Below are 55,404 nucleotides of genomic sequence, written 5' to 3'. Positions count from 1 at the left end.
CAATGAAGGAGAACTTACAGAAGACCAGTTGGCAGAGAAATTGGGCCAGGCACAGCAGGGGCTGTGTGTAGTTAATCGTCGGGCAACGGCACAGCGGCTGTACAGTAGTTTACCTGCCGATGGTAGCTACTGCCTGACAACACTTCTTTGTGCAGCTGACCGCAAACGTCTGCTGCGGGAGATTCGCACTCGCTTACAAAAAGGACTGCCATGTCGTGTTGTGTCCACTTCGTTGATCGAGGCCGGTGTGGATGTGGATTTTCCGGTGGCATGGCGGGAGGAAGCAGGGCTGGATTCGGTTTTGCAAACGGCAGGACGGTGCAATCGGGAGGGAAAACATCCGGTGGCGGATAGTGTGGTTACTGTTTTTCGGCTGAGTGGTCAGCCGGTTCCACAGATCATCCGTCAAAATGCAGACGCAGCGCGCAGTGTGTGGCGTAACTTTGAAGATATCTCACAGCCGCAGGCGATCGAAGCATATTTTTCCCTTTTGTATGCGGTAAAGGGAGAAGACGCGCTGGATCAGAAACAAATTTTGAAGGGCTTCAATGAAACAATGGAAGGGCGTATGCTTCCCTTTGCGACTGCTGCGGAACGATTCCATTTGATTGAGTCCTGCGCGGTGACGGTGTATATACCAACAGAAGAGAATCGGGAGTTGCTCGCAGCTCTGCGGCAGAGAAGTGGTGGGCGTTCTTTGTATCGAAAATTGGGGCAATATGGCGTCACGGTGTATCCTGACCATCTTGCGGTACTGCACGCAGCCGGCGCGGTGGAAGCGCTGGGTGGGGAAGACTGGGTGCTGACGGATAATACCCTGTACAATCGTGAGACCGGACTCGCTCTGGACGTGGAAACAGGGAAAGCCTGGATGATATAAAAGCATGAGTCTTGTGAAATGGATAGTAAGGAGGAATGTTGGATGATCCAATTGGAAGTCTGGGGCGACTATGCACTCTTTTCTCGTCCTGAATTGAAGGTTGAGCGTATGTCTTATGATGTGCCCACGCCCTCGGCAGCGCGCGGACTGGTGGAGGCGGTTTACTACCACCCCGGTCTGCAATGGCATATCGACCGGATTTATGTACTCAATCCCATTCGGTTTGTCAGCATTCGCCGTAACGAGGTGAAAAGCAAGGTGCTTGCCACAACAGCCCGCGCTGCAGCACAGGGAAGTGGACAGCCACTGTATCTGGCTTCGCCTCAGGAGATTGTGCAGAGGGCATCGCTGGTGTTACAGGATGTACATTATGTAATTGAGGCGCATTTTACGATGACAGACCGTGCTGCGCCCGGTGACAATCCAGGAAAATTTCAGGATATCGTTACCCGGCGTATGGAGCGGGGGCAATGCTATCACACCCCTTACTTCGGGTGCAGAGAATTTCCGGCAAAGTTTCGCCGCTGGTCAGGCGGCGAAATCCCCGCGATTGAAGAGACGAGAGATCTGGGGTTGATGCTGTACGATTTCGATTACTCAGACCCAAAGGATATCACACCAACCTATTTCCGGGCTCGTTTGGAGCAGGGCGTTGTACATGTGGCAGATTGTGAGGTGCTTCGATGATCCTGCAGGCTTTGACGCAATATTATGAGGATTTGCTGGCTCTTGGGAAAATCGCGCGTCCGGGTTGGGCGAAAGCAAAGGTGTCTTGGGCGCTGGAACTCAGTGATAATGGCGAGTTGCTGGGTTTGCTGCACCTGCAGCAGGAGGTACAGAGAGGAAAGAAAACGGTACTGATTCCACAGGAGCGAGAGGTGCCGCAGCCGGTCAAGAGGTCATCTGGTGTGGCAGCCAATTTTCTGTGTGATACATCCGGTTATCTTCTTGGGGTTGACACAAAGGGAAAGCCTGAACGTACTGCAGAATGCTTTGCGGCTTCCCGCATGCTGCATGAGCGGATTTTGAAGGAGGCCCAGAGCTCGGCCGCGCGTGCTGTGCTGGCATTTTATGAACATTGGAACCCACAGACCGCAAAAGATCACCCGGCGCTGAAAGAGGAGTGGGATGAGGTGATGAAGGGCGGTAATCTTTTGTTCTGGTACCGGGGAGGTCCTGTGACGGAAGATGCGCAGGTACGGGAAAGCTGGCAGCATGCCAACGAACAAAGCGGGGATGCAGAAAATACGCTGTGTCTTGTCACAGGTCAGCACGGACCGACTGCTCGCCTGCACCCAAATATCAAGGGAGTAGTGGGTGCACAGACCGCCGGTGCGGCGCTGGTGTCTTTCAATGCATCGGCCTTCTGCTCGTATGAGCACGAACAAGGGGACAATGCCCCGACCAGTGAATATGCGTCGTTTGCTTATACCACAGCGCTCAATGCTCTTATTGCCGACCGGGAGCACACACGCCGCGTAGGCGATACCACCATCGTCTGCTGGGCAGCGGGTGGACAAACCGCCTATCAGGATTTCATGATGGCAGCGCTGTATGATGACAATATGGACGAGAGAGAAATCAGGGGGACTATGATTCGTCTGTCCAAGGGAGAGTCTGTGGAGTGGCAGGAACAGAAACTTTCACCGGATACACGTTTTTATGTGTTAGGTCTTGCACCCAATGCCGCACGTCTTTCGGTGCGATTTTTCTGGCAGAACAGCTTTGGGACGTTGATTCAAAACGTGACCAAACATTACCGGGATCTGGAAATTGTGCGGCCCTCATTTGATAAATTTCCCACGTTGCCGGTCTGGCGGCTGCTGCGAGAAACGGTGAATCAGAATGCCCGCAATCCGGAGCCAAACCCGCGGTTGGCTGGCGATCTTTTACTGGCAGTTTTGAATGGAACGCCTTATCCGGCTACCCTGTTGGATGGCGTGGTGCTGCGCATTCGTGCTGAGCGAGAGATTACGCACGGCCGGGCCGCGATTTTAAAAGCTTGGTATCTGCGTAACTCGAAAGACGAACAACTGAAGGAGGTCATGACTGTGGAACTGAATGAACAAAGCAACTATTTGCCGTATCTGCTGGGGCGGCTGTTTGCGGTATTGGAGGATGTGCAGCAGCGGGCCAACCCTGGAATCAACACAACCATAAAGGACCGTTATTTCAATTCGGCTTCAGCAACGCCCGCAACGGTGTTTCCGCTGTTGATCAATTTGGCGCAAAAGCATCTGGCGAAGCTGGATAAAGGGCTGGTCATACACTATAACCGCAAAATTACGGAGCTGAATTCCCGTATCACACAAACGCTGCCTGCCCGCCTGACCCTGCCGGAGCAGAGTGCCTTCCAGATCGGCTATTATCACGAAACACAGAAGCGTTACACCAAAAAGGAGGAAGTATAAAATGTCTGAAATCATTAAAAATCGCTACGACTTTGTGATCCTGTTCGATGTGGAAAACGGCAATCCCAACGGAGATCCGGATGCAGGCAATATGCCACGCATTGATCCTGAAACAGGGTATGGCTTGGTGACCGATGTTTGCCTGAAGCGCAAGATTCGCAATTATGTGGAAACTGCAAAAGAAGATGCTCCGGGCTATCGGATCTACATCAAGGATCAGGTTCCGCTGCAGCGCAGCGATGCCGAGGCACTGGAGTATTTGAAGGTGGATAAAGACCTGAAAGCGGCCAAAAAGGATGACCCCACTCTGGATGAAAAAATTCGCAATTTCATGTGCAGCAATTTTTACGACATTCGTACCTTCGGCGCCGTGATGACTACCTTCGTAAAAGGGGCGCTGAATTGTGGGCAGGTGCGCGGTCCGGTGCAGCTGGGTTTTGCCCGCAGTGTGGACCCCATCCTGCCGCAGGAGGTCACTATCACCCGTGTGGCCATCACTACAGAGGCAGATGCCGAGAACAAGGGTACTGAGATGGGCCGCAAATACATCGTACCATATGGCCTGTATCGTGCGGAAGGATATGTGTCGGCAAATTTGGCCCGCAAAACAACCGGATTTTCGGAGGAGGATCTGCAGCTTCTGTGGCAGGCGATTCTGAACATGTTTGAAAATGACCATAGTGCAGCACGCGGTAAGATGGCGGTGCGAGAGCTAATCGTGTTCCGTCATGACAGTGAGTTGGGCAATGCACCTGCCTATAAGCTGTTTGATGCGGTACATGTTGAGCGCAAGCCGGAGGTAGCTGTGGCACGCAGCTATCGTGACTACCAGGTCACGGTGGATGATACTCTGCCTGGTGGAGTGACCTGTGAACGGTTGGGATGATGGAAAATGAATACCTGTTGCTGTCGGGCATTCAGCATTTTTGTTTCTGCCGCCGCCAATGGGCACTGATTCATCTGGAGCAGCAATGGCAGGAAAACCTCCGCACCGCCGAGGGCAGGCTGGATCATCAGCGTTGCCACAACGAAACGCTGCGCGAAAAGCGGAACAATCTGCTGATTGTGCGGGGAATGCGGGTAACATCGCACACGCTGAAGCTGTCCGGCGTGTGCGATGTGGTGGAGTTTTCACTTGATTCGGAAGGCATTCCCTTGCAGGGGCAGGAAGGCTTGTGGTTACCTCTGCCGGTGGAATACAAGCATGGTGCCCCAAAGGAGAGTGATGTCGACCGATTGCAGCTGTGTGCACAGGGAATGGCATTGGAGGAAATGCTGGTGTGCCGCGTGCCGCGCGGTGCGCTGTACTATGCGCAGACACGCCGGCGGGAGTTTGTGGAGTTCACGCCGGAGCTGCGGGAAAAAACGCGCCGCACCGCCGCAGAGATGAACGAATACTTTGCCCGAGGGTATACACCAAAGGTGCGCCCTGGAAAACACTGCAATGCCTGTTCGTTGAAAGAGATCTGCCTGCCGGTGCTGTGCAGGAAAAATGATGTAAATGAGTATATTCGTACACATCTGACAGAGCAAAACGCGGAGGAACTCACATGAGGAAACTGTTGAATACGCTGTTTGTCCTCACGCCGGAAAGCTATCTTTCGCTGGAGGGTGAAACCGTGGTGGTGAATCAGAATGGAACAGAGGTGGCACGGTTTCCGCTGCACACATTGGAAGGAATTCTTACCTTTTCCTATGCAGGCGCATCCCCCGCGCTGATGGGTGCTTGTGCTGAGCGAGGGATTGATCTGGCATTTTTTACGCCGAATGGCCGATTTCTGGCCCGCACCGTAGGGGGAGAACGCGGTAATGTGCTGCTTCGTCAGCAGCAGTACCGGATTGCGGATGATCCTGCAGTCAGTTGCCGATATGCGTGCGGGTTTATCCTGGGAAAAGTTTACAACGCACGGCGGGTGGTGGAACGTGCTACCCGTGACCATCCTCAGCGCGTACCGGTGGAGCGGCTGAAAGAAATCTCGTCGCAGCTGGCAGCTTCCTTGATGCGAATTCGAGAGTGCGGTACATTGGAAGAGCTGCGAGGGTTGGAAGGAGAAGCGGCACAACGATATTTTGATGGGTTTGACAGTCTGATCTTACAGCAGCGAACAGACTTTGCATTTACTGGCCGCAGCCGTCGGCCGCCACTGGACCCCATAAACGCAGTGCTTTCCTTTGCGTATACATTGCTCGCAAGGGAATGTGCAGCTGCATTGCAAAGCGTTGGGCTGGACCCGTATGTGGGCTTTTTGCACCGGCCTCGCCCGGGAAGAACCAGTCTGGCATTGGATTTGATGGAGGAGCTGCGCCCTGTGTGCGCTGATCGGTTCGTTTTGTCCTGCATCAACCAAAAAATCATTACAGGAAAGCATTACCAGCAGCAGGACAGCGGTGCCGTTTGGCTGACGGATGAAGGACGCAAGGCGTTCCTTTCCGCCTGGCAAAAACGCAAACAGGAAACCATCACGCATCCGTTTCTGGGCGAAAAACTGCCATGGGGTCTGGTGCCTTATGTGCAAGCTTTGCTGCTTGCCCGTACACTGCGCGGTGATCTGGAGGAATACCCGCCGTTTTTCTGGAAATGAAGCAAAAGAGGTGTGTGATATGCTGGTGCTGATCACCTACGATGTAAACACAGAAACACCGGCCGGACGCAAACGGCTGCGCAAGGTTGCAAAGACTTGTATCGATCATGGGCAGCGTGTACAGAATTCGGTGTTTGAATGTTTGCTGGACGCGGCGCAATATGCGGTTTTGAAATCAAAACTGACGCAGCTGATTGATCCGGAATGCGACAGCCTGCGTTTTTACTGTTTGGGAAACTCTTACAAAAAGAAGGTGGAGCATATCGGGCGCTGCCCGCAGTGGTCGCAGGACGATGTGTTGCTATTGTAGCGGGTGCGAACATAAAGTATACAGAAAAATACAGGGAGCTTCGCACCAAAAGATAGTTGAAAAATGATGTAAAAGAGCACGAAATAGTTTTGATAGAAGCAGAGAGTGGGTATTTTGTAATATCAGAACGACGAATTTTCGTGTTTGTGCTGCAAAAGCAAACAATATTTTGTGAACTTTTGCTGTCGCCCTCCACACGGAGGGCGTGGATAGAAATGTTCATGGTTTTGCTCCTTTCAGTCGGGCGTTGAGGTCGCCCTCCACACGGAGGGCGTGGATAGAAATAATCATCGCAAAATACCCCCCATGATACGGATAAGTCGCCCTCCACACGGAGGGCGTGGATAGAAATCTGTTGTTGGCTCGAATGGTGATATATCTTTTCCTGTCGCCCTCCACACGGAGGGCGTGGATAGAAATAATCAAAATAAATCCGTATGCTCTGCCCCCCGCGTCGCCCTCCACACGGAGGGCGTGGATAGAAATATCAATGATCAGACGGCCATCATAGATCCAACGGTCGCCCTCCACACGGAGGGCGTGGATAGAAATACTTGGTTTGCTGCCTTGACCTGAGCTGCATCGAACGTCGCCCTCCACACGGAGGGCGTGGATAGAAATTTACGGAGAAACGGACGATGTATTTTGATCGTTACGTCGCCCTCCACACGGAGGGCGTGGATAGAAATATTTATGATTCTGATCACAACACTACGGCAGAAGGTCGCCCTCCACACGGAGGGCGTGGATAGAAATTCCCGGGCACCGGCCCGCCCGGGTGGGCTGTGTGGTCGCCCTCCACACGGAGGGCGTGGATAGAAATCTTCAGACAGTCCATCAGGTCGCGCTGCTCGGTCGTCGCCCTCCACACGGAGGGCGTGGATAGAAATCGGGATGAGATGGAACGCCGCAAGCAGGCGGCCAAGCGTCGCCCTCCACACGGAGGGCGTGGATAGAAATCTCTTACCAACGAGTTTCAAGCGCAACTGGCTGGGTCGCCCTCCACACGGAGGGCGTGGATAGAAACTTTTCGGAGCTGCGGGGCGGCACCGGGCGCTTCAAGTCGCCCTCCGCATGGAAAGTGTGGGTGAAAGTCTTATTTTGATAAGTTAGCCATGACTTGCAGTGCTGACCTTCTGTACGCAGTACGTATGTGGAGTTTGTGTGGTGGAGCCCCCACCTATGGAACAAGAAGGGAATAAGGCATCAATTTCATCCCACAAACTCAAAAATCCCGAATGCGAGAGCGTTCGGGATTTTTTTCGTATTCACTATTCATTTATTGCTCTTTATTGAGCGATACCGCCTATTCAGAATTTTGGAAGCGAGGAGAGAGTACAGCCTTGGTTTTCATGCGATGCCGTCGCAGTCAAGAATTCGAATCAGAATCTTCGTAATATAATTCTGGGGGTTTACCTCCACAAACTGATCGATGATATTGATGCAGATGACATCCTCGGCCAAGGGCAGTTCGGTGGAGGTGCGCATCCGGGTGAAGGTATCCCAGATCGTGGAGTAAGGCCCGGAGTGGTAACCGGTCAGATAGGTCCCGGCGGGAATCTCATGTACCTCGTGCTGCGAGGCCTCGGGAACTTCACCGATGAGATATGCACCGAAGGACTGCTCCTCGCCCCGATAAAAGGCCAGAGTGGGATACAGATAGAACAGCTCATTGGAAAAAACCTCACTGAGATTTCCCAGTGCAATATACTGCATGGTGTCAAAATACTCCGCACTGACCTTTTCAACACAAAGATTTTCCAGCTCCTGCTCGGTAAAGGCGATTTTCGTCTGAATCACCGCGTCCAGACGCAGCAGCTCCTGCAGCTGGTTGCGCAGGTTGCTGGACTGATGGCGCAGATAAGAACAGGTTTCTGTGAAACTGCGCTGGCCCATGAAGCCACTGATCTCCGACAGTGGGCACCCCAATCGCCGCAGATAGCGAATCAGTGCCAAGGAATAAGACTGGTCAAATTTATAATAGCGGTAGTTGCTTCCTTCCTCCCGGCCCTGCGGCAGCAAGAGTCCCTTTTCTTCATACAACCGCAAGGTTTGCACGTCCACATGGAACAGCCTGGCCAACTCTCCGATTCGCAGATATTCCTTCATAACACACCTCCCGTGCTGACGGTAAAAAAGATGACAACCGCCGGGCTTCGACGGTTGTCATAATAGGGTGAATTTATGCTTTTGTCAAGAGGCGGTCAGCCGATGAGCTTGCCGCCAAGGTACCGGGCCTTGATGTTTTCGGTGGTTCCGATGTAGCAGAACCGCTCCACGACCTGAGCCGGGGTGAGCGGAAAATCCAGATCTTCCATGCCGTCGATCACCAGTGCGTTGAACACATAGTCCTTTTCGAAGCTGCCTACCTTCCCGAACACGCTTCCACCTGCTTTGGTGGCCAGATAAAAGGCGTTGGTGAAGGTAATGGGGCTGGCGGTTTCCGGCTCATAGAACCATTTCAGCTTGGACAACTGGACGGCGCGGCCGATCTGGGTGTAGATACCCATGGAATGTCCGCCGCCCACATCGGTGCCCAGGGTGATATTTACGCCATCGCGGTGAAGTGCAGAAACGCCCATGATTCCGGCAATGATGTTGGTGGTTGCATCCGGGCAGTGAACAGTATGGCCGCCGTGACGTTTGATGATTTCGATATCATCTTTGGCGGGGAAAATGAAGTGCGCACCCACAACCGGGCCGTTCTCCATCAGGCCCGCTCTCTCGTAGATTTCGGTGTCGCATTTGTATCCCGGATAAACGCGCAGAGCCTCCTGGGCTTCCCAGCGGGATTCCACCAGATGAGTCTGCAAGCCCACATGATATTTCTTGCCCAGAGCACCCAGCCCCTTCACCAGATCCTCGCTGCAGGTGGGAGCAAAACGAGGGGTGATAATGGGCTTTGCGGTTTTGTGATTCTGGCAGTCGGCCAGATACTGCTCGGTCTCCCGGAGCGATTCCTCCACTGTCTCGCACAGGTACGACGGAGAGGCGATATCCATGTTCACCTTGCCCACATAGCCGTAAAGGCCGCGTTCCTCCATGCGTCGGATCAGATACGAGGTTGCCTCCCGATGAATGGTGGCGAAAATGCAGGCATGGAAGGTTCCGTGCTTGATCATATCGTCAATGAAGGCATCGTAGATCGGCCGGGCGTAGTTCATGTCCGCAAAGCGGGCTTCCTGGGGGAAGGTGTACTGATTCAGCCAGTCGGACAAAAGCATATCCATGCCGAGGCCTCGCTCGATGTACTGCGAAGCGTGGACATGCAGGTCCGAAAAAGCCGGAATGATCACGCCTTTGCCATAGTCCGTGACCTCGGCATTTTTATACTGCTCCGGAAGAACACTGCAAATCTCCCGAACCTTTCCGTTTTCCACAATCAGATAGCTGTCTTCATAGGCGACCAGCTCGTCGTAGCTCTTTGAAAACAGGATGTTACCGTGCAGAATATTCACTGTATGTTCCTTTCTTTTATCAAACCGCGAGTCCCGATACAACAGACAGGAATCGAATTGCAATACCAGCCAAGAGGCCAACAAAGGGGTCAACCAGCGCGGTAACCGCAATGGTGGCACCGCCAGCCAGGGCGTCCGCCGGGCTTGCGCCGTCAAAGGTGGCTGCCGCATACTGGGGAACGCTAACCATAGAGCCCAGCACGAACAGGAAACCGGAAATGGAGACCGCCGGGATAAACCGTGCAATCTTCGGTACCATACGTGCAAAGAGGATGAGTGCCATCACCACCATCAGCAGGATACCGGCCGCCACCGGGTGGGGCGCTGCCGCTGTGGAGGAGAGGGTGATTTCAACGGGAGTACCGCCAAACAGACCGGTCAGAATGTCCGCTGCACCGGAATAGATGGTCAATCCGTCCACATTGGGGTTCTCCATTCCGGCCATGCCGGAAACGATGCCGCTGTAAGCGATGTTCGTGCCAATGGACAGGCAGGCCAGAGCAAGAGCGCCCCGAATGACGTTGAAATTTGTAACGGGCTTGAAGAACTTGAATTTGCTCTCTTCCTTCACTTCTTCCATGGGGCCCTTGTTCAGGATCAGGAAGCAGGCAATGCTGGCAGCCATGCTGATGACTAGGGTCCAGTTCAGGTCTTTGGTCAGAAAATAGGCAGCAAACGCGGAAATCAGGGAGACTGCGCCGGTTTTCTTGCTCTCCTTGATCAGGTCAATGGCCACGCGGATAACGATGATGCCCACACCGGCCTCCATACCGGAAATGATGGAATTGCCCGCAAAGTCAACGATGCGCTGCAGCAGGCCCAGAGCGCCCAGCACCACCATGATCACGCCGCTGTAAAATACGATGCTGATGCGTTCCCGGAAGTTTTTACCCACGCTTCCGGCCAGAACAATGGTCTCACCCTGAATGTTGATGGGGATGACCGTCTTGAAGGCCAGCATGCCGATGATGCCTGCACAATAGCCCAAAGCGGTAGGTGCAGACAGGAATCCGAAGCTGAGGCCCATGATGATTCCCGAAAGGCCGTTGATCACATTGCCAAGCACCGAAAGGATGTCTTTGATAATCTCAAATTCCAATATAATTTCCTCCCTCTCTGTTCCTGCATGATACAGGATTGTGTTTCCCTATACAGGGCTGTTTTGCCGGTAGAACGATTTCTTTCGACCGTTAATGGCTTCCAGTGACAGGATAAACCCTATGGTAACCATAGAGTCAAGGCCCTTTTTATGAATTTTACTGTGCCGGTTGATGATTCCGATTTTCCTACCGATTCTTCTGGGGCAGGTGAGTCGGTATCAGCAGGCCGCATCATCGGAAGAGACAGAGAATACGCCGGATCAGCTGGAGCTGTAAGAACACATCGAAATGGCAGGGAAAAGCCGGGCGAAGCTGAGAAGCACGTCCGGCTTTTCTGATATCGCGGGAGATGGGAACAATGTTCAGAGATGATGTTCTCAGCCTGTTTGCCGGTTTTTGAATTCCGTTCAGCTGTCGGACAAAAGCTGGCGCGCCACATCGGGATGCTTATCGCGCCGGACTGTTATTAGCCGGTATCTCAAACAGAAAAGGCTCAGCCATTCGGCTGGGCCTTTTCTGTTGGGAGAATTCAGGAAAAAATAATGTCGAACATCTTTTTCAGGTATTCTTTCTGGTTATATTTGCCGTGGCTGCTGCTCCAGTCCAGGGCCATGCCCATGAGGATGGCATTGTAGGTGGTAATCAGCAGATCCGCGTCCTTGTCGGACCGGATAACGCTCTCCTCCTGCCCCTGCACCACCAGCTTGCGGATCAGCTGCAGCTGGACCAGATGGGATTCGCTGGCCTTGCTGCAGCGCAGTGCCGAAAAATAACTCGAGCCGTTTTCCATATCGGCAAGGATCATTGCCTTCAGCAACGGAGCAGTCAGTTTGACTGTGTTGTCGATGCTGTATTCGTATATTTTCCACAGCTTCTGCCGGGTGTCATGGATTACCAGCAGCTCCGGCATAATAGAGAGCACGTCTTGAAAGAGCAGCTCGTAATAGCGGAAGATAATATCGCTTTTTCCATTGAAATGGTAATAGAAGGTGCCTTTGGTTACTCCGCATACGCTGCAGATCTCGTTGATCGAGGTGTCGTTGTAGCCGTGCTTCTGGAACAGCTCGATGGCTGTTTTCACGATGCGTTTTTCAATGTCGTTCAAAAGATCATACCCTTCCGCCTGTATGTTATAAAAATATTATACCGCGGTATAAAAATCTGAACGAGTTTGGAAAATTGAATGAAAATCGGGAGTCGCTTTCATTGTATTGCCCAAAACAGATTGTTAAACTATTGACAAATTCCGTAAAAAACGAATGATTTTATCGAAAAGGAGCAATGCGTTATGGGAAAATACGATTGTTTGTTTGAGCCTTTGCAGGTGGGCTCCATCCAGCTGAAGAACCGTATCGTTCTGGAGCCGATGGGCATCCACAGCCACCGGTTGGTCAATGCGGACGGCAGCTTCACCGAGGACGGCATCGCCTACTACGAGACCATCGCCAAAGGCGGCACAGGCCTGATCATTACCAGCGCCATGCCCGTAAACTCCGCGTTTGATCTGTCCAAGGGCAGCAAGGCGGCTATGGATCTGGCGGGCGAGGAGTTTATCGAGAACACCAAAAAGCTCACCGAGCGCCTGCACCGCTACGGAGCAAAGATTTTCATGCAGCTGTCCGCCGGTGCGGGCCGGGTACAGCCGCGTTTCATTGCGGACGGTGAACCGGTTGCTCCCAGTGACGGACTGCCCAACTTCTGGAATCCGTCCATCACCCATCGGGCACTGACCCGGGAGGAGATCGAGCAGTATATCCGCTGCTTCGGTGAGGCTGCGCGCAAGGCAAAGGAAGGCGGTGTGGACGGCGTGGAAATCCATGCGGTGCACGAGGGCTATCTGCTGGATCAGTTCACCCTGGCCTTCTGTAACAAGCGGACGGATGAATCCGGCGGCAGCCTGGAAGGCCGTTTTCTGTTTGCAAAGAAGATTGTGGAGGCCATCAAGGAAAGCTGCGGGAAGGATTACCCGGTTTCCATCCGGTACAGCGTACGCTCCATGATGAAGGGCTTCAATAGCGGTGCGCTGCCCGGAGAGGTATTCACCGAGGTGGGCCGCGACCTGAACGAGGGCATCGCCGCGGCCAAGCTGCTGGAGGCTTGCGGCTATGATATGCTCAACGCTGACAACGGCACCTACGATTCCTGGTGGTACGCGCATCCCCCTGTCTATATGCCGGAGGGCTGCAACCTGGCCGAGTCCGTTGAGATCAAAAAGCATGTCCACATCCCGGTGGTATGCGCCGGCCGGATGGAAAATCCGGGGCTGGCCCTCAAGGCCATCCAGGAAAAGCAGATCGACGGCATCGGTCTGGCCCGGCAGTTTCTGGCGGACCCGGAATGGCCCAACAAGCTGATGAAGGAACAGGAGGAAGAGATTCGCCCCTGCATCGCCTGCCACGCGGGATGCTTGAACCGTATTTTCAAGGGTCAGGATCTCTGCTGTGCACTGAACCCGGCGGTGGCTCGGGAAAAGGAATACGCCATTACGCCTGCCGAAACGAAAAAGCACATCGTAGTTGTGGGCGGCGGCATCGGCGGCATGAAAGCTGCGCGGGTCTGCGCACTTCGCGGCCATCAGGTGGACCTGTATGAAAAGAGCGGCAAGCTGGGCGGCATGTTCATTCCGGCATCCGCCATGTCCTTCAAGGAGTCGGACAAGCGACTGATCGCCTGGTACGAGCACCAGATGGAAAAACTGGGTGTGAACCTGCATATGAACACCGCTGTCGACAGCAAGATGTTGAAAGAGCTGAATGCGGATGAGGTCTTTGTGGCCACCGGTTCCAGCGCCCGGACTCTGCAGCTGCCGGGCTTTGAAAGCGACCGGGTGCTCACCGCTGTGGATGCGCTGATGAATCCCGAAAAGGTACAGGGGGACCTTGTGATCATCGGCGGCGGCCTGACCGGCATTGAGATTGCCTACGAATATGCGCGTAAGGGCTCCCGGGTGACCGTGCTGGAAGCCATGGACGAATATCTGAATGTGGATCTGGCGGCAGCAAACCGGAACTTCCTGCTGGCTGCGGTGGACCTGTACCACATTGATGTGCAGGTAAACGCAAAGGTAGGTGCCTACACGGACGGCAGCGTGACTTATACCAACCCGGATGGGGAGCACAGCGTTAAGGCAGACACCGTGATCGTCAGCATCGGATACAACAGCGAGAATTCCCTGGCAAAGGAGCTGGGGGGCGAGCATGTACATGTGATCGGCGACGCCGACCATGTATCCAACCTGATGGGGGCCATCTGGCAGGCCTATGAGGCGGCTATGAAGCTGTAAGCCTTTACAGAAAAAGGTTAAAATTAAGGAACGTTTCCAGGAAAACCGGCACAGGACGAGCAGAAAGGCTCGGGCCTGTGCCGGTTTTTTGCGTTGAAAATGCACGGTGCAGTATGCGAGGAACCGGTTGAAATTGGCCGGATCATCCGGATAAAAAGCTGAAGGATGAATACGAATAGTAATTTTATGGAATAAGGTTACTGAGTGTATCTTGATTTTGAAGCTGTAGGAGAAGAAAGACTGCGGTACCCTCCCCGAATGCGAGAAGACGCGCTATAATAAAGGAGAAAGTCAGGGGAGGAAAAGCTCCCTGTAAAATGTGCAAAGGAGACAGCATATGGAGATCCGGGAATACCGGCCGGAGGACTGCGCAGAGCTCACCCGGCTGTTTTATGACACGGTACACACCGTCAACTGCAAGGATTACACCCCAGCTCAGCTGGATGCCTGGGCGGATGGAACGCCCGATCTGGAGCGGTGGAACCGGTCGCTGCAGGAGCATTTCAGCCTGGTGGCGCTGGAAGGGGAAAAGATCATCGGCTTTGGCGATATGGATTCCACCGGCTACCTGGACCGGCTGTATGTGCACAAGGATTATCAGGGCAAAGGCGTCGCCACTGCCCTCTGCGACCGGCTGGAGCAGGCCGTGGACGGGACCATTGTTACCCATGCCTCCATCACCGCCCGGCCCTTTTTTGAAGGACGGGGCTATGTGATGGTGAAGGCGCAGCAGGTGGAGCGCAAGGGAATTCTGCTGCGCAATTTTGTGATGGAAAAAAGATGTTGAGCAACAGCTATGCAGCATAAGAAAATGCAGGGCTTTCCAAGTCAAACGGAAAGCCCTGCATTTTTATGTCTGTGCCTTAAGTGGAACTCAGGCGTTTTCGCCAAAGAAGAGGGCGAGATCCTCCTCAACGGTGCCGATGCCCGCGATGCCGAACTGCTCCACCAGCAGCTTTGCCACATTGGGGCTCAGGAAAGCAGGCAGCGTGGGACCCAGGTGGATGTTCTTCACGCCCAGATACAGCAGCGCCAGCAGTACGATCACCGCCTTCTGCTCGTACCAGGCGATGTTGTAAACGATGGGCAGTTCATTGATGTCCGCGAGACCGAAGGCTTCCTTCAGCTTGAGGGCAATCACGGCCAGCGAGTAGGAGTCGTTGCACTGACCGGCATCCAGCACACGGGGGATGCCGCCGATGTCGCCCAGGGGCAGCTTGTTGTATTTGTATTTGGCGCAGCCTGCCGTCAGGATCACCGCATCCTTGGGCAGTGCCTTGGCGAACTCGGTGTAGTAGTCCCGGCTCTTGGCGCGGCCGTCACAGCCTGCCATGACTACAAACTTTCGAATCGCGCCGCTCTTTACTGCATCCACAATCTGATCAGCCAGGGCCAGTACCTGAGCGTGCGCAAAACCGCCAATAATCTCGCCGGTTTCGATTTCGGTGGGCGCCGGGCAGGTCTTGGCCTGCTCGATGATGGCCGAGAAGTCCTTGGCCTGGCCCACTTCACCGGGAATGTGTTTGCAGCCGGGGTAACCGGCGGCGCCGGTGGTGTACAAACGGTCCTTGTAGCTGGCTTTGGGCGGTACAATGCAGTTGGTGGTCATCAGGATGGGACCATTGAAGCTTTCAAACTCCTCTTTCTGCTTCCACCAGGCATTGCCGTAATTGCCCACAAAGTTGGGGTACTTGCGGAAGGCGGGGTAGTAATGGGCGGGCAGCATCTCGGAATGGGTGTAGACATCCACACCGGTGCCCTGGGTCTGCTCCAGCAGCATCTCCAGGTCCCGCAGGTCATGGCCGGAAACCAGGATGCCGGGGTTTTTGCCCACGCCGATGTTTACCCGGGTGATCTGCGGATTTCCGTAAGCGGTGGTGTTGGCTTTGTCCAGCAGGGCCATACCGGTCACGCCGTGCTTGCCGGTTTCCAGGACCAGGGCGGTCAGCTCCTCGGCGGTCAGGCTGTCATCCAAAGTGGCGGCCAGAGCCCGCTGCAGGAAGGCGTCCAGTTCCGGGTCCTCCTCCAGCAGAGCGTTGGCGTGCTTGGAATAGGCGGAAAGGCCCTTCAAACCGTAGGTGATCAGCTCCCGCAGGGAACGGATGTCCTCGTTTTCGGTGGCCAGCACACCCACGGTGCGGGCTTTCTGCTCCCAGTCGCCGCTGCCGTCCCACAGAGCGGCCTCGGGCAGGGCTTCGGGATTGCTCAGCTGGCCCAGCAGGGGCTGTTTTGCGTCCAGAGTAGCCTGGATGCGGGCTACGATTGCCTCTTTATCAAAATTGGCGTTGGTGATGGTGGCAAACAGGTTCAGGGTGATCAGATGATTGATGCCGGACGGAATCTCTTTGCCCTCGCTGCGCAGGGCGGTGGTCACCGCGCAGATGCCCTTGCTGGCGTACACCAGCAGATCCTGCATGGCGGCCACATCGGGGGTCTTGCCGCATACACCGGAAAGGGTGCAGCCCTTGCAGCCGGCGGTTTCCTGGCACTGATAACAAAACATTTTCTGTTCCATGGTCAAAAGTCTCCTTATGGGTAGGGATGAAGAGAACGCGGGCGCGCTCTTTGCGAAGAGCCAACCGGGAAAAGGCATTTTACCACCGGAAAGCTGTTCTGATGATACCGCGATTTTGAAAATGAGTATGTTTGAAATCCAACATTTTAAAAGAAGGCAGTAAAAGATAATTGTGGAATAAAGAAATATTGCGCATAAATGAAACCGGAATGCTTTGGGATTCATGCAGGATTCTGAATAACCCATGAAAAAACTTGGGATTTTTATGCACAAAAACGGGAAAACTGTCACTATTTTTTCATTGACCTGAAGACTTTTCTGTGATAGAGTGATAACAAACAGGAAGATGTTTACCAATTCACACAAAGAGCATAGGGAATTGGTGAATTTGCCTGTGAAATTGCTCCAAAAGTTGTCGATAATCCCATTTGACAAACGTTGGGCAAAACGGTATGCTTTATTATGTCACATAGAGGTCCGGCGGGTAGGCCGGTTCAGGTCGCCGCGTATGACTCAGATCACTCCAGAATTGCTTGAGCAGGCCAAGGCAGGGCAGGAAGCTGCGCTGGCCGCTGTGCTTGCCCATATGATGCCGGTGATTCGCAGCCATGCGGCCGCGGGCGTTTGTCCCGGCCTGGATCTGGACGATGCGGTGCAGGAAGGAATTATCGGCTTGTTTGCCGCCATCCGCAGCTACCGCCCCGGCGAAGGAACCTCGTTTGGCACCTATGCGGGCCGTTGCATCCAGAATGCGATTCGCACCGCGAAACGAGCGGCCGGCCGTAAAAAGCATGGTCCGCTTAATCAGAGTGTTCCCCTCAGTGAGGAGAGCATTGCCCCTGGCCCGGAGGAGTTGGCCATCCAGAATGAGCAGCTGCAGGATACCCTGCAGACCATTCAGACCCGGCTTTCCCCCCTCGAGCAGGAGGTGCTGGAGCTATTTTTGAACGGCTGCAGCTATGAGCAGATTGCTCAGACGCTGAACCGCAGCCCCAAATCGGTGGAAAACGCGCTTTCCCGCCTGCGCCGCAAGCTGAAAGAGGCGCGTGGCTGAATTTTTGAATTATGTGGGCGGTGCCCCATAAGTATATATGCCCCTGTAGCTTAACATTTAGAGCATTGGTCAATTCCAAAGGTGTCGGTTGAAATCCTTCCGCGGGCAAAAAAACAGAATGCAGAGGAGAATCTAGCATGTACGAAGATAAGACCCTGGTATGCAAAGACTGCGGTAAGGAGTTTGTATTCACCGCCGGCGAGCAGGAGTTCTACGCCAGCCGTGGCTTTGAGAACGAGCCCCAGCGCTGCAAGGCCTGCCGTGACGCTCGCAAGAACGCCACCCGCGGCACCCGCGAAATGTTCGAGGCTACCTGCGCCGCTTGCGGCAAGGTTGCTCGCGTGCCCTTCCAGCCCCGCGAGGATCGCCCCGTTTACTGCAGCGAGTGCTTCGCCAAGATGAAGGAGAACGGCTGATCCGTTTTCGCCTCTTTGCGATCCAAAGCCCCCGGCAAAAGCCGGGGGCTTTTTCTGTGTCCGGGGCGTGGCCTTGTGTTTTGGGTGTATTTACGGTACAATGAACAGGCGGCAGAACGGCGCAGCCGGGCCTGCCTGTGCCCATTATATAATAATGTAAGAGCAGGCGAGAGCGTTGCGCTCTGCCTGAGAGGAAAACCGGCTTTTGCCGGAAAACGGAGGAGCCCTGTTATGGCATGGAACCAAACAGCTTGCAAGCGCTGGCGGCTGGTTGCCGCAGGTGTGCTGGTGGCAGCGGTCACGGCGCTGGCCCTGGCCTGGACCAGCTACAATGTGATTCACACGGTGAACGGCCAGTCGGAATATTACCAGGCACATGATTATTATGCCGAGGATCAGGTGATGCTGGCAGCGGACCCGGCTCAGGGCTGGACTCAGGGAATATTGGCCGGGCCGGATACCCCGCTTTACGGCGTACGGCTGTATTTTTCCAGTCTGGACCGGGTAGTGCACGGTACCTTGTATGTGGACCTGCTGGACGAAAGCGGTCAGCGGCTGACCGGCGCTGCGCTGGATATGACCGAGATTCTGGGGTTGGACTTCCAGGGAATCGTGTTTGAACAGCCGGTTTTCCCGGAAAAGGACGCCACCCGCTACACCCTTCATATTTATTATGCACCGGCCACGGAAGAGGATGTGCTGGGGCTTGTCTACGGTACCGGCCCCATGCCGGAAGAGGCGGAACTGGATGAAAATCAGATTCCTCTGGTACTGGACCCGGATGCAGCAATCAGCGCTAACGCGGCGAATCCGGCCTTCCCGCTGGAGGGCGGAACGGTGCAGCCGGAGGGCGGCGCCACCGCGGCAATGCAATATATCACCAACTACAGCGGCAACATCGGCCTGTGGCTGTGTGTTCCGGTGGCGGTAATTCTGTTCGCAGCGGTGCTGGGAGCCTGGTGGCTGATTTTCTGGAAAAAGGCATCCGCACCGGCTTGTGTAGCTTATGCGGTTGCGGCTCTGGGTCTGGGTTGGGCGCTGATTACACCTCCCATGGCCGGACCGGATGAATATACTCATCTGGCGGGCGCCTACTCTATGGCCAGCCGGATGATGGGACAGTCCGGCGTGCAGGTGGATTACGACGACTGGGGCCGTGAGGTCTATACACTGCCCATGCGGGAGTGCGATGCCCCCTATATGCGGGATCGTTCCGGTGAGATCGGAGTATTCGGCTACAAGCAGATTCTGGATCATCCGGGCGGCTTCGGAAACAGCGGCCAGCTTACCAAAGAGGTGGAAGTTGTGGCCCCGGCGAATCCCCAGGCGGTGCAGTATCTGCCCCAGGCGCTGGGAATCCTGTTGGCCCGGCTGATCGGTCTGGGCTTTTATCCCATGTTGCTGATGGGGCGGCTGTTCAGCGTGGCGGCTTATACTGCACTGGCAGCGCTGGCGGTACGTGTTGCGACTCAGGGAAGCAAAGAAATCTTTGGCGCGGCAGCGCTGCTGCCCATGGGCCTTTCCCTGGCGGGCAGCTTTTCGGCGGATACCATGGTACTTGGCATGGCCTTCCTGTTCACCGCTCTGTGCTTCGTTGGTATGACGGAAAAGAAACCGGTGGGCCTTGCTCGCCAGGTGGCTCTCCTGATTCTGGCTGCGCTGCTTGCCCCGGCAAAGGCAATCTATTTGGGTATGGTGGCGCTGGTCTTCCCCATGAAGGCGGAAAATCTGGGCGGTAAGCTGCGCAGCCGCGTTTTCAAAGCGCTGGTATGCGCGGCGGCATTGATCGGCTGGCTGGCGGCCAACGGCTCCACCATGACCTATATGCTGCGCAGTGTGGATACTGAGCGCATTCAGCTTGCGATTCCGCCCGCACTGATTCTGGCAGCAGCTTGTTGGGTGGCCTGGTATAAGCTGCATCACAAGCGCTGGTTCAAGTGGGCGGCTCTTGGTGCATGCGGGCTGATCCTTCTGGCGGGTGGGACCACCGTGCTCTGGGTGCTGGCCAACAGCGGTCAGACACTGACCCCGGAAGAGATGGCTGCGGGCATTCAACCCAACGGTGAATCCATTTATACCTTCAGCATCGGCTACATGCTCAGCCATCCCAGCCAGACCATCAAGCTGCTGGCCAACACGGTGGTGGATCAGCTGCCGGTCTATCTGCAGGGACTGGTGGGCGCGCTGCCCGGTGAGCCCATTGTGCATAAGCTGTCGCTCAGCTGGAGTCTGACCATTCTTCTGCTCCTGGTCCCGGTGTGCGCTTCGGTGCGCCAGAACGAGCAGCCGGTGCGGCTGACCCGGCCGGTTCGCTGGGTTATGGGTCTGGTAACTGCTTCGGTGGTGCTGCTCATGGTGGCGGCAGCGCTGATCTGGACGCCCATCAATGCAACCACCGTGTTCGGCATTCAGGGCCGTTACCTGTTGCCGGTGCTGCCCCTGTTCCTGCTGCTGCTGGGTGAGCAGGGAGCCTTCTGCACTCGGCGGGATGTGAGCCGGGGGATTCGCGCGGCTTCGGTCTTTGTCAGCGCAGCCGCTGCACTGGAAAGCTTTGCGCTGTTTTGCGGGGCCTGACGGTTGCAAAATATGGAGAAATTGGGTATAGTATAAGTACCGGTGGCCTGTGCGGCTGCCCGAGTTTATAAAGGAAAGCGAGATCGAACATCATGATCATTACCAAAAATACCATCATCGGCGATATTCTGGATACCGACGGAACCGTGGCTCCCTTCTTCCTGGAGATTGGCATGCACTGCCTGGGCTGCCCCTCTGCCCGCGGCGAGACCATTGAGGAGGCCTGCATGGTTCATGGCACCAACGCGGACGAGCTGGTGGCCAAGCTGAACAAGCACTTCGGCAACGAATGATTGCCCCCAAGCTGGACCAGCGGTTGCAGGCGGCGGCAGACTTGGTTCGCCCCTGTGATACCGCCGCGGACATCGGATGTGACCACGGCAAGCTGTCGGCCTATCTGGCCTGCACCGGCCGTGCCCGGCGGGTGATCGCGGCGGATCTTCGCCCCGGCCCTCTTTCTACTGCCCGGAAAACCTGTGAGGAAGCGGGCTGCCTGGAGAAGGTGGAGCTTCGCCTGGGTGACGGACTGAGCGTACTGGCCCCCGGCGAAGCGCAGGCGGTGGTGATTGCAGGCGTGAGTGCCCAGACCGCCATCGAGATGCTCACCGCCGCCCCCTGGGTGCGGAATGAGAAGACCCAGTTGGTGCTCATCCCGGCCACCAAGGCACCGGTACTCCGGCGCTGGCTGTGGGAAAACGGCTTCTCGCTGAATGCCGAGCGTCTGGTGTGCGCGGCGCACCGCTGGTATGCGGTGATGGACGCGGTGTATACCGGAGCGGTTCGGCAGCCCACCGACGCAGAGTGCCTGCTGGGGCTGACCCAGGAGCAGCCGGGTGCGGCGGAATACCGGGCCCAGCAGCTGAGCCGGCTGAAAAAGTTCCGGCGCGGGCTGGACCAGGACCCGGAAGCCGCCCGGCGTGCCGACGCGCTGCTGCGGCAGCTGGAAGGCGAAGGATAAAGGAGGAAGACCCAACATGGCAAGAGTGCGAGAGATCTGTGAGTGTCTGGAGCAGCTGGCCCCGAAGGACCTGGCGGAAAGCTGGGACAATGTGGGCTTGCTGGTGGACTGCGGAGCTGAGGTAACCAGTGTTCTGGTGGCGCTGGACATCACCGACGAGGTGGTGGCCGAGGCTGAGCTGCAGGGCTGCCAGCTGATCGTGGCCCATCACCCGGTGATCTTCAAACCGCTGCGCACCCTTGCCCGGCGGGACGTGGCCTTCCGCCTGGTGGAGAAGAATATCTCCGCCATCTGCATGCACACCAATCTGGATGCGGCAGAGGGCGGTGTGAACGACGTGCTGGCCCGGCTGTTCGAGGTGGAAAACCCGGAGCCCTTCGGGGAGGAGGGAATCGGCCGGGTGGGCAGCGTGGAGCTCACCGACGCAAAGGCGCTGGCCACCTTGTGCCAGAGCCGTCTGAACGCCCATGTGAAGCTGGCGGATGCGGGCAAGCCCATCCGGCGGCTCGCGCTGATCGGCGGCAGCGGCGGCAGCATGCTGGCGGACGCGGCAGCGGCGGGAGCGGATGCCCTGCTCACCGGCGAAGCCAGTCATCACGATGCTATTGACGCCCGGGCCATGGGCATGAGCCTGATCGTGGCCGGGCATTACAGCACCGAATTTCCCATTGTGCCGGTGCTGGCGGATCATCTGAGCCGCCGCTTCAGTGGGCTGCGGGTGATCTGCAGCCGCCGCAACAAGGACCCCTTTTCTTATTTATAATAGGAAGGAGCAGCCGTCATGTGGAACGAGCAGGACAAGAGCAGCGTGGGCTATAACGAGGAAATGTTCGGCGAAGCGTCCGCAGCCGGACGGGAGGCAGAGGAACAGCCTCGGCCCCGCGAGACATCGAGCGGCGCTCGGGCCTTGCTGACCCGGCAAATCGCTCCCGGTGAACATCTGCTCTGGTCTGGCAGCCCGAAAAAGCTGCATGGTCCCCGAGGCGCGGGCAAGCTGTTTGCTGTGTTTTTTCTGGGCTTTGCCTGCTTCTGGGAGCTGATGGCGCTGCAGACCCTCACGCTGGGGGCAGGGCTGTTTGGCATCCTGTTCCCGCTGTTAGGCATTCCGTTTATTCTGGTGGGCATTAAACTGCTGTTCCCTCAGGTGGGCGGACCCAAGCCGGAAGAGATCGTCTATGCTATCACCGATCAGCGGGTGCTGGTGGTGACCAGAGGCCGGGTAAGTTCCTGGGAGCTGGACTCCATCCAGGGCGTGGAAAAACGCTATTATCAGGATGGGACCGGCGACCTGATTCTTTCCAACGGTCAGGTGGAAACTTATTATCACAAGGGACATACCCACCACCGCAACATCACGATGGAATTTTCCGGTCTGGCTGATGTGGATGCCGCTGAGGCGGCACTGCGCAGCCGTTGAACCAAGTTGACTGCAAGCAGGCCGTGCCGCCCGGCACGGCCGCTTTTTTTACAAAGAGGTGAGACCCATGGCATTGGATGCCGCATTGCTGGCCCTCGCGGCCCGCGAATTGAAACAAACTCTGCTGGATGCCAAGATCGACAAGATCTTCGAGCCCACCCGGGACGAGGTGGTCATTACACTGCGCACCCGGACGGATACCTTCAAGCTGCTGCTTTCTGCTCGCAGTGGTTCCGCCCGCGCCTGCCTGACCCAGGATACCTTTGAAAATCCGGCGGTGCCGCCCAGCTTCTGCATGCTGCTGCGCAAGCACCTGACCGGTGGCCGTTTGGTGGACCTGCGGGTGGAGCAGGGTGACCGTCTGGCTTTCTTCGAGTTTCAGTGTACCAACGAGATGAGCGATTTGGTCCGCAACATCCTTGCGGTGGAGCTGATGGGCCGCTATTCCAACCTGGTGCTGGTGCAGGACGGCCGGATCATCGACGCCCTCAAGCGGGTGGATTTTGAGGATTCCCAGATTCGCCAACTGCTGCCGGGTCTGGCATACACTTTGCCCCAGAAGCCCAACAAGCCGGATCTGTTCGCGGTGAGCAGCGCCGGGCTGGTGGCTGCCGCCTGTCAGAAGGATCTGCCGGTGGCGGATGCGCTTATGCGCAGCTGTGCCGGTGTGGGCCCGGTGGTTTGCCGGGAGGTAGCCTACCGGGCGCTGGGGGAGAGCGCATCCCAGGCGGATATGCTCACCGAGAGCGAGAAGACCGCACTGATCGCTGCCATCGATGGCATCAAGGCGGATTACGAGGCGGGCGGCAAGCCCTGCCTGGCCTGCGATGAGACCGGCAAGCCGGTGGAGTTCAGCTTCACTCCGCTGACCCAGTACGGTGAGCAGCGCCTGACCCATTATGACAGCTTCAGCACCATGCTGGAGGGCTACTATTCCACCAAGGACCGGGCCGAGCGGCTGCGCCAGAAGAGCAAGGACCTGGCCAAGACCGTGAAGAACCTGCACGAGCGTGCCATCCGCAAGCAGGCCGCCCGAAAGGAAGAGCTGGCCCAGAGCGGCAAGGCCGATCAGCTGCGGCTGTACGGCGAGCTGCTGCAGGCCAACCTCTGGGCAGTGGACAAGGGCATGCGCAGCGTACAGGTACTGAACTACTACGACGGGCAGACCATCGAGATTCCGCTGGATGCCCGGCTGAACGGCGTGGGCAACGCCCAGAAATATTTCAAGGAATACAAGAAAAAGCAGACTGCCGCCAAGATGCTGAAAAAGCTGCTGGAGGAAGGCGAGCGGGAGATCGAATACCTGGGCACTGTACTCTACGAGGTGGAGACTGCCACCGGTGAACAGGCGCTGGGTGAGATTCGCGCCGAGCTGAAAAGCCAGGGCTATCTGAAGTACTACAAGATCCGGGACAAAAAGCAGAAGCCCGCGGATTTTTACCGCTACCGTTCTTCGGACGGCTTTTTGATTCTGGTGGGCCGCAACAATCTGCAGAACGACAAGCTTACTCTGCACACCGCACGGGGCAAGGACCTGTGGTTCCATGTGAAGGATGCTCCCGGCAGCCATACCGTGGTGATGAGCGAGGGCAGGGATATCCCTCTCACCACCCAGAACGAGGCAGCTATGCTGGCGGTGGTGCATTCCAGCCTGGCAGGCGGTGCCAAGGTGGCAGTGGACTACACCGAGGTAAAGAACATCCGCAAGACCGGCGACCTGAAGCCCGGCATGGTGCTCTATGAAAAATACGAGACCGGTTATATCACCCCGGAGGAGGGCATTGAGGAACGCCTGCGGGAACAGCCGGTCAAGCGATGAGAACGGCAACTTGAAGGAGGAATGAATATGTATTGCAAACAGTGCGGCAGCTATCTGGAGCCGGACACTCTGAATTGCCCGGTATGCGGCGCCCCTGTACCGGAGCAGCCTGCTTCCGAACCGCAGCCTGTACAGGCAGAACCGGTGCAGCCCCAAGGCGCATCGGAGCAGCACAGTGCCTCCTGGGAGTTTGGTGCAGGCGTTACGGGTGGTCCGTCCACCCCGCCGCCCCCGCCTTATGGCGAGCCCCGCTATCAGCGGCAGGCACCGCCGGCACCCGCCCCGAAAGCAGAGGATGAGCCGGAACAGCCGGTCAAGACGCTGGAGTGGCTGTGGAGCCTGATCCTTACTGCCATTCCCATTGTGAATCTGGTGGTGCTGCTGATCTGGAGCTTCGGCGGAGGTACCAGCATCACCAAGCGCAACTGGGCCCGGGCCAAGCTGATTCTGGTGGCGGTGGGAACGGTGATCGGTGTGATCCTGTGCATTGCGCTCTTTGGGATGATTGCCTATTTTACCGGCTTCGGTTACGGCGGCTTCGGCCATGGCGGTTATGGCTACGGCTTTGATACGCCCTTCTATTATTATTGATGCAGTATCCCCGGCGCAGGCGAAAAGCCCTGCGCCGGGAGGATTGCCTCCGAAAGTGGGCCAGGGAAAAGCCTATGTTAAAACGCGTTTGGCATATAGCCGAAAAACTTTTGAAAAATTTTATTTTTTTTACAAAAAGCCCTTGCAACGGGCGAATCCATGTGCTACAATAAGTCTCGGCTGCAAATGGCTTGTGTACCAAGCTGCGCAAGCCATGATATGCGTTGATGCGGGAGGTTGCCGTCACACGACGGGTTTTTCCGCGGAGTATGTCCGATCTAGAACCGGGCGAAAGAATTACTGAGAGCAAAGGGATACGTACACTGTCGCATTCTGCGCGGCGTACCAATGTCCAACACAATTTGCCGAAGTGTGTCCGGGGGAACTGCCAAGCGGTTCACCGGCTTTTATCGTGCCAAATTGTGAAACACCCGGCGCTGTGTTCAGTAGTTGATCGGCCGCCTAGGCACCAAATAATTACAGGAGGCGACGAAAATGGCAGTCAAAGAGAAAATCAGAATTCGTTTGCAGAGCTACGATCATCAGCTGATCGACGGTGCTGCTGAGAAGATTGTGGAGACCGCTAAGCGCACCGGCGCTCGCGTGTCCGGCCCCATTCCTCTGCCCACCGACAAGGAAGTGGTCACCATTCTGCGTGCTGTTCACAAGTACAAGGACAGCCGTGAGCAGTTTGAGACCCGCACCCACAAGCGTCTGATCGACATTCTGAAGCCGTCCAACAAGACGGTTGAGGCTCTCATGAGCCTGCAGCTCCCCGCTGGCGTAGACATCGAGATCAAGCTGTAAGCTTACATTTAAACAGGTAAGGGCGGCCGCTCTGGTGCCGCCAACTGCCGGATTCAATGAAGGCAACATCGATCGAAATGCTATCCAAACGGAGAGGTCATGTTGGCATCCAAGTTACTCACGATGTCAACCAATAACCTTATAGGAGGAAAAGAAAAATGCAAAAAGGTATCATCGGCAAAAAGCTGGGCATGACTCAACTGTTCGATGAGAACGGCAAGGTCGTTCCCGTAACCGTCATCGAGGCTGGTCCCTGCACCGTAGTGCAGAAGAAGACCGTTGAGAGCGACGGCTATCAGGCAGTTCAGCTGGGCTTCGGCGAAGTTTCCGCTAAGCGCGTAAACAAGCCCGCCAAGGGCCACTTCGCTAAGGCGGACGTTGCTCCCAAGAAGACCCTGCGTGAGTTCCGCCTGGCGGATATCAGCGCCATGAACGTGGGCGATATCCTGAAGGCCGACGTGTTCGCTGCTGGCGACCACATCGACGTAGTTGGCGTAAGCAAAGGTAAGGGCTACGCCGGCACCATCAAGCGCTGGAACGGCCATCGCCTGCGCGAGAGCCACGGCACCGGCCCCGTTGCCCGTCATGCGGGTTCCATGGGCGCCTGCTCCACTCCCAGCCGCGTATTCAAGGGCAAGAAGCTGCCTGGCCACCTGGGCGCCGAGCGGGTTACCATCCAGAACCTGACCGTCGTCAAGGTAGACGCCGAAAATAATCTGATCGCTATCAAAGGCGCTGTTCCCGGCCCCAAGGGCGCTGTGGTTTGCATCAGCGATAGCGTGAAGGCGTAAGGAGGGAAAGCACAATGGCACAATTTGACGTTTTGGATATGAACGGCAAGAAAGTTTCCACCGTAGAGCTTTCCGACGCCGTGTTCGGTATCACCCCCAACGAGAAGGCTGTGCACGCCGCTGTGGTCAACTTCCTGGCCAACCAGCGTCAGGGCACTCAGAGCACCAAGACCCGCAGCGAGGTTCGCGGCGGCGGCCGTAAGCCCTGGCGTCAGAAGGGCACCGGTCATGCCCGTCAGGGTTCCATCCGCGCTCCCCAGTGGACTCACGGTGGCGTTGCTCTGGGCCCCAAGCCCCGCGATTACAGCTACCGCATCAACCGCAAGGTTAAGCGTCTGGCCATCCTGAGCGCCCTGAGCGCCAAGGCTGCTGCCGGCGACATGATCCTGGTCGACAACCTGAGCGTTGCCGAGTACAAGACCAAGACCGTGGTCAACATGCTGAACGCCCTGGGCGTTAGCAAGAAGGCCCTGATCGTTACCCCCGAGGTCGAGGCTAAGCTCGTGAAGAGCGCCGCCAACATCCCCGGCGTGGTTACCACCGTGGCTACCAGCGTGAACACCTACGACGTTGTGAACGCCGACAAGTTCATCCTGAGCGTAGACGCGGCCAAGAAACTTGAGGAGGTTCTGGGCTAATGAAAACTGCACAAGACATCATCCTGGCTCCTGTCATTACCGAGAACTCTATGGCGGGCATTGCTTCCAAGAAGTACACCTTCAAGGTTGCCACCGATGCCAACAAGGTAGAGATCGCTAAGGCCGTTGAGAAGCTGTTCGGCGTCCAGGTCGAGAAGGTTAACACCATCAACGTGCGCGGCCGTTACCGCCGCCAGGGCATGCACGGCGGTTACACCGCCGCCAAGAAGAAGGCTGTTGTTACCCTGAAAGAGGGCAGCAAGGGCATCGAGTTCTTCGAGAGCATGGTATAAGAGATCGTTTCAAACGGTTTCTTCCAAGAGCCCGAGCAGGGCTCATGTATGGGGATATGACCCCGATAACAATTCATAAGTAACAAAGGAGAATAGCAATGGCTATCAAGAAGTATAAGCCGACTACCCCGGGCCGCCGCGGTATGACTGTTACTGACTACAGCGTGCTGAGCAAAGTGGCCCCCGAGCGTAGCCTGCTGGAGCCCATGAAGAAGGCTTCCGGCCGCAACAACACCGGCCGCATCACCGTTCGCCACCACGGCGGCGGCAATCGCACCAAGTACCGTGTGATCGATTTCAAGCGCAACAAGTTTGATGTTCCCGCTACTGTAAAGACCCTGGAGTACGATCCCAACCGTTCTGCTCACATCGCTCTGGTTCAGTACGAGGACGGCGAGAAGCGTTACATCCTGGCTCCCGAAGGCCTGAAGGTTGGCGATGTGATCATGGCTGGCCCCAACGCCGACATTAAGCCCGGCAACGCTCTGCCCTTTGCCAACATCCCTGTTGGTACCATCATCCACAACATCGAGCTGTACCCCGGTAAGGGCGGCCAGCTGGTGCGCAGCGCCGGCAACATGGCTCAGCTGATGGCGAAAGAGAACGGCTACGCTCTGGTTCGTCTGCCCTCCGGCGAGATGCGCAACATCCCTCTGAACTGCATCGCTACCATCGGCCAGGTTGGCAACGTGGATCACGAGAACGTGAACATCGGTAAGGCCGGCCGCAAGCGCCACATGGGTTGGCGTCCCACCGTTCGCGGTTCTGTTATGAACCCCTGCGATCACCCCCACGGTGGTGGTGAGGGCAAGAGCCCCGTTGGCCGTCCCGGCCCTGTTACCCCCTGGGGCAAGCCTGCTATGGGTTACAAGACCCGCAAGCATCACAACCGCTCTGACAAGTTCATTGTCAAGCGCGCGAACGGTTAAGAGAGGAGAACGAACATGGGTAGAAGTGTTAAGAAGGGACCTTATGTCCTGCCTGTTCTGCTGAAGCGCGTTCAGGAGATGAATGCCGCCGGTGAGAAGCGGGTTCTGAAGACCTGGAGCCGCTCCTCCACCATTTTCCCTGATTTTGTCGGTCACACCTTCGCGGTGCACGACGGCCGCAAGCATGTGCCTGTGTATGTAACTGAGGATATGGTTGGTCACAAGCTGGGCGAGTTCGCCCCCACCCGTACCTTCAAGGGCCATGCCGGCTCTAAGACCGGTAAGTAATTAAAAGGAGGAGTAAAGCAATGGAAGCTAGGGCACATCTTAGATACGCCCGCATCAGCCCCCGGAAGGTTTCGGTTGTTCTGGATCTGATCCGCAACCAGCCTCTGGATAAGGCGCTGGCGATTCTGCAGTACACCCCGAAGGCCGCTTGCGAGCCCCTTCTGAAACTGGTGAAGTCTGCTGCCGCGAACGCGGAGAACAACCACAACATGGACAAGAACAGCCTGTATGTGGCCGAGTGCTTTGTTACCCCCGGCCCCACCCTGAAGCGCATTCGTCCCCGCGCCCAGGGCCGCGCTTACCGTGTGCTGAAGCGCACCAGCCATGTGACCGTGGTTCTGAAAGAGAAAGAGTAAGGAGGTAAACACAATGGGCCAGAAAGTCAATCCCCACGGCATTCGCGTGGGTGTAATCAAAGATTGGGACAGCCGCTGGTTTACTTCCAAGAAGGAATTCGGCGACACCCTGGTCGAGGACTACAAGATCCGTAAGACCCTGAAGAAGCAGCTCTTCGGCGCGGGTATCCCCAAGATCGAGATCGAGCGTACTGTGGACAATCAGTCCGGCGCTCCCAAGCTGAAGGTCAACATCTACTGCGCTAAGCCCGGTATGGTTATCGGCAAGGGCGGCAGCGAGATCACCAAGCTGCAGGAGCAGCTGGCTAAGATGACCGGCAAGGCTGTCAACGTGAACATCGTTGAGGTCAAGAACATGGACACCAATGCTCAGCTGGTAGCTGAGAACATCGCTTCCCAGCTGGAGCGCCGCATCGGCTTCCGCCGTGCGATGAAGCAGTGCATGGGCCGTGCGATGCAGCGTGGCGCCAAGGGCATCAAGACCCAGGTTTCCGGCCGTCTGGGCGGCGCGGACATCGCCCGCACCGAGAGCTACCACGAGGGCACCATTCCCCTGCAGACCCTGCGCGCCGACATCGACTACGGCTTCGCTGAGGCTGCTACCACCTACGGCCGCATCGGCGTTAAGGTGTGGATCTACAAGGGCGAGGTTCTGAAGGGTTCCAAGCCCGCATCCCGTAAAGAAGGAGGCAACAAGTAATGTTACTGCCTAAGCGCGTCAAATACCGCCGTGTGCATCGTGGTCGTATGACCGGTAAAGCCATGCGCGGCAACACTGTTAACCAGGGCCAGTATGGTCTTGTTGCTCTGGAGCCCGGCTGGATCGACTCCCGTCAGATCGAGGCCGCCCGTATCGCCATGACCCGTTACATCAAGCGTGGCGGTAAGGTTTGGATCAAGATCTTCCCCGATAAGCCCGTTACCGAGAAGCCCGCTGAGACCCGAATGGGTTCCGGTAAAGGCTCTCCCGAGTACTGGGTGGCCGTTGTGAAGCCCGGCCGCGTGCTGTTTGAGCTGGCCGACGTGAACGAGGAAGTCGCTCGCGAGGCTCTGCGCCTGGCTATGCACAAACTGCCTGTTAAGTGCAAGTTCGCTAAGCGCGAAGAGAATGTAGTAGAGGAGGGTGGCAACGCATGAAAGCTGCAGAACTGCGCGGTATGTCCGCTGCTGACCTGAATAAGAAGCTGGCCGAGCTGAAGGAAGAGCTGTTCAACCTGCGTTTTCAGCACGCCATCAACCAGCTGGAGAACCCCGGCCGCATCGAGACCGTTAAGCGCGACATCGCTCGTGTGCTGACTGTCCTGGCTGAGAAAGCGTAAAGGAGGTTAAACGATGGAACGCAATTTGAGAAAGACCCGTGTGGGCACCGTTGTGTCCGACAAGATGGATAAGACCATCGTGGTTGCCGTGAAAGACAGCGTGCAGCACCCCCTTTACAAGAAGATCCTGAAGCGCACTGTTAAGTTCAAAGCCCACGACGAAAACAACGAGTGCGGCATTGGCGACCGTGTAATGATCATGGAAACCCGCCCCCTGTCTAAGGACAAGCGCTGGCGCATGGTCAAAATCGTAGAGAAGGCGAAGTAAGCCTGGTACTTTGAAAGGAGGATCTGGCAATGGTTCAGATGCAAACTTATCTCAAAGTGGCCGACAACACCGGTGCCAAAGAGTTAATGTGCATTCGTGTGCTGGGCGGCTCCCGCAAGAGATACGCTAACATCGGTGACGTTGTGGTTGCTTCTGTTAAGAAGGCAGCTCCCGGCGGCACTGTGAAAAAAGGCGACGTGGTCAAGGCTGTGATCGTTCGCAGCAAGCAGGGCCTGCGTCGTGAGGACGGCAGCTACATCCGTTTCGACGAGAACGCTGCGGTCATCATCCGTGAAGACAAGAACCCGAGAGGCACCCGTATCTTTGGACCCGTTGCTCGCGAGCTGCGTGAGAACGGCTACCTGAAGATCTTGAGCCTGGCTCCGGAATCGCTGTAAGGAGGTTTTAAGAATGAACAATCTTCATGTTAAAACCGGCGACAACGTAATGATCATCAGCGGTAAAGACAAAGGCAAGACCGGCAAAGTGATCGCTGTTAGCCCCAAGGAGGGCAAGGTGATCGTTGAGGGTCTGAACATGGTCACCAAGCACGTGAAACCCCGCCGCCAGGGCGAGCAGGGCGGTATCGTGAAGGCCGAGGGTGCTATCTACGCCTGCAAGGTTATGCCGGTTTGCCCCAAGTGCGGCAAGGCCACCCGCGTGGCTCACGCTGCCAAGGATGGCAAGAATGTGCGCGTCTGCCGTAAGTGCGGCGCCGAGCTGTAAGGAGGGAATACAACACAATGGCACGTTTGAAAGAAAAGTATGTCAATGAAGTTGCTCCCGCCCTGATGAGCAAGTTTGGGTACAAGAGCGTTATGCAGATCCCCAAGCTGGACAAGGTAGTCGTCAACGTTGGCTGCGGCGACGCTAAGGACAACCAGAAGATGCTGGACGCCATCCTGAGCGATATCGCTCAGATTACCGGCCAGAAGCCCGTTGTGTGCCGTGCCAAGAAGAGCGTTGCGAACTTCAAGCTGCGCGAAGGCATGCCCATCGGCGTGAAGGTCACCCTGCGTGGCGAGCGTATGTACGAGTTCGTGGATCGTCTGTTCAGCGTGGCTCTGCCCCGCGTGCGTGACTTCCGCGGTATCAACGGCAACTCCTTCGACGGCCGCGGCAACTACGCTGTGGGCATCAAGGAGCAGCTGATCTTCCCGGAGATCGACTACGACAAGATCGACGCTGTGCGTGGCATGGACATCTGCTTCGTGACCACCGCCAAGACCGACGAAGAGTCCAAGGAGCTGCTGAAGGCTCTGGGCGCTCCGTTCGCTAACTAAGGGAGGGTACGACTGTGGCAAAAACTTCTATGAAGATCAAGCAGCAGCGCGAGCCTAAGTTCTCCACCCGCGGTTACAACCGCTGCAAGATCTGTGGCCGTCCCCACGCCTACCTGCGCAAGTACGGTATCTGCCGTATCTGCTTCCGTGAGCTCGCTTACAAGGGCGAGATCCCCGGCGTGAAGAAAGCCAGCTGGTAAACACTGTTTTAAGCTGTGAGTTCCTTTGCGCTCCTCCCCGTGCCGGTTCGGCGCGGCGGGGGAGGCGGCAAGGGGTCTCACACTTAAATATATGTGAGGCGAATGCCTCGCAACTGTCCGAACAAAAACGAAACGAAGAACCTTAAAGGAGGTTAGTGGCATGCACATTACTGATCCTATCGCGGACCTGCTCACCCGCATCCGCAACGCCAGCACTGCCAAACACCCTTCTGTAGACGTTCCCGCTTCCAACCTGAAAAAAGCGATCTGCCAGATTCTGGTTGACGAGGGCTACATCAAGAGTGTGCAGCTGATCGAAGACAACAAGCAGGGTACCCTGCGCCTGACCCTGAAGTATCAGGAGAACGGCACTCCCGTTATCGCCGGCCTGCGCCGTGTTTCCAAGCCCGGCCTGCGCATCTACACCAACTGCGAAGATATGCCCAAGGTCATGAAGGGCCTGGGCACCGCGATCATCTCCACCTCTAAGGGCGTTATGACCGATAAGGCTGCTCGCGCTGCCCATGTTGGCGGCGAAGTACTCGCCTTTGTGTGGTAAGAAAGGGGCAAAAAGACAATGTCGAGAATTGGAAGAAAACCCATCGTCATTCCTGCGGGCGTTGAAGTGACCGTGAATGGCCACAACGTTACCGTGAAGGGCCCCAAGGGCACCCTGAATTCCAACATCCATCCTCTGATGAACGTAACCGTCGAGAATGGTGAAGTGCTGGTGACCCGCCCCAATGACGAGAAGCAGGCCCGCAGCCTGCACGGCCTGACCCGCACCAACATCAGCAACATGGTGGAAGGTGTTGTGAACGGCTTTGAGAAGAAGCTGGAGGTTCAGGGCGTTGGCTACCGTGTAGCCAAGCAGGGCAAGAGCCTGGTCATGAACCTGGGCTTCTCCCACCAGGTGATCGTCGATGAGACCGACGACATCAAGATCGAAGCTCCCGATGCTAACACCATCATCATCAAGGGCATCGACAAACAGAAGGTCGGCCAGTTCGCGGCGGAAGTCCGCGAGAAACGTCCTCCCGAACCCTACAAGGGCAAGGGCATCCGCTATGCTGGTGAGCACATCATCCGCAAAGAGGGCAAGGCCGGCAAAGGCAAATAAGGTAAGGAGTGAAAGACAATGGTTAATAAGCCTGACAAGAACGAAGCTCGTCTTCGTCGTCACCGCCGCGTGCGCGGTAAGATCAGCGGCACCGCTGAGCGCCCCCGTCTGGATGTATTCCGCTCCTCCAAGCACATCTATGCCCAGATCATTGATGACGTTGCCGGCGTGACCCTGTGCAGCGCTTCCACTATGGAGAAGGGTTTTGAGGGCTTCGGCGGCAACATCGAGGCTGCTAACAAGGTTGGCAAGATGATCGCCGAGAAGGCTCTGGAGAAGGGCATCAAGGTCGTAGTATTCGACCGCGGTGGCTTTGTATATCACGGCCGCGTAAAAGCTTTGGCTGAGGGCGCTCGCGAGGGCGGCCTGGAGCTGTAAGGAGGATACACATGCAGAGAAATAACGAGACCGGCAGTGAAATGCTGGAAAAGGTTGTTGCGATCAACCGCGTATCCAAAACCGTTAAGGGCGGCCGTATCTTCAAGTTCAGCGCTCTGGTAGTCGTTGGCGACGGCAAGGGCACCATCGGTTTTGGCCTGGGTAAGGCTGGCGAGGTTCCCGAGGCGATCCGCAAGGGCATCGAGGACGCTAAGAAGAACATGCACACCATCGCCCTGAAGGGCACCACCATTCCTCACGAGATCGTGGGCGAGTTCGGCGCTGGCCGCATCCTGATGCGTCCCGCCGCTCCCGGTACCGGTGTTATCGCCGGCGGCCCCGTGCGTGCGGTTCTGGAAGTTGCCGGCATTAAGGACATCCGTACCAAGTGCCTGCGTTCCAACAACCCCTGCAACGTGGTTACCGCCACTTTCGAAGGCCTGTGCCGTCTGGTAAGCGCTGAGGAAGTTGCTGCCAAGCGCGGTAAGACCGTGAAGGAAATCTTAGGTTAAGGAGGCAGTCAACCATGGCAGAGACCGAGAAGAAGGTAGTAGCCACCGAGGCTGCTGAGAAGAAGCCTGCAGCCAAGAAGACTGCGGCTAAGAAGACCACCACCGCCAAGAAGCCCGCTGCCAAGAAGGCTGAGGGTGAAAAGGCTCCCGCTAAGAAGGCTGCCTCCAAGAAGGCTGCCGCTGCTGCTACTGTTACCGTCAAGCTGGTTCGCAGCCTGTCCGGCCGCAGCGAGAAGCAGATCGCTACCGCTCTGAGCCTGGGTCTGAAGAAGATCGGCGACGTGACCGTTCAGCCCGACAACGCCCAGACCAACGGCAAGATCGCCAAGATCAGCCACATGGTAGCGGTGACCAAAGCGTAACAGCAAGGAGGTGCAAGCAATTGAAGCTTCATGAATTACAGCCCGCTCAGGGCTCCAACACCGCTGCAAAGCGGAAGGGCCGCGGCCACGGCAGCGGCAACGGCAAGACCGCTGGCTACGGCCATAAGGGTCAGAAAGCTCGCTCCGGCGTCAAGAAGGCCGGTTTCGAAGGCGGCCAGATGCCCCTGCAGCGTCGTCTGCCCAAGCGCGGTTTCAACAACATCTTTGCCACCAAGTACGCCAACGTCAAGATCAGCGACCTGGAAGCGAAGTTCGAGGCCGGCAGCGTAGTGGATACCAAGGCTCTGGTAGAGGCTGGTATCATCAAAAAGTCTCTGGACGGCATCAAGGTCCTGGGCAACGGCGAGCTGACCAAGGCTCTGACCGTTCAGGCCGCCGCCTTCACTGCTTCTGCTAAAGAGAAGATCGAAAAGGCAGGCGGAAAGGCCGAGGTGATCTAAGGTGTTTGATACGTTCCGGAATGCGTGGAAGATCCCTGAGCTGCGCAAAAAGCTTCTGTTCACCCTGCTGGTGATCGTGATCTTCCGGATTGGCTGCGTCATCACTGTGCCGTACATCAATCCGGAGGCGCTGCAGCTGTTCGCGGGCGGTACCGGCAATATGCTGGACTACCTGAACATGATGAGCGGTGGCGCTTTGTCGCAGTGCGCGATTTTCGCGTTGGGCGTTACTCCTTATATCAATGCCTCGATCATTATTCAGCTGCTGACTGTAGCCATCCCGGCTCTGGAGCGGCTGAGCAAAGAAGGCGAAGAGGGCCGGCGCAAGCTGACCCGCATCACCCGCTACACCGGCGCCGGCATCGCGCTGGTGATGAGCGTGGGCTACTATCTGGTTCTGCGCAGCTACACCGGCGTGCTGGCCTACACCACTGGCTGGGAGAGCATCTTCTCCGCTGTGGTTATCGTGTTCAGCTTCACCGGCGGTGCGCAGCTGCTCACCTGGATGGGCGAGCAGATCGACTTTAAGGGCATTGGCAACGGCATCTCGCTGCTGATCTTCGCGGGTATCGTATCCCGCTGGGGCAACGTGATCACCACTGCCCGCACCATGATCACCAACGCCATGAACGGCGAGATCAAGTACTTTATCCTGATCCCGGTGATCGTGATCCTGGCTCTGGCGGCTATCGTGTTCGTGGTCATCCTGACCAACTCCGAGCGCCGCATCCCGGTGCAGTATGCAAAGCGTGTTGTGGGCCGTAAGATGTATGGCGGTCAGTCCAGCCACATCCCCCTGAAGGTGAACATGAGCGGCGTTATGCCCATCATCTTCGCCAGCGCCCTGCTGAGCATCCCCGGCACCATCGCCAGCTTTATCCAGACGGACAGCCCCATCTGGCAAGGCTTCTTCAGCGTGTTCAACTACAACAGCCTGCTGTACGCGGTGCTGTACCTGCTGCTGATCCTGGCCTTTAACTACTTCTATGTGGCCATTCAGTACAACCCCGTTGAGATTGCCAACAACCTGCGCAAGAACAACGGTGCCATCCCCGGCATCCGCCCGGGCAAACCCACCAGCGACTTCATCACCAAGTGCCTGTCCAAGATTACCTTCGTAGGTGCGATCTTCCTGGGTATCATCGCCGTCATGCCCATCATCCTGGGCAACGTTGCCGGCATGAACATCCAACTGGGCGGTACCAGCCTGCTGATCGTTGTGGGCGTGGCTCTGGATACCGGCCGCAGCATGGAAAGCTACATGCTGATGCGCCATCACAAGGGCTTCTTAGAGTAATGAAAATTTCAATGACCCATGAGAAAGGGGACAACCCGGTATGAATATCATCCTGTTAGGCGCTCCCGGTGCAGGTAAAGGCACTCAGGCGGAGGTAATCTGCGACAAGCTGAAGATCCCCGCTGTGAGCACCGGCAACATCCTGCGTGCTGCTGTCAAAAACGGCACCGAGATGGGGCTGAAGGCTCAGGAGTTTATCGACAAAGGCGCGCTTGTCCCTGATTCCGTCATCATTGGCATCATCAAGGAACGTCTGGCTGAGCCGGACTGCGCCAATGGTTTCATCCTGGACGGCGTGCCCCGCACGGTGGCCCAGGCTGAGGCACTGGAGCAGATGGGCGTGGTCATCGACAAGGTGGTTGACCTGGAAGTGGCGGACGAGATCATCATTCATCGCCTCGCCGGCCGCCGCGTATGCTCGGCCTGCGGTGCGTCCTACCACGTGGAAAACAAGCCCAGCCGGGAGCCTGACCGGTGCGATCGCTGCGGCGGCGCGCTGATCATCCGCAAGGACGATGCTCCCGAAACCGTGAAGGGCCGCCTGAAGGCCTATCACGAGCTCACCGAGCCGCTGATCGCGTTCTACCGTGAACGCGGCAAGCTGGTGGTGGTAGAAGGTCATGAAAGCATTGCCGACACCAGCGAACTGCTGCTGAAAGCACTGGAGGCGTGAGCATCGTGATCCAGATCAAAAATGCCAAAGAGTTGGAGGTCATGCGGCGAGCCTGTGAAATCAGCGCCGCCGCCCTCCGGCTCGGGGGCGAGTCGATCGAGGCTGGTATTACTACCGCCGACATTGACAAGATTATTTACGACTATATCGTGAAGCAGGGTGCAAAACCCAACTTCAAAGGCCTTTACGGCTTCCCGGGCACCGCGTGCATCAGCGTCAACGACGAAGTGATCCACGGTATCCCTTCCAAAAAGAAGGTGATCCGGCCCGGCGATATTGTCAGCATCGACACAGGCGCTGCCTGGGGCGGCTTCAACGGCGACAATGCCTGCACCTTCGGGTGCGGCAAGCTGGACCTGGAAGCCCAGCGGTTGCTGGATGTGACCCGCGAGTCGCTGCACAGGGGCATTCGTGCCGCGGTGTGCGGCGCCCGCATCGGCGACATCAGCAACGCCGTGCAGACCTATGTTGAGGAACATGGGTTTTCGGTGGTGCGCAGCTTTGTGGGCCACGGCGTGGGCAAAGAGCTCCACGAGGACCCCGAGGTGCCGAACTACGGCAAACCCGGGCGCGGCCCCCGGCTGGTCAGCGGCATGACCCTGGCCATTGAGCCCATGGTCAACCAAAAACACTATTCAGTGGCAACACAATCCGATGGTTGGACGGTAAAAACGGCGGACGGCGGTCTTTCTGCCCATTTTGAGCACTCGATCGCCATTACCTCCGCAGGGCCGGTCGTCTTGACAAAGGACTGGGAGGGACCGGGATGGACTTTGTAAAAGGTCAGCTCGTTCGATCCCTTGCCGGGCGCGACAAGACCCGCACCTTTGCGGTAATGGCCGTGGAAGGCCAGATGCTTTCTCTCGCAGACGGCAGTCTGCGCAAAGTAAGCCGGCCGAAGGCCAAAAAGATAAGGCATGTGGCCCCCACCGCCACCGTCCTGCGGGAAGAGATTCTCGCAGACGACACACAGCTCAGTGAGGCGATCCGCGCCTATGACGCTGATCACCCCATGTAAACTCACGAGGAGGGAAGAGCTTGTCTAAAGAAGACGTAATCGAAGTTGAGGGCACGGTCGTAGAGGCCCTGCCCAATGCCACCTTCCGGGTGGAGCTGGCAAACGGCCATCGGTTGCTGGCACACATCTCCGGCAAACTGCGGACCAACTTCATCCGCATCCTGCCCGGCGATAAAGTAACACTGGAAATGTCGCCCTATGATCTTACCAAGGGCCGCATCACCTGGCGCTCCAAGTAAGAGCGTCCTTGAGTCAAAAGGAGGTTCATCATCATGAAGGTTAAACCTTCCGTGAAACCCATCTGCGAAAAATGCAAGGTCATCAAGCGCAAAGGCCGCGTGATGGTCATCTGCGAAAACCCCAAGCACAAGCAGCGCCAGGGCTGATTTAAAGCCCAAAACGCTAGGGGGGCAAGTGCGTAGATTCCCGGCGCAGCCCCCGACATGGACATGGGATGTTAATTTAGGAGGTTTTTAAACTATGGCACGTATTGCCGGCGTTGACCTGCCCCGCGAGAAGCGCGTTGAAGTAGGCCTGACTTATATCTATGGCATTGGTCCCAGCACTGCTAAGCAGATCCTGGCTGGTACCGGTATCAATCCCGACACCCGCGTTAAGGACCTGACCGCTGAGGAAGAGGGCCTGATCCGTGAGTATCTGGACAAGAACAACATCATCGTGGAAGGTGACCTGCGCCGTAACGTTGCGCTGGACATCAAGCGTCTGGTGGAAGTCCAGTGCTACCGCGGTGTCCGCCATCGTAAGGGCCTGCCCGTTCATGGTCAGCGCACCAAGACCAATGCCCGTACCCGCAAAGGTCCCAAGCGCACTGTGGCGAACAAGAAGAAGTAAGGAGGAGCAAGAGAAATGGCAATCAAAGCTGCTGCTAAAAAGGGCGCCGTCCGCACCAAGCGGCGCGAGCGCAAGAACATTGAGCGCGGCGCTGCTCACATCCAGAGTACCTTTAACAATACCATTGTTACCATTACGGATACTCAGGGCAACACCGTTTCTTGGGCCAGCTCTGGCGGTCTGAACTTCCGCGGTTCCCGTAAGAGCACTCCGTTTGCTGCCCAGTCCGCTGCCGAGACCGCAGCGAAGGCCGCTATGGAGCATGGCATGAAGACTGTTGAAGTGTACGTGAAGGGCCCCGGCGCTGGCCGTGAGGCTGCCATCCGTGCCCTGCAGGCCACCGGTCTGGAAGTCAACATGATCAAAGACGTTACCCCCATCCCCCACAACGGCTGCCGTCCCCCGAAGCGCCGCCGCATTTGATCGAAAGGAGAAACTACAGTTATGGCTAAGAATATGCAGCCTATCGCAAAGCGCTGCCGCGCTCTGGGCATTTCTCCTGCTGTTATGGGTTATGCGAAGAAGAACACCAATCGCAATCCTGGCGGCCAGATGAGAAAGAAGAAGAGTGAGTACGCTCTTCAGTTGGCCGAAAAGCAGAAGGTCAAGTTCGTCTACGGCATCATGGAGCGTCAGTTCCGTTCCTACTACGAGAAGGCCAGCCGTATGCCCGGCAAGACCGGTGAGAACCTGCTGATCCTGGTGGAGCGCCGCTTGGACAACGTGGTTTACCGCCTGGGCTTCGCCGCTACCCGTCGTGAGGCTCGTCAGCTGGTGAGCCACGCTCACTTCACCGTGAACGGCAAGAAGGTTAACATTCCTTCTTACCTGGTGAAGGCTGGCGACGTGGTTGAGGTTGCCTCCGCCAGCCGCTCTTCCGTGAAGTTCAGCAAGCTGACCGGTGAGGACGCCCCCGTGGTTGCCCTGCCCCAGTGGCTGGATCGTGAGAAGAACTCTCTGAAGGGCACTGTTACCAAGCTGCCCGTTCGCGAGGATATCGACCTGCCGGTTGAGGAACACCTGATCGTTGAGTTGTACTCCAAGTAATAAGCTCAGCGCATAGGGAAAGCGAACAACAAAGGCCGGCCAAACGTGCTTTGGCCGGCCCACCAAGGAGGGTTTTACTATGATGGAGATTGAACGCCCCAGAATCGATACCACCAGCCTGTCTCCGGACGGCCGCTACGGCAAGTTCGTCGTTGAGCCTCTGGAGCGCGGTTTTGGTACCACCTTGGGCAATAGCTTACGGCGTGTCCTGCTTTCGTCGCTTCCCGGCGTTGCCGTCACCAGCGTAAAGATCGATGGCGTAGTCCACGAGTTCAGCACCATTCCCGGCGTGAAAGAAGACGTGACCGAGATTGTACTGAACCTGAAGGGCATCGCCGCCAAGCTCTACGCCGACGGACCTGTCACCGTGCGCATCGAAGCGTCCGGTGAGGGGGAGGTTACTGCTGGCAGCATCAAGCCCAGCGATGAGATCGAGGTGCTCAACCCCGAATGGCACATCGCCACCCTGGAAGAGAACGGCAAGCTCGTGATGGAGCTGACCTTCGACAAGGGCCGCGGCTATGTGCCGGCAGAGCGTAACAAGCAGGCTGTGCTGGAAAAGAACGACCTGAATGTTCTGCCCATCGACAGCATCTACACCCCCGTTCTGAAAGTCAACTACACGGTGGAAAACACCCGCGTTGGCCAGATCACCGACTACGACAAGCTGACTCTGGAAGTTTGGACCGACGGCACCATCAACGCCAAAGAGGCTGTTAGCCTGGCGGCCCGCGTGCTGACCGAGCACCTGAACCTGTTTGTCAACCTGTCGGAAGAGGCCATGGGCGCTGAGATCATGGTGGAGAAGGACGATAAGGGCAAGGAGAAGGCTCTGGAGATGACCATCGAAGAGCTGGATCTGAGCGTGCGTTCCTTCAACTGTCTGAAGCGTGCCGGCATCAACACCGTGGAAGACTTGATCAACAAGTCCGAGGACGAAATGATGAAAGTTCGGAACCTCGGCCGCAAAAGCCTGGAAGAAGTCATGGCAAAGCTGGACTCCCTGGGCTTCACACTTACCAAAGACGACGAGTAATTACTGCAAAGGAGTGAAACGGGATGCCCGGTACCAGAAAACTCGGCCGGACCAGCGATCACCGCAACGCTATGCTGCGCGCTATGGTCACCTACCTGTTTGAAAACGGCAAAATCGAGACCACCGTTACCCGCGCCAAGGAAGTTCGTTCCATGGCGGAGAAGATGGTAACCCTGGGTAAGAAGGAAGATCTGCATTCCAAGCGTCAGGTCTTCTCCTACATTACCAAGGAGACCGTTGCCAAGAAAGTCATCGATGAGTACGGCCCCAAGTACGCCGACCGCAACGGCGGCTACACCCGCATCATCAAGATCGGCGCCCGCCGCGGCGATGCTGCCGAGATGGCGATCATCGAGCTGGTTTAATCAAAGCCTGCGATCCCTGCCCTGTAACGGGCAGGGATTTTTTGCTGTTTCAGGGAATTGGAATGCAGCTGGAAAATCCGGCAGTCCAACCTGAATTTCACAGCAAAGAAGCCCCCGAAAATATTGACGGAACGCCCCGGGATGCCTATAATAAAAGTTGTTGTTTTTCCCGCCCGAGGGGTGCGGCCGGAATGGTGCGCGCCGTGCAGGGCGATCCCATTGGCAAAGGAGCGAATTGACCCATGAAACCCTTGATCCTGCAATCCGACTTCGGCCTGGCAGACGGCGCGGTGAGCGCCATGTACGGTGTGGCCGAGGGCGTGTGCGACAGCCTGCGCGTGTACGATCTGACCCATGACATTCCCCAGTATGATATCTGGGAAGCCAGCTACCGCCTGATCCAGACGGTGCAATACTGGCCTGAGGGCAGCGTGTTCGTGAGCGTTGTGGACCCGGGTGTGGGAAGCGACCGGCGCAGCATTGTGGCAAAGACCAGCGGCGGTCATTACATTGTCACACCGGACAACGGTACCCTGACCCACATCAAGCGGATGAGCGGTATCGTAGAGGCCCGTGTGATCGACGAGACGGTCAATCGCCTGCCCAATTCCGGCGAGAGCTACACCTTCCATGGCCGTGACATCTATGCCTTCACCGGCGCGCGCCTGGCTTCCGGCGTGATTGGCTGGGAAGAAGTAGGCCCGGCCATTGATCCGGCCAGCATTGTGGAGCTTCCGGTGGTGGATGCTGTGCTGGATGGTGATGTGGTGAGCGGTACCATTGACGTGCTGGACGTACGGTTCGGCAGTCTGTGGACCAACATTCCCCGCACCCTGTTCGCGGCATTGAACATCGAACACGGCCAGCGGGTGGAGATTACCATCAGCAACGACACCCGGGTGCTGTACAAAAACATTATGGTATACGCCAAGAGCTTCGCGGATGTGTATGTGGGTGAGCCTCTGCTGTATGTGAACAGTCTGGACAACCTGGCTGTAGCCATCAACCAGGGCAGCTTTGCCCGGGCCTATAACATTGGCACCGGTACCTCCTGGCGCATCAGTGTGCGCAAGGCACCCCGTATGATCTACGAATAAGGTCCGTCCGGGCCGGAATTTAGAGAGTTCTTGCGTGCTTCCGGTCCGTGATTCATACAAGAAAAAGTGAGGGAATCGTCATGAAAAAAATGTCTGTAAAAACCGTTGTCGCCATCGGTATTGGCGCAGCTCTGTTCTTTGTGCTGGGTAAGATCTCTATTCCCACCCCGGTACCCAACACCTATGTAAGCCTGCAGTATGCTATCCAGGCTGTGTTTGCCGGTCTGTTCGGACCCATCGCCGGCCTGGTAATCGGTCTGATCGGCCATGCTTTGGTGGACTTCACCGCTTACGGCCCCTGGTGGAGCTGGATCATCGCTTCCGGCGTGTTCGGTCTGCTGACCGGCCTGTTCCTGGGCAAGCTGGATCTGGAGAGCGGCGAGTTCGGCAAAAAGCAGATCATCCTGTTCAATGTTTCTCAGCTGATCGCCCATGTGATCTGCTGGGGTCTGGTAGCTCCCGTTCTGGACATTGTGATTTACAATGAGCCTCTTGAGAAGCTGTTTGCTCAGGGCCTGACCGCCGGTATCGTGAACGCCATCACCACCGGTGTGGTGGGCACTATCCTGCTGGTTGCTTACGCCAAGACCCGCGCCAAGAAGGGCTCCCTGAACAAGGAGTAATCCACCGGCCTGGTTGGCCTTGATCCCGAGCAAAAGCGGGGCCTTCCGGCAAAGTACGCCGAAAGCCCCGCTTTTTCTATGAATAGCCCGCATTGAACGGCGGGCAGATATTTCCAAACAGGGAATGTGTTTTCCCTGCAATACCGCCGCCCCATCTTCCGGCGCGCGGGAAGAGCTACAAAAACGGAGGAACCGCCGTGGCACAGCCCATCATTGAATTCAAGAATTTTGGCTTCCAGTACGACGCCCAGGCAGAGCCCACATTGTATAACATCGATCTGGCCATTCAGCCGGGAGAACGGGTGCTGATTGCAGGCCCGTCCGGCAGCGGCAAGAGCACTATTGCCAGCTGCATCAATGGATTGATCCCTTTCAGCTATCCGGGCCGCTGCACCGGCAGCCTGACGGTGGACGGAGTGGATGCGCCCAATGCCAGCATCTTTGAGCTTTCCAAGCATGTGGGCACCGTTCTGCAGGACCCGGATGGCCAGTTTATTGGCCTGACCGTGGGCGAGGACATTGCCTTTGCGCTGGAAAACCAGTGTGTTGCTCAGCCGGAGATGAAACAGACCGTGGAGCGAGTGGCCCGCCTGGTGGATGTGGAAAATCTGCTGGAGCAGGAACCGCATGCTTTGAGCGGCGGGCAGAAGCAGCGGGTGAGTTTGGCCGGTGTAATGGTGGATGACGTAAAGGTCCTGCTGTTTGACGAGCCGCTGGCCAACCTGGACCCGGCCGCCGGCAAGCAGACCATTAAGCTGATCGACCAGGTGCAGCAGAAGACAGGGGCTACGGTGATCATCATCGAACACCGGCTGGAGGACGTGCTCTGGCGCAGTGTGGACCGAATTGTACTCATGGGGGAAGGCCGTATTCTGGCGGATACCACCCCTGAGGCCCTGCTGGCTGGGAATCAGCTGGCGGAAAACGGCATCCGGGAACCTCTGTATATCACGGCTCTGAAGTATGCGGGCGTATCGCTGGAAGCAGAGAAAAAGCCCGCTCACGTGGATACGCTGTGCCTCACCGAACAGGACAAGGCAGCGGTTCGCACCTGGTACCAGCAGACGGTGGCCCGGCCGCAGGCTCCTGCGGCGGCTCCGCTGCTGGAGGTCAAAGATCTGTGCTTTGGTTACAGCGAGGGCGTGACCAACCTGCGGGATGTGAGCTTCACGCTGAATGAGGGCGACATGGTGAGCATTGTGGGCCGGAACGGCGCGGGCAAAAGCACCCTGGCCAAGCTGATCTGCGGCTTTGAAACACCCCGCAGCGGCAGTGTGTGGCTGAATGGCCGGAACCTGGAGGGAGATACCATCAAGGAGCGGGCCGCTCACATCGGCTATGTGATGCAGAACCCCAACCAGATGATCAGCCAGAGCCTGATTTTTGACGAGGTGGCGCTGGGCCTGCGCACCGCGAAGCTGCCGGAGGACGAGGTGGAGCGCCGGGTGAACGAGGCGCTCACCATCTGCGGGCTGTATCCCTTCCGGAAATGGCCGGTGTCTGCGCTGTCCTTTGGCCAGAAGAAGCGGGTGACCATTGCCAGTGTGCTGGTGATGCAGCCCAAGGTGCTGATTCTGGACGAGCCCACCGCCGGTCAGGATTTCCGCCATTACACTGAGATCATGGAATTCCTGCGCAGCCTGAACCAAAAGGGCTACACGGTGATCATGGTTACCCATGATATGCATCTGATGCTGGAATACACCAGCCGCGCTCTGGTATTTAACCAAAGCCGGATGATCGGCGACCTGACTCCTGCAGAGCTTCTGTGCGACAGCACTCTGGTGGAGCAGGCGGCTTTGAAGGAGACCAGTCTCTTTACCCTGGCCCAGAAATGCGGCATTCAGCCGCCGGAGGCCTTTGTACAGCATTTTATCGACTACGACCGGGAGGTACGCGACAAGTGGCAAACAGTTTGATCCTTTCCTATCTGCCCCGGGGCAGCGTGGTGCATAAGCTTACCGGCACCACCAAGCTGATTGTATTCCTGCTGTTCAGTGTGGCCACCATGGTTACCTACGATACCCGGGTGCTGGTGGTTTTTCTGGTGATGAGCCTGGCCATCTTCAAGATCAGTCGGGTGCACTACCGGGATGTAAAGCTCATTTTGTGGATGGCGTTTGTCTTCCTTTTGCTGAATAACCTGTTCGTGTACCTGTTCAAGCCGGAGTACGGCGTGGAGATTTATCAGAGCCGCACCCTGCTCGTGCAGCTGATCGGGCCCTATACCATCACGGTACAGCAGCTGTTCTATCATCTGAATATAACGCTGAAGGTTGTTGTGGTCATTCCGCTGGCCCTGGTGTTCATCCTGTGCACCGATCCCAGCGAGTTTGCGGCCAGCCTGGCCAGCATCGGTGTGAGCTACCGCATTGGCTACGCGGTAGCCCTGGCGCTGCGCTACATTCCGGATGTGCAGCGGGATTATCACAACATCAACCAGGCCCAGCAGGCTCGTGGTGTGGATATTTCCGGCAAGGATAAGCTGATGGACCGGCTTAAGGGCAGCGCAAACATTCTGCTGCCGCTGATTCTGGGCAGCCTGAACCGCATCGAGGTCATATCCAATGCCATGGAGCTGCGCGGCTTCGGCAAGAACAAGCGCCGTACCTGGTACGCAAAGCGGCCCTTCGCCACCCGGGACCGGGTGGTGCTGATTCTTGGTGCAGTGATTGCCATTGGCTCGCTGATTTTCACCTTCTGGGACGGCAACCGCTATTACAACCCGTTTATCTGATTGAAATTGCCCGCCTTGTACGAAGCTCTTCCGGCGAAGGCGGGCGTTTTGTATGTGCAAAATGAAAAAATTGGGCACAATACCGAGGATGGGAGAAAAAGTTTGGTTATTTTGATAGGGAAATAACAAGCGAAAACCGGACAAAAAGCACCCTTCAGCCGGTTAAAGTCGGAGATTTTGCGCAGAAAAATTGGGCAAAACGCCCAATTTTGACGCATGGAAGAACAGCGGGCCGGGCAAGCCGCAGAAAATGACGAAAAGAATAGAATTGCCGAGCATAAAAGTAAATTTTATGTTAATATTAAATTGAACGATGTCTGCCCCAAACGGGCAAAACAACCATTTAACAACGTAAGGAGCGTTTAATGATGTATCAATCCAACGGTACAGAGATCCACATGGCAAGCAACGGCGTTGCTGAACTCGGTCTGATCGCCACTCCCGGCGCACAGGAGTTGACCGCCCTGATCGATCGCCATCTGGTGGCTTGGGCCCGTGAAAAGGGCGTGGACCGCGAGACCTTCATCATCCCCAGCGAATGCCCCCGCTTTTCTTCCGGCGACGGCAAAGGCGTGATCCGCCAGAGCGTTCGCGGCGACGACTTATACTTTGTGGTGGATGTGGGCAACTACAGCTGCAAGTACAAGATGTTCGGCAACGAGAACTGCATGAGCCCGGACGATCACTACCAGGATCTGAAGCGCCTGATCCAGGCTGCTTCCGGCAAGGCACGCCGCATCACCGTCATCATGCCTCTGCTCTACGGCAGCCGTCAGCATCGCCGCTCCTACCGGGAAAGCCTGGACTGCGCTTACGCGCTGCAGGAGCTGCACAGCATGGGCGTTGAGAACATCATCACCTTTGACGCTCATGACCCCCGCGTTTCCAATGCGGTGCCCCTGATGGGCATGGACAACGTGATGCCCACCTATCAGGTGCTGAAGACCATGTTCAAGTGCATCGAGGACTTCAAGCCCACTCGTGACAACTTCATGGTCATCAGTCCCGACGAGGGTGCCATCAACCGGAATATGTACTACTCCAGCGTGCTGGCTGTAAACCTGGGCATGTTCTACAAGCGCCGCGACTACTCCCGCATCGTGAACGGCCGCAACCCCATCGTGGCGCACGAGTACTTGGGCGAGAGCGTGGAAGGCAAGGACGTATTCATCGCCGACGATATCATCTCCTCCGGCGAGAGCATGCTGGACATCGGCTACGAGCTGAAGAAGCGCGGTGCCAAGCGCATCTTCTGCTACGCCACCTACGCCATCTACACCAATGGTCTGGCCGAGTTCGATAAGGCCTACCAGGAGGGTATCATCTCCGGCGTGTTCGGCACCAACCTGACCTACCGCACCCCTGAGCTGCTCAGCCGTGAGTGGTTCCATGAGGTGGATGTGTCCAAGTACATCGCTCATTTCATCGACGCCATCAACCACGATATGAGCATTGGCGATATCATCGATCCTCACAGCAAGATCGATGCTCTGCTGAAGCGCTACAATGTGAAATAAGCAGCTGCTTTTATACAAAAAGTAAAGCAACGCCCCGGCTTTTCAAGGTCGGGGCGTTGCTTTTTTCGTGTGTATGCGTTATTTCAGTTTGGCGAACTGATCGATGGCAGTTTGCAATTGGGCGATTACCTCATCCGTGTCCTCGCCGCTGCGAACGCAGTGCTCCAGGTGTTCGGTGAGGATCAGCTTTGCCACCTGGGTGATGGCACTGTTTACACTGGAGAGCTGGGTCAAAAGATCGCCGCAGGGGCGTCCTTCGTTCACCATTTCCCGGATGCCGTTCAACTGGCCGCTGATGCGGGCCAGACGGCGGTTCACGTCGGCGGAATGTTGGCAGTGGGGGCAGTGCATAGCGGGTCCTCCTCTTGGTTATGGAACATTAAAATCAGATATGCGGAGAAAGCCCCCGCGACAACTTGGAAAACAGAACACCCGGCGCAGCCCAAAACAGGCTTGCCGGGTGTACGAAACGGAAAAATAAAGATTAATTTAACCGCCCGTATATCTTGCCCAGGTGAGATCAAGCACAGGGCCGAAGGGATCGAACACCACATGGTCCACACCCTGTGCCATCACCAGAGCCTGGTCCTGGTACCACAGGGGCGAGATCGCTCCACCAGCCAGCAGGGTCTGTTCCGCCAGAGCGATCTGGTCGGCAGGTGTATTCAGCTGACCGGCCAGCTGCTTGACCTGGCTGTCAAAAGAAGCGGATTCCCAGCCGGTGAGCGCACCCTCCGTGAACTGCTGCAGAAAAGCCACGCTGTCTGAGCTGGAGGGAGAGAAGGGCAGAAGCGCGATCTGGTAATCGCCGCTGGCAACAGTACTTTCCAGTTCATCCAGCGGCACAGCTTTCAGAGTGAAGTAGGCGGAAAATGCCCCCAGGTCCTTCTGCCATTGCTGGCTGACCTGTTCAATCAGGGCCTGATAGTCTGCTCCCTCCGGATACAGTACCTGGATGCCGGAGAACTGCTGCAGCCCGGCTTCGTTCAAACCGGCCCGGCAGAGTTCCTTTACATCCCCAACAGCGGGCATCTGACTTCCCACGGCATCCCGATAGCCGGAGCCGTTTACCTGAATGGCGGGCGGAATCAGTCCGTCTGCGGTGGAAAAACCGGTGGGCAGCTGTTCGACGCCTGCGGCACTGGCGCCCAGGGCGAGCCGCGCGTTTTGCGAGGCCAACTGTTTGTCCTCGCAGTTGAATACCAGTGCCCAGGTGGTGGCGGTATAGGCGATGGAGGGAAGGTTTCCGGCGGCGGATGCCTCATCAATGGCGGCGGTTACATCTCCGGCGGCCACGGCGGCGGCGCCGGTGGCTGGGGTCTGGTTTTGGGCCACCGAGGTGCCGGAGGCAGGCTCCGGTGTGGGGGTGGCCTGTGCGGTGGTATCCAGCACGATGCGCAGGCTGGTGATCAGGCTGCCGCTGGCACTGCGGCGCAAAAACAGGCCGTTTTCGTTCCAGTTATACAGATAAAAATACCCGTTGGCCAATGTGGTGGCTGCGCTCAGGCCGTAGGCGCCGGCACTGTGTTCAAAAAATTCCTCGTTGCAGGGCATGGCACCCGGCTGGGCCAGCTTTTCCAGAAACGCCGGGTCAGGGGTGTCCAGCTGGTAGACCACGGTGCGCTCGTCCGGTGCGCTCACTCCCAGAGCGCCGTTACCGTCAGCGCCCTTCAGGTTGGAGTACAGATCCCGGTAGGGGCTGGCGGTTTCTTCCCGGAACACCCGCTCCATGCCGAACACAAAGTCCGCGGCGGTAAGGGGATATTCCTTCTCATGCTTTTTCAGCTTGGTGTAAGCCAGATTGTCTTTTAATGTAAAGGTATACGTGAGACCGTCTTCGCTCACGGTATAGCTTTCGGCACAGTCCAGCACCGCCTCGCCGTTTTCGTCGATACGGGTCAGGCCCCGGTAAAGATTGGTCACAGCGATGCGCTCGGGGCTTTCCTGAGCGATTTGGGGGTCCAGATTGGCGGGCACGCGATCCACCCGCCAGGTGAAGCTTGCGCCGCCGGAGCCGCAGCCGGTGAGAAGTCCGGCTGTAAGAATCAGGCAAAGCAACAGGCAGAGAATACGATGGAATCTCATGGAAAAAGGTCCTTTCGGTAAACGGCCGGATGGGCCGGTGATGTTGAAGAAAAATGTCCGAAGACATACATCTTTAGCTTATCAAAAAATGAGGCAAAATACAAACCCGCACCGGGACAAATGACGCAAAATCCGTAAATAAACCGTAAATTTTGCCGCTTCCCGGTTGATTTTGCCGCCAAATGGCCGAAATGCCCGGTAAGACCGGGGGATTTGGTTGCGCGGGCGGCCAAAAGTGACTATAATAGCAACAGACCATTTTTGATCACACCAATCCAAGAGAATCAAGTACCAACAAGGGAAAAGGGGTTTTGCAATATGCAGAAGGATCAGCAGCGGCTGGCCGAATTCATCAAGGGCAAAAAGGTAGCCTTCATCGGCGCCGGCGTAAGCCACAAAACATTGATCGGGCAGTTCTGCGCCATGGGAGCACAGGTGACTCTGTGTGATAAAAAGCAGCTGGCGGACTTCGGCGAGTATGCCGATACACTGAACCAGCTGGGCGTGGCCCTGAGTCTGGGCGAGGATTACCTGAACGGCCTGGCCGGGCAGGATATCATCATGCGCACGCCGGGCTTCGAGTATTATACCCCTGCTTTGCAGGCGGCCAAGGCGGCGGGAAGCCTGGTGACCAGTGAGATGGAGCTGTTCTTCGAGTACTGCCCCTGCGAGATCACCGCGGTCACCGGTTCGGACGGCAAGACCACCACCACCAGCCTGATCGCCGCTATGTTTGAGGCGGCGGGCCGTACCGTGCATCTGGGCGGCAACATCGGCCGGGCCCTGCTGCCCATCCTGGATCAGATCGACCCGGCGGACGAGGCGGTGGTGGAGCTTTCCAGCTTTCAGCTGATCAGCATGCGCCGCAGCCCCAAGGTGGCGGTGGTCACCAACGTGACCCCTAACCATCTGGATCACCATAAGGATATGCAGGAGTATGTGGACGCCAAGCGGAACATCCTGCTCTGGCAGGACGAGAGCTGCCGGGCAGTGCTGGGTTACGAGAATGAGATCACCCGTGGTATGCAGGCGGACTGCAAGGGCACCCAGTGCTGGTTCACCCGTCTGCGGGAGACCGACAACGGCGCTTTCCTGCGTCAGGACGGTATGCTTTGCATGGCGGAAAACGGTACCGTGACCCCCATTCTGCATAAGGACGAGATCAAGCTGCGTGGTGTACACAACATCGAGAACCTGCTGGCTGCCTGCGCTGCCGTATGGGGCCGGGTACCGGTGGAGGCCATGGCCAAGGTTGGCTCCAGCTTTACCGGCGTGGAGCACCGCATCGAGCCGGTACGCCTGCTGGACGGCGTGCAGTGGTACAACGACTCCATTGCCTCCAGCCCCACCCGCACCATCGCGGGCCTGCGCAGCTTTGACCAGAAGATCATCATCATCGCTGGTGGCTATGACAAGAAGATCCCCTACGAGCCGCTGGCTCCCGAGATCCTGGAGCATGTGAAGGTGCTGGTGCTCATGGGCCAGACCGGCCCCAAGATTGAGGCGGCGGTGCGTGCCTGCCCCGGCTTTGCAGAAAGCGGCCTGGTCATCGAACACGCCAAGGATATGGCCGAGGCGGTTCAGCTGGCCCGCAAGAATGCAAAGCCCGGTGATGTGGTCAGTCTGTCTCCCGCTTCTGCCAGCTTTGATTTGTACCCCAACTTTGAGGTGCGCGGCCGTCACTTCAAGGAACTGGTGAACGCGCTGTGATCTGTGCGGTCAATTCCGAGCAAACCCGGCGGCGTTTTGCGGCCGCTTTGGCCGATCCCCGGGCTGCCGGCATAGCCTGCCAATTGGGAGCGACGGAGGCGGTGTTCGGAACACTGCCCGGCTCCGGTTGGCAGTTTTACACCGGCGGTGAGGGGGAGACCCCCTTTGCACTGGGCGTCCGTGGGCAGACAGCACTTCTGGCCGGTCCGGCGGATGCCGAAGAACTGGGCGGTTTTCTGGGCTTTCTGGGCGTGAGCAGGCTGCGCTGTGCCGGAACAGTACCGGAGGGCTGGCAGCTGCGGAGACGGTACTCCCGGATGGTTCTGCCCGCCGGTGAGCAGTTGCCCCGGCGGGAGCTGCCTGCGGGTTTTTTGTTGGAGAAACAGCCTGCCGTAAGCCGGGTAACGGAATTCCTCTGCCGGGGCGAAAGCCTGAGCGGGGACCAGCAGACCCGGGACTGCTTTTACAGCGAGACCTGTACGCTGGTGAACCACGGCCGGGCGCTGCTCTGGGCGGCGCAGGATCAGACAGGGGAGATCGCCGCCACGGCGGGAGCTTATGCCATCTGGAACAGAACTGCCTATCTGGCCGGTGTGGAAACCGGACTGCATGCCCGAGAGAAGGGCCTGGCGGGTGCACTGGTGGCCGGACTGGCAAACCGCCTGGCAGAGCAGGGAATTTTAGTGGAGCTGCTGTGCCTGCCTGCCCTGGAAGAATTCTACCGGCGGCTGGGATTTACCAAACAGGGTGAAGTGAGCGGCTATAGCCCTCAGCCGGATTCGGACTGAAAAAAGCCGCCTGTTATCAATACGAGGAAAGAGGATATTATCATACATGATCGAGCAATTTTTTGATGTGAGCCCCCGTTTTCAGGAGCTGGACGCCCGCGCTATGGAGCTGTGCCGCCCGGAATTTGAGAAGATTGACGCCATTCGCGATTACAACCAGGTGAAGATGCTGAAGGCCTTCACCGATAACCGCGTGGCTGCCACCCACATGATGGGCAGCACCGGCTATGGCTACGACGATGCGGGCCGGGACCGTCTGGATCAGGTGTTCGCCCAGGTGATGGGTGCGGAGGATGCACTCTGCCGTCCTCATTTTCTGTCCGGCACCCATGCGCTGACCGTGGCGCTGTTCGGCCTGCTGCGGGCAGGCGATACCCTGCTGGCTGCCACCGGCCGTCCCTACGACACCCTGGAAGGCGTGATCGGTATTGGCGATGCGGGCAAGGGCTGCGGTACCCTGGCGGAGTACGGCGTGAAATACGACGAGGCTCCTCTGCAGGACGGCATGCCGGATTATGAGCTGATTGCCGAAAAGGCGAAGAACGCCACCGTCTGCCATATCCAGCGCAGCCGTGGTTATTCCAGCCGGGCTGCCTTTGACCTGGCCACCATTGAAAAGGTAATCCGCACCGCCAAGCAGGCCAACCCCAACGTGGTGGTTATGGTGGACAACTGCTACGGCGAATTTACCCAGACCGCCGAGCCCACCAGCGTGGGTGCGGATCTGATCGTGGGCAGCCTGATCAAGAACCCCGGCGGCGGCATTGCGCCCACTGGCGGTTATGTGGCAGGCCGGGCCGATCTGGTGGAAAAGTGCGCCCACCGGCTTACCGCCCCCGGCACTGGCCGGGAGCTGGGCTGCACGCTGGACAGCCTGCGCCAGCTGTATCTGGGCCTTTACTATGCCCCTGGCGTGACTGCCGAGGCAATCAAGACCAGCATCTACGCCAGCTGCCTGCTGGATCTGCTGGGGAAGAATCCGCTGCCCAAGTACACCGACCCCCGCAACGACATCATCACCAGCTTTGAAACCGGCGACCCGGCGGCCATGGTGGCCTTCTGCCAGGGCATTCAGGCGGGCAGCCCGGTGGACAGCTTTGCTGCGCCGGAACCCTATGCCATGCCCGGTTACACCAGCGAAGTAATCATGGCGGCAGGCGCCTTCACCAACGGCAGCAGCATCGAGCTCAGCTGCGACGGTCCCATGCGCCCGCCCTACACCGTTTACCTGCAGGGTGGTTTGAACTTTGCAGCCAGCCGCGCCGGTGTGCTGCTGGCTGCCCAGCGAGCATTCGACGGCCAGTAAGAAAAACATTCTGAACAAGCCCCGTATCGGTTCGATATGGGGCTTTTTTGTGCTTTGTTTTGTACGATCGGTACTGTGCATTCTTACGGAAAAATTGATATAATTTTGTAAGAACTGCAATACTTTTGAAAGAACAACACAGAGAGTGAACACAATTCACAAAATAATCTTGAATTTCGGAAGGAAACTGGGGATCTTGTTTGCTTGTGAAATATTGCTAAAAAACTGACAAAGTTTTTTCCTGTCAATGAGCAAAAATGTGAAAAATCCCATGCTTGCACTTTGTGAATGATTTGTGTATAATGCCTTGGTGCCCTATTGCAAAGAGAGAGTTTTAAATAGGAGGAATCAACGAAGTGTCTTATGATTTTTTGTGGCAGATCGCTCTGATCCTGGTGAGCACCAAGGTTTGCGGCCTGATTACCCGCCGCTTCCAGATGCCCCAGGTGGTAGGTGCTCTGCTGGCGGGCCTGCTGCTGGGTCCCGCCGTGTTCGGCCTGCTGCCCAGCGACAGTGAAATGATCAAGCAGCTGGCGGAGCTGGGTGTAATCGTGATCATGTTCTCTGCCGGTATGGAAACCGATATCCGTGACCTGAAGAATGCGGGCAAGTCCGGTTTCCTGGTGGCGATGCTGGGTGTTCTGGTACCGCTGTTCGGCGGCGCGGGTCTGGCTGCCTGGCTGGCTCCCACCGAGAATATGCTGCAGAACTTCTTTATCGGTACTGTTCTGACCGCTACCTCCGTGAGCATCACGGTGGAGGCCCTGCGTGAGATGGGCCGCCTGCAGAGCCGGGTGGGCAACACCATTCTGGCAGCTGCCATCATCGACGATATTCTGGGCATCATCGCCCTGACCATCATGACCAGCCTGGGCGGCGGCGGTGAGAGCATTGCCATCGTGCTGCTGAAGATCGTTCTGTTCCTGGTGGTTTGCTGCTTCGTGTACGTGGTGGGCCTGAAGGCTCTGGACTGGTACATCGAGCACACCGGCCGTAAGGATCTGCGGCGTTTCCCCATTGCGGCTTTCGTGGTCTGCCTGATGATGGCCTGGATTGCCGAACACTTCTTCGGTGTGGCTGATATTACCGGTGCCTTTGCGGCTGGTCTGATGATCGGTGCTACTAAGAAGGCGGGTTATATCGCTTCCAAGTTTGAGCCGGTGCAGTACCTGTTCCTGGCTCCCGTATTCTTCGCCAGCATCGGCATGACCGTGGTGCTGCCCGCCATGAATGCCCAGATCGTGATCTTCAGCGTACTGCTGGTGGTGGTTGCGGTTTTGTCCAAGTGGCTGGGCTGCGGCGTAGGCGCTAAGCTGTGCGGCTTTTCCACCCGTGAGTGCAACCAGATCGGCCTGGGCATGGTATGCCGCGGCGAGGTTGCGCTGATCGTTGCCAACAAGGGCGCGGAAGTGGGCCTGATGCCGGATGCTCTGTTCGGACCCGTGATCATCATGGTTATCATCAGCACCATTCTGACCCCGATTCTGCTGAAGCTGGCCTACCGCGGCGAGGATACTCTGAATCTGGAAGAGAGCCCCCTGGAAAACCGCAGCGAGGCTTTGGAACAGCTGGATATCGTTACCGATCAGCTGCTCACCCGCGAACAGGAGATCAAGGAAAAGAATCAGAAAAACTGATTTGGTTTTGTGTGCGGGCCCTGCAAAAGGGCCCGCACATATTTTTTCAAAAAAATAGAAAAAAGGGCTTGCATTCTTTTTTGAGTTATGTTATATTGTTTAAGTCGCCGAACGGAAGGGCGGCAAGATAATCCTCCTTAGCTCAGTCGGTAGAGCATGCGGCTGTTAACCGCAGGGTCGTTGGTTCGAGCCCAACAGGGGGAGCCAGAAAAAAGCGCATCGGGTAACCGGTGCGCTTTTTCT

Annotated in this window: 68 protein-coding genes, 1 tRNA gene and 1 CRISPR repeat array (1 of these 70 only partly in view); of the genes, 62 read left to right on the top strand and 7 right to left on the bottom strand. The window is 56.9% G+C overall.

Annotation, left to right across the window (positions count from 1 at the left end):
• The 7 genes in view from PH256_RS06985 to cas2 are tightly spaced (at most 42 nt apart) and all read left to right on the top strand, a layout consistent with a single transcriptional unit that may run on beyond the window.
• A protein-coding gene (locus PH256_RS06985) for a CRISPR-associated endonuclease Cas3'' (protein WP_270913541.1) crosses the window boundary here: on the top strand, nt 1-880 show its 3' portion. It extends 1,280 nt beyond the left edge of the window; only the last 880 of its 2,160 coding nucleotides appear in the window; its start codon lies off the left edge, out of view; it ends in the stop codon at nt 878-880.
• Nucleotides 881-922: 42 nt separating this feature from the next.
• Complete coding sequence (cas5c, locus tag PH256_RS06980) at nt 923-1,567, top strand: type I-C CRISPR-associated protein Cas5c (protein ID WP_270913540.1); 645 nt, start codon at nt 923-925, stop codon at nt 1,565-1,567.
• Nucleotides 1,564-3,291 (top strand): type I-C CRISPR-associated protein Cas8c/Csd1, encoded by a 1,728-nt coding sequence (gene cas8c / locus PH256_RS06975; RefSeq protein WP_087183597.1) that lies wholly within the window; start codon nt 1,564-1,566, stop codon nt 3,289-3,291. Before cas5c ends, cas8c begins: the two co-directional genes overlap by 4 nt.
• A 1-nt stretch (nt 3,292) precedes the next feature.
• Nucleotides 3,293-4,177, top strand: a complete 885-nt coding sequence (gene cas7c / locus PH256_RS06970) for a type I-C CRISPR-associated protein Cas7/Csd2 (RefSeq protein WP_270913539.1) — start codon at nt 3,293-3,295, stop codon at nt 4,175-4,177.
• Entirely contained in the window at nt 4,174-4,845 is a 672-nt protein-coding gene (cas4, locus tag PH256_RS06965) for a CRISPR-associated protein Cas4 (protein WP_270913538.1), read from the top strand. Before cas7c ends, cas4 begins: the two co-directional genes overlap by 4 nt.
• Nucleotides 4,842-5,873: a type I-C CRISPR-associated endonuclease Cas1c gene (gene cas1c / locus PH256_RS06960; RefSeq protein ID WP_270913537.1), complete on the top strand. Its 1,032-nt coding sequence runs from the start codon at nt 4,842-4,844 to the stop codon at nt 5,871-5,873. The genes cas4 and cas1c overlap by 4 nt, the downstream gene beginning before the upstream one ends.
• Nucleotides 5,874-5,892: 19 nt before the next feature.
• Nucleotides 5,893-6,183, top strand: a complete 291-nt coding sequence (cas2, locus tag PH256_RS06955; RefSeq protein WP_270913536.1) for a CRISPR-associated endonuclease Cas2 — start codon at nt 5,893-5,895, stop codon at nt 6,181-6,183.
• Between the two features lie 184 nt (nt 6,184-6,367).
• Nucleotides 6,368-7,210: a CRISPR direct-repeat array (repeat unit 33 nt; unit sequence GTCGCCCTCCACACGGAGGGCGTGGATAGAAAT).
• 323 nt (nt 7,211-7,533) lie between these two features.
• Here cas2 and PH256_RS06950 read toward each other — a convergent pair.
• From PH256_RS06950 to PH256_RS06935, 4 genes are all read right to left on the bottom strand, one after another.
• Complete coding sequence (locus PH256_RS06950) at nt 7,534-8,292, bottom strand: MerR family transcriptional regulator (RefSeq protein ID WP_270913535.1); 759 nt, start codon at nt 8,290-8,292, stop codon at nt 7,534-7,536.
• Nucleotides 8,293-8,387: 95 nt separating this feature from the next.
• Nucleotides 8,388-9,641 (bottom strand): amidohydrolase family protein, encoded by a 1,254-nt coding sequence (locus PH256_RS06945; protein ID WP_270913534.1) that lies wholly within the window; start codon nt 9,639-9,641, stop codon nt 8,388-8,390.
• Between the two features lie 19 nt (nt 9,642-9,660).
• Nucleotides 9,661-10,740, bottom strand: a complete 1,080-nt coding sequence (locus tag PH256_RS06940; protein WP_270913533.1) for an NCS2 family permease — start codon at nt 10,738-10,740, stop codon at nt 9,661-9,663.
• A 530-nt stretch (nt 10,741-11,270) separates the two neighbouring features.
• Nucleotides 11,271-11,846, bottom strand: a complete 576-nt coding sequence (locus PH256_RS06935; protein WP_270913532.1) for a TetR/AcrR family transcriptional regulator — start codon at nt 11,844-11,846, stop codon at nt 11,271-11,273.
• Between the two features lie 183 nt (nt 11,847-12,029).
• Between PH256_RS06935 and PH256_RS06930 the strand changes: the two genes are divergently transcribed.
• Entirely contained in the window at nt 12,030-14,024 is a 1,995-nt protein-coding gene (locus tag PH256_RS06930; RefSeq protein ID WP_270913531.1) for an oxidoreductase, read from the top strand.
• Nucleotides 14,025-14,361: 337 nt separating this feature from the next.
• Nucleotides 14,362-14,811: a GNAT family N-acetyltransferase gene (locus tag PH256_RS06925; protein WP_270913530.1), complete on the top strand. Its 450-nt coding sequence runs from the start codon at nt 14,362-14,364 to the stop codon at nt 14,809-14,811.
• Nucleotides 14,812-14,898: 87 nt separating this feature from the next.
• On the opposite strand, the gene hcp is transcribed toward PH256_RS06925, so the two are convergent.
• Entirely contained in the window at nt 14,899-16,539 is a 1,641-nt protein-coding gene (hcp, locus tag PH256_RS06920; protein WP_270913529.1) for a hydroxylamine reductase, read from the bottom strand.
• A gap of 508 nt (nt 16,540-17,047) precedes the next feature.
• Between hcp and PH256_RS06915 the strand changes: the two genes are divergently transcribed.
• From PH256_RS06915 to PH256_RS06680, 48 genes are all read left to right on the top strand, one after another.
• A complete protein-coding gene (locus PH256_RS06915) occupies nt 17,048-17,593 on the top strand; it encodes a sigma-70 family RNA polymerase sigma factor (protein WP_158096366.1) in 546 nt (181 codons plus the stop codon).
• Between the two features lie 137 nt (nt 17,594-17,730).
• Nucleotides 17,731-18,009: a zinc-ribbon domain containing protein gene (locus PH256_RS06910; RefSeq protein ID WP_087180234.1), complete on the top strand. Its 279-nt coding sequence runs from the start codon at nt 17,731-17,733 to the stop codon at nt 18,007-18,009.
• Nucleotides 18,010-18,240: 231 nt separating this feature from the next.
• Complete coding sequence (locus tag PH256_RS06905; protein WP_270913528.1) at nt 18,241-20,583, top strand: DUF2142 domain-containing protein; 2,343 nt, start codon at nt 18,241-18,243, stop codon at nt 20,581-20,583.
• Nucleotides 20,584-20,675: 92 nt separating this feature from the next.
• Entirely contained in the window at nt 20,676-20,876 is a 201-nt protein-coding gene (locus tag PH256_RS06900; RefSeq protein ID WP_087180232.1) for a DUF1858 domain-containing protein, read from the top strand.
• Nucleotides 20,873-21,541, top strand: a complete 669-nt coding sequence (locus PH256_RS06895; RefSeq protein WP_270913526.1) for a class I SAM-dependent methyltransferase — start codon at nt 20,873-20,875, stop codon at nt 21,539-21,541. Before PH256_RS06900 ends, PH256_RS06895 begins: the two co-directional genes overlap by 4 nt.
• A 16-nt stretch (nt 21,542-21,557) precedes the next feature.
• On the top strand, nt 21,558-22,304 hold the full coding sequence (locus PH256_RS06890; RefSeq protein ID WP_270913525.1) for a Nif3-like dinuclear metal center hexameric protein: 747 nt from the start codon (nt 21,558-21,560) through the stop codon (nt 22,302-22,304).
• A gap of 18 nt (nt 22,305-22,322) precedes the next feature.
• On the top strand, nt 22,323-22,958 hold the full coding sequence (locus PH256_RS06885) for a hypothetical protein (protein ID WP_270913524.1): 636 nt from the start codon (nt 22,323-22,325) through the stop codon (nt 22,956-22,958).
• 67 nt (nt 22,959-23,025) lie between these two features.
• Entirely contained in the window at nt 23,026-24,777 is a 1,752-nt protein-coding gene (locus PH256_RS06880; protein ID WP_270913523.1) for an Rqc2 family fibronectin-binding protein, read from the top strand.
• A 27-nt stretch (nt 24,778-24,804) separates the two neighbouring features.
• The gene (locus tag PH256_RS06875; RefSeq protein ID WP_087183613.1) at nt 24,805-25,368 is read left to right on the top strand and encodes a zinc ribbon domain-containing protein; all 564 of its coding nucleotides are present in this window, start codon (nt 24,805-24,807) and stop codon (nt 25,366-25,368) included.
• A gap of 495 nt (nt 25,369-25,863) precedes the next feature.
• Complete coding sequence (rpsJ, locus tag PH256_RS06870; RefSeq protein WP_058965305.1) at nt 25,864-26,175, top strand: 30S ribosomal protein S10; 312 nt, start codon at nt 25,864-25,866, stop codon at nt 26,173-26,175.
• Nucleotides 26,176-26,333: 158 nt separating this feature from the next.
• Entirely contained in the window at nt 26,334-26,966 is a 633-nt protein-coding gene (rplC, locus tag PH256_RS06865) for a 50S ribosomal protein L3 (RefSeq protein ID WP_058965304.1), read from the top strand.
• A 14-nt stretch (nt 26,967-26,980) separates the two neighbouring features.
• Nucleotides 26,981-27,604, top strand: coding sequence for a 50S ribosomal protein L4 (gene rplD, locus PH256_RS06860; protein ID WP_058965303.1), 624 nt, complete (start codon nt 26,981-26,983; stop codon nt 27,602-27,604).
• Nucleotides 27,604-27,897 carry a 50S ribosomal protein L23 gene (gene rplW, locus PH256_RS06855; protein ID WP_058965302.1) on the top strand — a complete coding sequence of 98 codons (294 nt, stop codon included), beginning with the start codon at nt 27,604-27,606 and terminating at the stop codon, nt 27,895-27,897. The genes rplD and rplW overlap by 1 nt, the downstream gene beginning before the upstream one ends.
• Before the next feature lie 98 nt (nt 27,898-27,995).
• On the top strand, nt 27,996-28,826 hold the full coding sequence (gene rplB / locus PH256_RS06850; RefSeq protein WP_058965301.1) for a 50S ribosomal protein L2: 831 nt from the start codon (nt 27,996-27,998) through the stop codon (nt 28,824-28,826).
• Between the two features lie 15 nt (nt 28,827-28,841).
• Nucleotides 28,842-29,114 (top strand): 30S ribosomal protein S19, encoded by a 273-nt coding sequence (gene rpsS / locus PH256_RS06845; RefSeq protein ID WP_058965300.1) that lies wholly within the window; start codon nt 28,842-28,844, stop codon nt 29,112-29,114.
• A 20-nt stretch (nt 29,115-29,134) separates the two neighbouring features.
• Nucleotides 29,135-29,470, top strand: a complete 336-nt coding sequence (rplV, locus tag PH256_RS06840; protein ID WP_058965299.1) for a 50S ribosomal protein L22 — start codon at nt 29,135-29,137, stop codon at nt 29,468-29,470.
• Between the two features lie 13 nt (nt 29,471-29,483).
• A complete protein-coding gene (gene rpsC / locus PH256_RS06835; protein WP_087183614.1) occupies nt 29,484-30,170 on the top strand; it encodes a 30S ribosomal protein S3 in 687 nt (228 codons plus the stop codon).
• A complete protein-coding gene (gene rplP, locus PH256_RS06830) occupies nt 30,170-30,607 on the top strand; it encodes a 50S ribosomal protein L16 (RefSeq protein ID WP_058965297.1) in 438 nt (145 codons plus the stop codon). The genes rpsC and rplP overlap by 1 nt, the downstream gene beginning before the upstream one ends.
• On the top strand, nt 30,604-30,789 hold the full coding sequence (gene rpmC / locus PH256_RS06825; protein WP_058965296.1) for a 50S ribosomal protein L29: 186 nt from the start codon (nt 30,604-30,606) through the stop codon (nt 30,787-30,789). Before rplP ends, rpmC begins: the two co-directional genes overlap by 4 nt.
• A gap of 13 nt (nt 30,790-30,802) precedes the next feature.
• Nucleotides 30,803-31,057, top strand: a complete 255-nt coding sequence (gene rpsQ / locus PH256_RS06820) for a 30S ribosomal protein S17 (protein WP_058965295.1) — start codon at nt 30,803-30,805, stop codon at nt 31,055-31,057.
• A 29-nt stretch (nt 31,058-31,086) separates the two neighbouring features.
• Nucleotides 31,087-31,455 carry a 50S ribosomal protein L14 gene (gene rplN / locus PH256_RS06815; protein ID WP_087180223.1) on the top strand — a complete coding sequence of 123 codons (369 nt, stop codon included), beginning with the start codon at nt 31,087-31,089 and terminating at the stop codon, nt 31,453-31,455.
• A 13-nt stretch (nt 31,456-31,468) separates the two neighbouring features.
• A complete protein-coding gene (gene rplX / locus PH256_RS06810) occupies nt 31,469-31,783 on the top strand; it encodes a 50S ribosomal protein L24 (RefSeq protein ID WP_058965293.1) in 315 nt (104 codons plus the stop codon).
• Between the two features lie 17 nt (nt 31,784-31,800).
• A complete protein-coding gene (gene rplE, locus PH256_RS06805) occupies nt 31,801-32,340 on the top strand; it encodes a 50S ribosomal protein L5 (RefSeq protein ID WP_270913522.1) in 540 nt (179 codons plus the stop codon).
• A gap of 14 nt (nt 32,341-32,354) precedes the next feature.
• A complete protein-coding gene (locus PH256_RS06800; RefSeq protein ID WP_058965291.1) occupies nt 32,355-32,540 on the top strand; it encodes a type Z 30S ribosomal protein S14 in 186 nt (61 codons plus the stop codon).
• Nucleotides 32,541-32,700: 160 nt separating this feature from the next.
• Nucleotides 32,701-33,099 (top strand): 30S ribosomal protein S8, encoded by a 399-nt coding sequence (rpsH, locus tag PH256_RS06795; RefSeq protein WP_058965290.1) that lies wholly within the window; start codon nt 32,701-32,703, stop codon nt 33,097-33,099.
• A gap of 18 nt (nt 33,100-33,117) precedes the next feature.
• Nucleotides 33,118-33,660: a 50S ribosomal protein L6 gene (gene rplF / locus PH256_RS06790; protein WP_058965289.1), complete on the top strand. Its 543-nt coding sequence runs from the start codon at nt 33,118-33,120 to the stop codon at nt 33,658-33,660.
• An 18-nt stretch (nt 33,661-33,678) separates the two neighbouring features.
• Entirely contained in the window at nt 33,679-34,038 is a 360-nt protein-coding gene (rplR, locus tag PH256_RS06785) for a 50S ribosomal protein L18 (protein ID WP_058965288.1), read from the top strand.
• Nucleotides 34,039-34,049: 11 nt separating this feature from the next.
• A complete protein-coding gene (rpsE, locus tag PH256_RS06780; RefSeq protein ID WP_058965287.1) occupies nt 34,050-34,550 on the top strand; it encodes a 30S ribosomal protein S5 in 501 nt (166 codons plus the stop codon).
• Between the two features lie 203 nt (nt 34,551-34,753).
• Complete coding sequence (gene rpmD / locus PH256_RS06775; protein ID WP_058965332.1) at nt 34,754-34,912, top strand: 50S ribosomal protein L30; 159 nt, start codon at nt 34,754-34,756, stop codon at nt 34,910-34,912.
• Nucleotides 34,913-34,932: 20 nt separating this feature from the next.
• Nucleotides 34,933-35,373: a 50S ribosomal protein L15 gene (gene rplO, locus PH256_RS06770; RefSeq protein WP_058965286.1), complete on the top strand. Its 441-nt coding sequence runs from the start codon at nt 34,933-34,935 to the stop codon at nt 35,371-35,373.
• Between the two features lies 1 nt (nt 35,374).
• Nucleotides 35,375-36,670 carry a preprotein translocase subunit SecY gene (gene secY / locus PH256_RS06765; RefSeq protein ID WP_270913521.1) on the top strand — a complete coding sequence of 432 codons (1,296 nt, stop codon included), beginning with the start codon at nt 35,375-35,377 and terminating at the stop codon, nt 36,668-36,670.
• 40 nt (nt 36,671-36,710) lie between these two features.
• Nucleotides 36,711-37,343 (top strand): adenylate kinase, encoded by a 633-nt coding sequence (locus PH256_RS06760; protein ID WP_087180220.1) that lies wholly within the window; start codon nt 36,711-36,713, stop codon nt 37,341-37,343.
• Nucleotides 37,344-37,348: 5 nt separating this feature from the next.
• Nucleotides 37,349-38,122, top strand: a complete 774-nt coding sequence (gene map, locus PH256_RS06755; protein WP_058965331.1) for a type I methionyl aminopeptidase — start codon at nt 37,349-37,351, stop codon at nt 38,120-38,122.
• A complete protein-coding gene (locus PH256_RS06750; RefSeq protein ID WP_058965283.1) occupies nt 38,110-38,361 on the top strand; it encodes a KOW domain-containing RNA-binding protein in 252 nt (83 codons plus the stop codon). Before map ends, PH256_RS06750 begins: the two co-directional genes overlap by 13 nt.
• Before the next feature lie 20 nt (nt 38,362-38,381).
• A complete protein-coding gene (infA, locus tag PH256_RS06745) occupies nt 38,382-38,600 on the top strand; it encodes a translation initiation factor IF-1 (protein WP_058965282.1) in 219 nt (72 codons plus the stop codon).
• Between the two features lie 33 nt (nt 38,601-38,633).
• Nucleotides 38,634-38,747 (top strand): 50S ribosomal protein L36, encoded by a 114-nt coding sequence (rpmJ, locus tag PH256_RS06740; RefSeq protein ID WP_058965281.1) that lies wholly within the window; start codon nt 38,634-38,636, stop codon nt 38,745-38,747.
• Nucleotides 38,748-38,841: 94 nt separating this feature from the next.
• Nucleotides 38,842-39,213, top strand: a complete 372-nt coding sequence (gene rpsM, locus PH256_RS06735) for a 30S ribosomal protein S13 (protein ID WP_058965280.1) — start codon at nt 38,842-38,844, stop codon at nt 39,211-39,213.
• Nucleotides 39,214-39,228: 15 nt separating this feature from the next.
• The gene (rpsK, locus tag PH256_RS06730; RefSeq protein WP_058965279.1) at nt 39,229-39,636 is read left to right on the top strand and encodes a 30S ribosomal protein S11; all 408 of its coding nucleotides are present in this window, start codon (nt 39,229-39,231) and stop codon (nt 39,634-39,636) included.
• Between the two features lie 21 nt (nt 39,637-39,657).
• Entirely contained in the window at nt 39,658-40,260 is a 603-nt protein-coding gene (gene rpsD, locus PH256_RS06725; protein ID WP_058965278.1) for a 30S ribosomal protein S4, read from the top strand.
• A gap of 79 nt (nt 40,261-40,339) precedes the next feature.
• Complete coding sequence (locus PH256_RS06720; RefSeq protein ID WP_087180218.1) at nt 40,340-41,296, top strand: DNA-directed RNA polymerase subunit alpha; 957 nt, start codon at nt 40,340-40,342, stop codon at nt 41,294-41,296.
• 23 nt (nt 41,297-41,319) lie between these two features.
• Nucleotides 41,320-41,661 (top strand): 50S ribosomal protein L17, encoded by a 342-nt coding sequence (gene rplQ, locus PH256_RS06715; RefSeq protein ID WP_058965276.1) that lies wholly within the window; start codon nt 41,320-41,322, stop codon nt 41,659-41,661.
• Nucleotides 41,662-41,723: 62 nt separating this feature from the next.
• Complete coding sequence (locus PH256_RS06710; protein ID WP_270913519.1) at nt 41,724-41,900, top strand: hypothetical protein; 177 nt, start codon at nt 41,724-41,726, stop codon at nt 41,898-41,900.
• A 3-nt stretch (nt 41,901-41,903) separates the two neighbouring features.
• Nucleotides 41,904-42,758, top strand: a complete 855-nt coding sequence (locus PH256_RS06705; RefSeq protein ID WP_270913518.1) for an SAM hydrolase/SAM-dependent halogenase family protein — start codon at nt 41,904-41,906, stop codon at nt 42,756-42,758.
• 80 nt (nt 42,759-42,838) lie between these two features.
• On the top strand, nt 42,839-43,381 hold the full coding sequence (locus PH256_RS06700; protein ID WP_087183617.1) for an ECF-type riboflavin transporter substrate-binding protein: 543 nt from the start codon (nt 42,839-42,841) through the stop codon (nt 43,379-43,381).
• Between the two features lie 197 nt (nt 43,382-43,578).
• On the top strand, nt 43,579-45,300 hold the full coding sequence (locus tag PH256_RS06695) for an ABC transporter ATP-binding protein (protein WP_270913517.1): 1,722 nt from the start codon (nt 43,579-43,581) through the stop codon (nt 45,298-45,300).
• A complete protein-coding gene (locus PH256_RS06690; protein WP_270913516.1) occupies nt 45,285-46,118 on the top strand; it encodes an energy-coupling factor transporter transmembrane component T family protein in 834 nt (277 codons plus the stop codon). The genes PH256_RS06695 and PH256_RS06690 overlap by 16 nt, the downstream gene beginning before the upstream one ends.
• Before the next feature lie 216 nt (nt 46,119-46,334).
• Nucleotides 46,335-46,484 (top strand): hypothetical protein, encoded by a 150-nt coding sequence (locus tag PH256_RS06685; protein ID WP_270913515.1) that lies wholly within the window; start codon nt 46,335-46,337, stop codon nt 46,482-46,484.
• 2 nt (nt 46,485-46,486) lie between these two features.
• Nucleotides 46,487-47,635 carry a ribose-phosphate pyrophosphokinase gene (locus PH256_RS06680; protein WP_270913514.1) on the top strand — a complete coding sequence of 383 codons (1,149 nt, stop codon included), beginning with the start codon at nt 46,487-46,489 and terminating at the stop codon, nt 47,633-47,635.
• 78 nt (nt 47,636-47,713) lie between these two features.
• Here PH256_RS06680 and PH256_RS06675 read toward each other — a convergent pair whose 3' ends face one another.
• Both PH256_RS06675 and PH256_RS06670 read right to left on the bottom strand, forming a co-directional pair.
• The gene (locus PH256_RS06675; RefSeq protein ID WP_087183621.1) at nt 47,714-47,986 is read right to left on the bottom strand and encodes a metal-sensitive transcriptional regulator; all 273 of its coding nucleotides are present in this window, start codon (nt 47,984-47,986) and stop codon (nt 47,714-47,716) included.
• Nucleotides 47,987-48,124: 138 nt separating this feature from the next.
• The gene (locus PH256_RS06670) at nt 48,125-49,720 is read right to left on the bottom strand and encodes an ABC transporter substrate-binding protein (protein WP_270913513.1); all 1,596 of its coding nucleotides are present in this window, start codon (nt 49,718-49,720) and stop codon (nt 48,125-48,127) included.
• A 318-nt stretch (nt 49,721-50,038) separates the two neighbouring features.
• On the opposite strand from PH256_RS06670, the gene murD reads away from it, so the two are divergent.
• From murD to PH256_RS06645, 5 genes are all read left to right on the top strand, one after another.
• On the top strand, nt 50,039-51,430 hold the full coding sequence (gene murD / locus PH256_RS06665; protein WP_270913512.1) for a UDP-N-acetylmuramoyl-L-alanine--D-glutamate ligase: 1,392 nt from the start codon (nt 50,039-50,041) through the stop codon (nt 51,428-51,430).
• A gap of 83 nt (nt 51,431-51,513) precedes the next feature.
• Nucleotides 51,514-52,218 (top strand): GNAT family N-acetyltransferase, encoded by a 705-nt coding sequence (locus tag PH256_RS06660; protein ID WP_270913511.1) that lies wholly within the window; start codon nt 51,514-51,516, stop codon nt 52,216-52,218.
• Nucleotides 52,219-52,264: 46 nt separating this feature from the next.
• The gene (locus PH256_RS06655) at nt 52,265-53,524 is read left to right on the top strand and encodes a methionine gamma-lyase family protein (RefSeq protein ID WP_270913510.1); all 1,260 of its coding nucleotides are present in this window, start codon (nt 52,265-52,267) and stop codon (nt 53,522-53,524) included.
• Nucleotides 53,525-53,880: 356 nt separating this feature from the next.
• On the top strand, nt 53,881-55,161 hold the full coding sequence (locus PH256_RS06650; protein WP_270913509.1) for a cation:proton antiporter: 1,281 nt from the start codon (nt 53,881-53,883) through the stop codon (nt 55,159-55,161).
• Nucleotides 55,162-55,292: 131 nt separating this feature from the next.
• Nucleotides 55,293-55,368: transfer RNA gene (locus PH256_RS06645), tRNA-Asn, on the top strand.
• Nucleotides 55,369-55,404 lie beyond the last annotated feature (36 nt).

The organism is Allofournierella sp. CML151 (assembly GCF_027853465.1).
In the GTDB taxonomy this organism is placed as follows: Bacteria; Bacillota; Clostridia; order Oscillospirales; family Ruminococcaceae; genus Allofournierella.
The sequence above is the reverse complement of the archived record's forward strand: the minus strand, read 5'-3'. Positions and strand labels throughout refer to the sequence as shown.

Coding starts and splice junctions, on each gene's coding strand:
- rplV (WP_058965299.1), top strand. CDS start 29,135: ATGGAAGCTAGGGCACATCTTAGATACGCCCGCATCAGCCCCCGGAAG.
- rpsQ (WP_058965295.1), top strand. CDS start 30,803: ATGGAACGCAATTTGAGAAAGACCCGTGTGGGCACCGTTGTGTCCGAC.
- rpsD (WP_058965278.1), top strand. CDS start 39,658: ATGGCTAAGAATATGCAGCCTATCGCAAAGCGCTGCCGCGCTCTGGGC.
- rplE (WP_270913522.1), top strand. CDS start 31,801: ATGGCACGTTTGAAAGAAAAGTATGTCAATGAAGTTGCTCCCGCCCTG.
- rpsE (WP_058965287.1), top strand. CDS start 34,050: ATGCAGAGAAATAACGAGACCGGCAGTGAAATGCTGGAAAAGGTTGTT.
- PH256_RS06670 (WP_270913513.1), bottom strand. CDS start 49,720: ATGAGATTCCATCGTATTCTCTGCCTGTTGCTTTGCCTGATTCTTACA.
- rpsM (WP_058965280.1), top strand. CDS start 38,842: ATGGCACGTATTGCCGGCGTTGACCTGCCCCGCGAGAAGCGCGTTGAA.
- PH256_RS06930 (WP_270913531.1), top strand. CDS start 12,030: ATGGGAAAATACGATTGTTTGTTTGAGCCTTTGCAGGTGGGCTCCATC.
- cas7c (WP_270913539.1), top strand. CDS start 3,293: ATGTCTGAAATCATTAAAAATCGCTACGACTTTGTGATCCTGTTCGAT.
- PH256_RS06905 (WP_270913528.1), top strand. CDS start 18,241: ATGGCATGGAACCAAACAGCTTGCAAGCGCTGGCGGCTGGTTGCCGCA.
- rpsJ (WP_058965305.1), top strand. CDS start 25,864: ATGGCAGTCAAAGAGAAAATCAGAATTCGTTTGCAGAGCTACGATCAT.
- PH256_RS06880 (WP_270913523.1), top strand. CDS start 23,026: ATGGCATTGGATGCCGCATTGCTGGCCCTCGCGGCCCGCGAATTGAAA.
- PH256_RS06885 (WP_270913524.1), top strand. CDS start 22,323: ATGTGGAACGAGCAGGACAAGAGCAGCGTGGGCTATAACGAGGAAATG.
- PH256_RS06685 (WP_270913515.1), top strand. CDS start 46,335: ATGGAAGAACAGCGGGCCGGGCAAGCCGCAGAAAATGACGAAAAGAAT.
- cas5c (WP_270913540.1), top strand. CDS start 923: ATGATCCAATTGGAAGTCTGGGGCGACTATGCACTCTTTTCTCGTCCT.
- PH256_RS06750 (WP_058965283.1), top strand. CDS start 38,110: ATGGACTTTGTAAAAGGTCAGCTCGTTCGATCCCTTGCCGGGCGCGAC.
- PH256_RS06720 (WP_087180218.1), top strand. CDS start 40,340: ATGATGGAGATTGAACGCCCCAGAATCGATACCACCAGCCTGTCTCCG.
- cas1c (WP_270913537.1), top strand. CDS start 4,842: ATGAGGAAACTGTTGAATACGCTGTTTGTCCTCACGCCGGAAAGCTAT.
- PH256_RS06910 (WP_087180234.1), top strand. CDS start 17,731: ATGTACGAAGATAAGACCCTGGTATGCAAAGACTGCGGTAAGGAGTTT.
- rplF (WP_058965289.1), top strand. CDS start 33,118: ATGTCGAGAATTGGAAGAAAACCCATCGTCATTCCTGCGGGCGTTGAA.
- PH256_RS06710 (WP_270913519.1), top strand. CDS start 41,724: ATGCAGCTGGAAAATCCGGCAGTCCAACCTGAATTTCACAGCAAAGAA.
- rpsH (WP_058965290.1), top strand. CDS start 32,701: ATGCACATTACTGATCCTATCGCGGACCTGCTCACCCGCATCCGCAAC.
- rpmJ (WP_058965281.1), top strand. CDS start 38,634: ATGAAGGTTAAACCTTCCGTGAAACCCATCTGCGAAAAATGCAAGGTC.
- rplB (WP_058965301.1), top strand. CDS start 27,996: ATGGCTATCAAGAAGTATAAGCCGACTACCCCGGGCCGCCGCGGTATG.
- rplX (WP_058965293.1), top strand. CDS start 31,469: ATGAACAATCTTCATGTTAAAACCGGCGACAACGTAATGATCATCAGC.
- PH256_RS06915 (WP_158096366.1), top strand. CDS start 17,048: ATGACTCAGATCACTCCAGAATTGCTTGAGCAGGCCAAGGCAGGGCAG.
- murD (WP_270913512.1), top strand. CDS start 50,039: ATGCAGAAGGATCAGCAGCGGCTGGCCGAATTCATCAAGGGCAAAAAG.
- PH256_RS06655 (WP_270913510.1), top strand. CDS start 52,265: ATGATCGAGCAATTTTTTGATGTGAGCCCCCGTTTTCAGGAGCTGGAC.
- rplP (WP_058965297.1), top strand. CDS start 30,170: ATGTTACTGCCTAAGCGCGTCAAATACCGCCGTGTGCATCGTGGTCGT.
- rplR (WP_058965288.1), top strand. CDS start 33,679: ATGGTTAATAAGCCTGACAAGAACGAAGCTCGTCTTCGTCGTCACCGC.
- cas2 (WP_270913536.1), top strand. CDS start 5,893: ATGCTGGTGCTGATCACCTACGATGTAAACACAGAAACACCGGCCGGA.
- PH256_RS06705 (WP_270913518.1), top strand. CDS start 41,904: ATGAAACCCTTGATCCTGCAATCCGACTTCGGCCTGGCAGACGGCGCG.
- rplQ (WP_058965276.1), top strand. CDS start 41,320: ATGCCCGGTACCAGAAAACTCGGCCGGACCAGCGATCACCGCAACGCT.
- PH256_RS06700 (WP_087183617.1), top strand. CDS start 42,839: ATGAAAAAAATGTCTGTAAAAACCGTTGTCGCCATCGGTATTGGCGCA.
- rplC (WP_058965304.1), top strand. CDS start 26,334: ATGCAAAAAGGTATCATCGGCAAAAAGCTGGGCATGACTCAACTGTTC.
- rpsC (WP_087183614.1), top strand. CDS start 29,484: ATGGGCCAGAAAGTCAATCCCCACGGCATTCGCGTGGGTGTAATCAAA.
- rplN (WP_087180223.1), top strand. CDS start 31,087: ATGGTTCAGATGCAAACTTATCTCAAAGTGGCCGACAACACCGGTGCC.
- PH256_RS06900 (WP_087180232.1), top strand. CDS start 20,676: ATGATCATTACCAAAAATACCATCATCGGCGATATTCTGGATACCGAC.
- PH256_RS06875 (WP_087183613.1), top strand. CDS start 24,805: ATGTATTGCAAACAGTGCGGCAGCTATCTGGAGCCGGACACTCTGAAT.
- PH256_RS06950 (WP_270913535.1), bottom strand. CDS start 8,292: ATGAAGGAATATCTGCGAATCGGAGAGTTGGCCAGGCTGTTCCATGTG.
- rplD (WP_058965303.1), top strand. CDS start 26,981: ATGGCACAATTTGACGTTTTGGATATGAACGGCAAGAAAGTTTCCACC.
- PH256_RS06895 (WP_270913526.1), top strand. CDS start 20,873: ATGATTGCCCCCAAGCTGGACCAGCGGTTGCAGGCGGCGGCAGACTTG.
- PH256_RS06760 (WP_087180220.1), top strand. CDS start 36,711: ATGAATATCATCCTGTTAGGCGCTCCCGGTGCAGGTAAAGGCACTCAG.
- rpsK (WP_058965279.1), top strand. CDS start 39,229: ATGGCAATCAAAGCTGCTGCTAAAAAGGGCGCCGTCCGCACCAAGCGG.
- PH256_RS06890 (WP_270913525.1), top strand. CDS start 21,558: ATGGCAAGAGTGCGAGAGATCTGTGAGTGTCTGGAGCAGCTGGCCCCG.
- rpsS (WP_058965300.1), top strand. CDS start 28,842: ATGGGTAGAAGTGTTAAGAAGGGACCTTATGTCCTGCCTGTTCTGCTG.
- PH256_RS06675 (WP_087183621.1), bottom strand. CDS start 47,986: ATGCACTGCCCCCACTGCCAACATTCCGCCGACGTGAACCGCCGTCTG.
- rpmC (WP_058965296.1), top strand. CDS start 30,604: ATGAAAGCTGCAGAACTGCGCGGTATGTCCGCTGCTGACCTGAATAAG.
- cas8c (WP_087183597.1), top strand. CDS start 1,564: ATGATCCTGCAGGCTTTGACGCAATATTATGAGGATTTGCTGGCTCTT.
- PH256_RS06925 (WP_270913530.1), top strand. CDS start 14,362: ATGGAGATCCGGGAATACCGGCCGGAGGACTGCGCAGAGCTCACCCGG.
- hcp (WP_270913529.1), bottom strand. CDS start 16,539: ATGGAACAGAAAATGTTTTGTTATCAGTGCCAGGAAACCGCCGGCTGC.
- cas4 (WP_270913538.1), top strand. CDS start 4,174: ATGATGGAAAATGAATACCTGTTGCTGTCGGGCATTCAGCATTTTTGT.
- PH256_RS06680 (WP_270913514.1), top strand. CDS start 46,487: ATGTATCAATCCAACGGTACAGAGATCCACATGGCAAGCAACGGCGTT.
- rplW (WP_058965302.1), top strand. CDS start 27,604: ATGAAAACTGCACAAGACATCATCCTGGCTCCTGTCATTACCGAGAAC.